Source organism: Plantibacter sp. CFBP 8775 (assembly GCF_014839505.1).
Lineage (GTDB): Bacteria > Actinomycetota > Actinomycetes > Actinomycetales > Microbacteriaceae > Plantibacter > Plantibacter auratus.
Window position 1 is genome coordinate 56534 of record NZ_JACYNV010000002.1, and the last position, 56600, is coordinate 113133.

53 protein-coding genes and 1 pseudogene (2 of these 54 running past the window's edge) are annotated in these 56600 nt (G+C 69.8%); 15 read left to right on the plus strand and 39 right to left on the minus strand.

Annotated features, from left to right (window positions below; all coding sequences use genetic code 11):
• The 3 genes from IFR14_RS12890 to dapA all read right to left on the minus strand — a co-directional run.
• Positions 1-352 carry the 5' portion of an efflux RND transporter periplasmic adaptor subunit gene (locus tag IFR14_RS12890; RefSeq protein ID WP_124769515.1) on the minus strand. The gene continues 641 nt to the left of window position 1, outside the view, so 352 of the gene's 993 nt are visible here — the first part of the coding sequence; it begins with the start codon at positions 350-352; its stop codon lies off the left edge, out of view.
• Positions 353-499: 147 nt separating this feature from the next.
• Positions 500-2176 carry a ribonuclease J gene (locus tag IFR14_RS12895; RefSeq protein ID WP_064294449.1) on the minus strand — a complete coding sequence of 559 codons (1677 nt, stop codon included), beginning with the start codon at positions 2174-2176 and terminating at the stop codon, positions 500-502.
• A 20-nt stretch (positions 2177-2196) separates the two neighbouring features.
• Positions 2197-3174: a 4-hydroxy-tetrahydrodipicolinate synthase gene (gene dapA / locus IFR14_RS12900; RefSeq protein ID WP_137243236.1), complete on the minus strand. Its 978-nt coding sequence runs from the start codon at positions 3172-3174 to the stop codon at positions 2197-2199.
• 108 nt (positions 3175-3282) lie between these two features.
• On the opposite strand from dapA, the gene IFR14_RS12905 reads away from it, so the two are divergent.
• The 4 genes from IFR14_RS12905 (at position 3283) to IFR14_RS12920 (ending at position 5698) form a co-directional block, all read left to right on the plus strand.
• On the plus strand, positions 3283-3717 hold the full coding sequence (locus IFR14_RS12905) for a thioredoxin family protein (RefSeq protein WP_191941352.1): 435 nt from the start codon (positions 3283-3285) through the stop codon (positions 3715-3717).
• Positions 3714-4214, plus strand: coding sequence for a DUF4395 domain-containing protein (locus IFR14_RS12910; protein WP_137243238.1), 501 nt, complete (start codon positions 3714-3716; stop codon positions 4212-4214). Before IFR14_RS12905 ends, IFR14_RS12910 begins: the two co-directional genes overlap by 4 nt.
• Before the next feature lie 128 nt (positions 4215-4342).
• Positions 4343-4768: an OsmC family peroxiredoxin gene (locus IFR14_RS12915; RefSeq protein ID WP_064294452.1), complete on the plus strand. Its 426-nt coding sequence runs from the start codon at positions 4343-4345 to the stop codon at positions 4766-4768.
• Between the two features lie 39 nt (positions 4769-4807).
• Positions 4808-5698, plus strand: a complete 891-nt coding sequence (locus IFR14_RS12920; RefSeq protein ID WP_137243239.1) for a TIGR01777 family oxidoreductase — start codon at positions 4808-4810, stop codon at positions 5696-5698.
• Positions 5699-5721: 23 nt separating this feature from the next.
• Here IFR14_RS12920 and IFR14_RS12925 read toward each other — a convergent pair whose 3' ends face one another.
• The 10 genes from IFR14_RS12925 to IFR14_RS12970 form a co-directional block, all read right to left on the minus strand.
• Positions 5722-6144, minus strand: a complete 423-nt coding sequence (locus IFR14_RS12925; RefSeq protein WP_194718991.1) for a hypothetical protein — start codon at positions 6142-6144, stop codon at positions 5722-5724.
• A gap of 11 nt (positions 6145-6155) precedes the next feature.
• Entirely contained in the window at positions 6156-6974 is an 819-nt protein-coding gene (gene dapB, locus IFR14_RS12930; RefSeq protein ID WP_159879073.1) for a 4-hydroxy-tetrahydrodipicolinate reductase, read from the minus strand.
• Positions 6975-7047: 73 nt separating this feature from the next.
• Entirely contained in the window at positions 7048-7650 is a 603-nt protein-coding gene (locus IFR14_RS12935; RefSeq protein WP_071262315.1) for a histidine phosphatase family protein, read from the minus strand.
• Positions 7651-9018: a M16 family metallopeptidase gene (locus tag IFR14_RS12940; protein WP_124769523.1), complete on the minus strand. Its 1368-nt coding sequence runs from the start codon at positions 9016-9018 to the stop codon at positions 7651-7653.
• Positions 9019-9088: 70 nt separating this feature from the next.
• Entirely contained in the window at positions 9089-10168 is a 1080-nt protein-coding gene (locus IFR14_RS12945; RefSeq protein ID WP_191941353.1) for an aldo/keto reductase, read from the minus strand.
• A 171-nt stretch (positions 10169-10339) separates the two neighbouring features.
• Positions 10340-11185, minus strand: a complete 846-nt coding sequence (locus tag IFR14_RS12950) for an aldolase/citrate lyase family protein (protein WP_191941354.1) — start codon at positions 11183-11185, stop codon at positions 10340-10342.
• On the minus strand, positions 11182-11679 hold the full coding sequence (locus tag IFR14_RS12955) for a MaoC family dehydratase (protein WP_137243786.1): 498 nt from the start codon (positions 11677-11679) through the stop codon (positions 11182-11184). Before IFR14_RS12955 ends, IFR14_RS12950 begins: the two co-directional genes overlap by 4 nt.
• 7 nt (positions 11680-11686) lie before the next feature.
• Positions 11687-12853: an acyl-CoA dehydrogenase family protein gene (locus tag IFR14_RS12960; protein ID WP_191941355.1), complete on the minus strand. Its 1167-nt coding sequence runs from the start codon at positions 12851-12853 to the stop codon at positions 11687-11689.
• Positions 12850-14961, minus strand: coding sequence for an ATP-binding protein (locus IFR14_RS12965; RefSeq protein ID WP_191941356.1), 2112 nt, complete (start codon positions 14959-14961; stop codon positions 12850-12852). The genes IFR14_RS12960 and IFR14_RS12965 overlap by 4 nt, the downstream gene beginning before the upstream one ends.
• A gap of 4 nt (positions 14962-14965) precedes the next feature.
• Complete coding sequence (locus IFR14_RS12970) at positions 14966-16573, minus strand: carboxyl transferase domain-containing protein (RefSeq protein ID WP_342365700.1); 1608 nt, start codon at positions 16571-16573, stop codon at positions 14966-14968.
• Positions 16574-16678: 105 nt separating this feature from the next.
• Here IFR14_RS12970 and IFR14_RS12975 point away from each other — a divergent pair, with 105 nt between their 5' ends.
• Positions 16679-17311, plus strand: coding sequence for a TetR/AcrR family transcriptional regulator (locus tag IFR14_RS12975; RefSeq protein ID WP_137243245.1), 633 nt, complete (start codon positions 16679-16681; stop codon positions 17309-17311).
• A gap of 15 nt (positions 17312-17326) precedes the next feature.
• On the opposite strand, the gene IFR14_RS12980 is transcribed toward IFR14_RS12975, so the two are convergent.
• The 6 genes from IFR14_RS12980 to IFR14_RS13005 form a co-directional block, all read right to left on the minus strand.
• The gene (locus IFR14_RS12980) at positions 17327-17704 is read right to left on the minus strand and encodes a VOC family protein (protein WP_137243246.1); all 378 of its coding nucleotides are present in this window, start codon (positions 17702-17704) and stop codon (positions 17327-17329) included.
• A gap of 118 nt (positions 17705-17822) precedes the next feature.
• On the minus strand, positions 17823-19166 hold the full coding sequence (locus IFR14_RS12985; RefSeq protein ID WP_191941358.1) for a dihydrolipoamide acetyltransferase family protein: 1344 nt from the start codon (positions 19164-19166) through the stop codon (positions 17823-17825).
• Positions 19163-20209: an alpha-ketoacid dehydrogenase subunit beta gene (locus IFR14_RS12990; RefSeq protein WP_191941359.1), complete on the minus strand. Its 1047-nt coding sequence runs from the start codon at positions 20207-20209 to the stop codon at positions 19163-19165. The genes IFR14_RS12985 and IFR14_RS12990 overlap by 4 nt, the downstream gene beginning before the upstream one ends.
• Positions 20206-21354 (minus strand): pyruvate dehydrogenase (acetyl-transferring) E1 component subunit alpha, encoded by a 1149-nt coding sequence (pdhA, locus tag IFR14_RS12995; RefSeq protein ID WP_191941360.1) that lies wholly within the window; start codon positions 21352-21354, stop codon positions 20206-20208. The genes IFR14_RS12990 and pdhA overlap by 4 nt, the downstream gene beginning before the upstream one ends.
• Positions 21355-21548: 194 nt before the next feature.
• Positions 21549-23840, minus strand: a complete 2292-nt coding sequence (locus tag IFR14_RS13000) for a polyribonucleotide nucleotidyltransferase (protein WP_079707114.1) — start codon at positions 23838-23840, stop codon at positions 21549-21551.
• 301 nt (positions 23841-24141) lie between these two features.
• A complete protein-coding gene (locus tag IFR14_RS13005; protein ID WP_191941361.1) occupies positions 24142-25224 on the minus strand; it encodes an FUSC family protein in 1083 nt (360 codons plus the stop codon).
• 117 nt (positions 25225-25341) lie between these two features.
• Here IFR14_RS13005 and IFR14_RS13010 point away from each other — a divergent pair, with 117 nt between their 5' ends.
• Positions 25342-26454, plus strand: a complete 1113-nt coding sequence (locus IFR14_RS13010; RefSeq protein ID WP_240044032.1) for an acyltransferase family protein — start codon at positions 25342-25344, stop codon at positions 26452-26454.
• Here the strand turns inward: IFR14_RS13010 and IFR14_RS13015 are convergent.
• Positions 26444-27364 (minus strand): NADP-dependent oxidoreductase, encoded by a 921-nt coding sequence (locus IFR14_RS13015; RefSeq protein WP_137243250.1) that lies wholly within the window; start codon positions 27362-27364, stop codon positions 26444-26446. The genes IFR14_RS13010 and IFR14_RS13015 overlap by 11 nt on opposite strands.
• A gap of 117 nt (positions 27365-27481) precedes the next feature.
• On the opposite strand from IFR14_RS13015, the pseudogene IFR14_RS13020 reads away from it, so the two are divergent.
• Positions 27482-27967 (plus strand): annotated as a pseudogene (locus tag IFR14_RS13020) (DedA family protein); the annotation flags it as partial.
• A gap of 144 nt (positions 27968-28111) precedes the next feature.
• On the opposite strand, the gene IFR14_RS13025 reads toward IFR14_RS13020, so the two are convergent.
• From IFR14_RS13025 to IFR14_RS13045, 5 genes are all read right to left on the minus strand, one after another.
• The gene (locus tag IFR14_RS13025; RefSeq protein WP_191941362.1) at positions 28112-29599 is read right to left on the minus strand and encodes an amino acid permease; all 1488 of its coding nucleotides are present in this window, start codon (positions 29597-29599) and stop codon (positions 28112-28114) included.
• Between the two features lie 248 nt (positions 29600-29847).
• Complete coding sequence (gene rpsO / locus IFR14_RS13030; RefSeq protein WP_056012204.1) at positions 29848-30117, minus strand: 30S ribosomal protein S15; 270 nt, start codon at positions 30115-30117, stop codon at positions 29848-29850.
• 102 nt (positions 30118-30219) lie between these two features.
• The gene (locus IFR14_RS13035; protein ID WP_137243251.1) at positions 30220-31008 is read right to left on the minus strand and encodes a hypothetical protein; all 789 of its coding nucleotides are present in this window, start codon (positions 31006-31008) and stop codon (positions 30220-30222) included.
• A 148-nt stretch (positions 31009-31156) separates the two neighbouring features.
• Positions 31157-31786 (minus strand): FMN reductase, encoded by a 630-nt coding sequence (locus IFR14_RS13040; protein ID WP_191941363.1) that lies wholly within the window; start codon positions 31784-31786, stop codon positions 31157-31159.
• On the minus strand, positions 31783-32946 hold the full coding sequence (locus tag IFR14_RS13045; protein WP_079707385.1) for an LLM class flavin-dependent oxidoreductase: 1164 nt from the start codon (positions 32944-32946) through the stop codon (positions 31783-31785). The genes IFR14_RS13040 and IFR14_RS13045 overlap by 4 nt, the downstream gene beginning before the upstream one ends.
• A gap of 151 nt (positions 32947-33097) precedes the next feature.
• Here IFR14_RS13045 and IFR14_RS13050 point away from each other — a divergent pair, with 151 nt between their 5' ends.
• Positions 33098-34207: a M4 family metallopeptidase gene (locus IFR14_RS13050; protein ID WP_249407021.1), complete on the plus strand. Its 1110-nt coding sequence runs from the start codon at positions 33098-33100 to the stop codon at positions 34205-34207.
• 41 nt (positions 34208-34248) lie between these two features.
• The gene (locus IFR14_RS13055; RefSeq protein ID WP_064294474.1) at positions 34249-34521 is read left to right on the plus strand and encodes a protealysin inhibitor emfourin; all 273 of its coding nucleotides are present in this window, start codon (positions 34249-34251) and stop codon (positions 34519-34521) included.
• A 33-nt stretch (positions 34522-34554) separates the two neighbouring features.
• On the opposite strand, the gene IFR14_RS13060 is transcribed toward IFR14_RS13055, so the two are convergent.
• Positions 34555-35595, minus strand: coding sequence for an LLM class flavin-dependent oxidoreductase (locus tag IFR14_RS13060; protein WP_064294475.1), 1041 nt, complete (start codon positions 35593-35595; stop codon positions 34555-34557).
• Between the two features lie 168 nt (positions 35596-35763).
• Between IFR14_RS13060 and IFR14_RS13065 the strand changes: the two genes are divergently transcribed.
• Positions 35764-36411, plus strand: coding sequence for a hypothetical protein (locus tag IFR14_RS13065; RefSeq protein WP_191941364.1), 648 nt, complete (start codon positions 35764-35766; stop codon positions 36409-36411).
• 36 nt (positions 36412-36447) lie between these two features.
• On the opposite strand, the gene IFR14_RS13070 is transcribed toward IFR14_RS13065, so the two are convergent.
• Positions 36448-36729 (minus strand): YdeI/OmpD-associated family protein, encoded by a 282-nt coding sequence (locus IFR14_RS13070; RefSeq protein ID WP_191941365.1) that lies wholly within the window; start codon positions 36727-36729, stop codon positions 36448-36450.
• Between the two features lie 84 nt (positions 36730-36813).
• Positions 36814-37245, minus strand: coding sequence for a pyrimidine dimer DNA glycosylase/endonuclease V (locus tag IFR14_RS13075; RefSeq protein ID WP_191941366.1), 432 nt, complete (start codon positions 37243-37245; stop codon positions 36814-36816).
• A 132-nt stretch (positions 37246-37377) separates the two neighbouring features.
• Between IFR14_RS13075 and IFR14_RS13080 the strand changes: the two genes are divergently transcribed.
• Complete coding sequence (locus IFR14_RS13080) at positions 37378-38694, plus strand: MFS transporter (RefSeq protein WP_191941367.1); 1317 nt, start codon at positions 37378-37380, stop codon at positions 38692-38694.
• Positions 38695-38697: 3 nt separating this feature from the next.
• Here the strand turns inward: IFR14_RS13080 and IFR14_RS13085 are convergent, their stop codons facing one another.
• Together IFR14_RS13085 and IFR14_RS13090 are read right to left on the minus strand one after the other, a co-directional pair.
• Positions 38698-39228, minus strand: coding sequence for an adenine phosphoribosyltransferase (locus tag IFR14_RS13085; RefSeq protein WP_124769542.1), 531 nt, complete (start codon positions 39226-39228; stop codon positions 38698-38700).
• 88 nt (positions 39229-39316) lie between these two features.
• Entirely contained in the window at positions 39317-39691 is a 375-nt protein-coding gene (locus IFR14_RS13090) for an FKBP-type peptidyl-prolyl cis-trans isomerase (RefSeq protein ID WP_137243256.1), read from the minus strand.
• Positions 39692-40020: 329 nt separating this feature from the next.
• Between IFR14_RS13090 and IFR14_RS13095 the strand changes: the two genes are divergently transcribed.
• A complete protein-coding gene (locus tag IFR14_RS13095; protein WP_370281973.1) occupies positions 40021-40923 on the plus strand; it encodes a fumarylacetoacetate hydrolase family protein in 903 nt (300 codons plus the stop codon).
• A gap of 74 nt (positions 40924-40997) precedes the next feature.
• Here the strand turns inward: IFR14_RS13095 and IFR14_RS13100 are convergent, their stop codons facing one another.
• The 3 genes from IFR14_RS13100 to IFR14_RS13110 all read right to left on the minus strand — a co-directional run bounded on the left by IFR14_RS13100 (position 40998) and on the right by IFR14_RS13110 (position 45081).
• Positions 40998-42476 carry an aspartate ammonia-lyase gene (locus tag IFR14_RS13100; RefSeq protein WP_086474295.1) on the minus strand — a complete coding sequence of 493 codons (1479 nt, stop codon included), beginning with the start codon at positions 42474-42476 and terminating at the stop codon, positions 40998-41000.
• 177 nt (positions 42477-42653) lie between these two features.
• Positions 42654-43556: a phosphodiesterase gene (locus IFR14_RS13105; protein ID WP_191941368.1), complete on the minus strand. Its 903-nt coding sequence runs from the start codon at positions 43554-43556 to the stop codon at positions 42654-42656.
• A gap of 73 nt (positions 43557-43629) precedes the next feature.
• Positions 43630-45081, minus strand: a complete 1452-nt coding sequence (locus IFR14_RS13110) for an NCS2 family permease (RefSeq protein ID WP_137243259.1) — start codon at positions 45079-45081, stop codon at positions 43630-43632.
• Between the two features lie 135 nt (positions 45082-45216).
• Here IFR14_RS13110 and IFR14_RS13115 point away from each other — a divergent pair, with 135 nt between their 5' ends.
• Positions 45217-46494: a uracil-xanthine permease family protein gene (locus tag IFR14_RS13115; RefSeq protein ID WP_079707128.1), complete on the plus strand. Its 1278-nt coding sequence runs from the start codon at positions 45217-45219 to the stop codon at positions 46492-46494.
• A gap of 219 nt (positions 46495-46713) precedes the next feature.
• Here the strand turns inward: IFR14_RS13115 and IFR14_RS13120 are convergent, their stop codons facing one another.
• The 4 genes from IFR14_RS13120 to IFR14_RS13135 all read right to left on the minus strand — a co-directional run bounded on the left by IFR14_RS13120 (position 46714) and on the right by IFR14_RS13135 (position 51106).
• Positions 46714-47049 (minus strand): peptidase, encoded by a 336-nt coding sequence (locus IFR14_RS13120; RefSeq protein ID WP_086473906.1) that lies wholly within the window; start codon positions 47047-47049, stop codon positions 46714-46716.
• Complete coding sequence (locus IFR14_RS13125; RefSeq protein ID WP_079707130.1) at positions 47046-48224, minus strand: inorganic phosphate transporter; 1179 nt, start codon at positions 48222-48224, stop codon at positions 47046-47048. The genes IFR14_RS13120 and IFR14_RS13125 overlap by 4 nt, the downstream gene beginning before the upstream one ends.
• Before the next feature lie 144 nt (positions 48225-48368).
• Positions 48369-50213, minus strand: a complete 1845-nt coding sequence (locus IFR14_RS13130) for a DUF2207 family protein (protein ID WP_191941369.1) — start codon at positions 50211-50213, stop codon at positions 48369-48371.
• A gap of 53 nt (positions 50214-50266) precedes the next feature.
• The gene (locus tag IFR14_RS13135; RefSeq protein WP_191941370.1) at positions 50267-51106 is read right to left on the minus strand and encodes an aldo/keto reductase; all 840 of its coding nucleotides are present in this window, start codon (positions 51104-51106) and stop codon (positions 50267-50269) included.
• Positions 51107-51182: 76 nt separating this feature from the next.
• On the opposite strand from IFR14_RS13135, the gene IFR14_RS13140 reads away from it, so the two are divergent.
• Complete coding sequence (locus IFR14_RS13140; RefSeq protein WP_191941371.1) at positions 51183-53285, plus strand: S9 family peptidase; 2103 nt, start codon at positions 51183-51185, stop codon at positions 53283-53285.
• Between the two features lie 60 nt (positions 53286-53345).
• On the opposite strand, the gene IFR14_RS13145 is transcribed toward IFR14_RS13140, so the two are convergent.
• Complete coding sequence (locus IFR14_RS13145) at positions 53346-54374, minus strand: 6-phosphofructokinase (protein WP_064294489.1); 1029 nt, start codon at positions 54372-54374, stop codon at positions 53346-53348.
• 146 nt (positions 54375-54520) lie between these two features.
• Between IFR14_RS13145 and IFR14_RS13150 the strand changes: the two genes are divergently transcribed.
• On the plus strand, positions 54521-54787 hold the full coding sequence (locus IFR14_RS13150; RefSeq protein ID WP_064294490.1) for a mycoredoxin: 267 nt from the start codon (positions 54521-54523) through the stop codon (positions 54785-54787).
• Positions 54788-54844: 57 nt separating this feature from the next.
• On the opposite strand, the gene IFR14_RS13155 is transcribed toward IFR14_RS13150, so the two are convergent.
• Positions 54845-56600 carry the 3' portion of a DEAD/DEAH box helicase gene (locus IFR14_RS13155; protein WP_159879123.1) on the minus strand. The gene runs 428 nt beyond the window's last position, so 1756 of the gene's 2184 nt are visible here — the last part of the coding sequence; its start codon lies off the right edge, out of view — the gene reads right to left on this strand; it ends in the stop codon at positions 54845-54847.

Genomic DNA, 56600 nt, shown 5'->3' on the forward strand with positions numbered 1-56600 from the left:
CCTGCACGTACCGCTCCTTGCCCTCCTCGTCGATCGTCTTGACGTCGAGGATGGGATCACCCTCCGCGAGGACGGCCCCCTTGGCGGCGAACACCTCGTCGACGGTGCCGGCGACGGTCGACTTCGCCGTGCTGGCCGGGTCGGCGACGACCTGGCCCTCCACCGAGACGGTGTTGACCACGGTGCCGAGCGCGGCCTGGACCTGTGGTTCCACGAGGCTCCCCGTCGGCTGCGTCGGCCCCTCCTCCTGTGGTGCGTCCGGGAAGAACGCGACCTTCACGAGCGCCACCGCGATCGCGGCGAAGACGAGCAGTTTCAGAATGGGGAACACCCAGGTGCGGACAATGCCCACGCCGACCTCCGGAATCCACCGCAGTCGGAGTGACGAGCGGCCATAGGGGATTCCAAGGTAGCAACGCGGAAGGCGGCCGGACATCACCCTCGCGAATGATGTTCGACCGCCTCCTGGCGGGTGGGACCGAGCGGACCCGACCGGTGATCAGGCCTCGATGACGAGCGGGACGATCATCGGGCGGCGGCGGAAGGACGTGTTGACCCAGCGGCCGACGGTCCGACGGATCACCTGCGACAGCGCGTGCGTGTCTCGGACGCCGTTCTCCGCCGCCTCGGCGAGTGCCTTGGCGACCTTCGGCTTGATGTCGGCGAAGACCTTGTCGTCCTCGGCGAAGCCCTTCGCGTGCACCTCGGGGCCGGAGATGATGTGTCCGGTCTTCGAGTCGACGACGACGATGACCGAGATGAAGCCCTCCTCCGCCAGGATGCGACGGTCCTTGAGGTCGGCGTCGGTGATCTCGCCGACGGTCGAGCCGTCGACGTAGACGAGCCCGACGTCGAGCTGGCCGACGACCTTCGCGACGCCGTCCTTCAGGTCGATGACGATGCCGTCCTCGCCGATGAAGGTGTTCTGCGCCGGGACACCGCTGTCGATCGCGAGCTTCTGGTTCGCAACGAGGTGACGGTACTCGCCGTGGACCGGGAGCACGTTCTTCGGCTGGAGGATGTTGTAGCAGTAGAGCAGCTCACCGGCGGCCGCGTGACCGGAGACGTGGACCTTCGCGTTGCCCTTGTGGACGACGGTGGCGCCGAGCTTCGTCAAGCCGTCGATGACGCGGTAGACCGCGTTCTCGTTGCCCGGGATGAGGCTCGAGGCGAGGATGACGGTGTCGCCCGGGCCCGGCTCGATCGCGTGGTCGAGGTTCGCCATCCGACTGAGGACGGCCATCGGCTCGCCCTGTGACCCGGTCGACATGTAGACGATCTTGTCCTCGGGGAGGTCCTTCGCCTTCTTGTAGTCGATGAGCAGGCCCTCGGGGACGTTCAGGTACCCGAGGTCGGCTGCGATACCCATGTTGCGCACCATGGAACGACCGAGGAACGCAACGCGGCGGCCGTGGGCGTGAGCCGCGTCGAGGACCTGCTGGACGCGGTGCACGTGACTCGAGAAGCTCGCGACGATGACGCGGCGCTCGGACTTCGCGATGACCTGGTCGAGGACCGGCCCGATGGACCGCTCGAGCGGCGTGAATCCCGGCACGTCGGCGTTCGTCGAGTCGACGAGGAAGAGGTCGACGCCTTCTTCACCGAGGCGGGCGAAGGCGCGGAGGTCCGTCAGGCGGCCGTCGAGCGGCAGCTGGTCCATCTTGAAGTCACCGGTCACGAGGACGGTGCCGGCGTCGGTGTCGATGAACACCGCAAGCGCGTCCGGGATCGAGTGGTTGACCGCGACGAACTCGAGGTCGAACGGCCCCAGCGCCTCGATCTGGCCCTCCTTCACCGGCAGGGTGTAGGGGACGATGCGGTGCTCCTTGAGCTTCGCCTCGATGAGCGCGAGCGTCAGGCCGGAACCGATCAGCGGGATGTCTTTGCGGAGCTTCAGGAGGTACGGCACGGCGCCGATGTGGTCCTCGTGACCGTGCGTGAGCACGACCCCGACGATGTCGTCGAGCCGGTCCTTGATGGAGGTGAAGTCGGGCAGGATCAGGTCGACGCCCGGCTGGTGCTCTTCGGGGAAGAGCACGCCGCAGTCGACGATCAGGATCTTGCCGTCGATCTCGAAGCAGGTCATGTTCCTGCCGATCTCGCCGAGTCCTCCGATGGGGATGACGCGGAGCGTCCCCGGCTCGAGGACTGGCGGATCGATGATGGTATTGGGCATGTAGCCCCCCTCTGGTTTGTCTAGCGAGTCGTACCGGCGACCTTGGGCAGCGCGCCACCGGCGGCGGCGTTGCGGTCTGGCCGGAAGTTGCGGAAGTCGACGCCTGGGATGTCCTTCACCAGGTCGATCTCATCCTCGATCTGCGCGGCCTCCCACTCCTCCGGACCGACCAGCGGAAGACGTACCCGCGGGCTCTGGATCCGGCCGAGGCCGTGCAAGATGTATTTGGCGGCGACGGTGCCGGGGACGTGGGTCATGACCGCGCGCACGAGCGGCTCGAGCTGCCGGTGCGCTGCGGTGGCTGCGGGGAGGTCGCCGGAGTTCACCGCGTCGACCATGTGTCGGTAGGGCGTCGGCGCGATGTTGGCCGTGACGCCGATGAGGCCGGTGCCGCCGATGGCGAGCGTCGGCAGTGCGTTGGCGTCGTCGCCCGCGAAGTACATGAGGTCCGTCTGGTTCATGACCCGGCTCACCTCGCTGAGGTCGCCCTTGGCGTCCTTCACCGCGAGGATGTTCGGGTGCTTGGCCGCACGCAGGATCGTCTCGTAGGTGATGGGGATGCCGGTTCGCCCCGGGATGTCGTAGAGGATGACCGGCAGATCCGTGGAGTCGGCGATCATGCGGAAGTGGGTGAGCACGCCGGCCTGGGTGGGCTTGTTGTAGTACGGGGTGACGATCATGTTGCCGTCGGCGCCCGCCTGCTCGCTCTTCTTCGCGAGCTCGATCGCGTGGGCCGTCTCGTTGGAGCCACCACCGGTGATGATCTTCGCGCGCCCGCCCGCGACGGCCTTGCCGACCTCGACGAGCTTGACCTTCTCCGGGTCCGTCAGCGTCGAGGTCTCACCCGTGGTGCCGGTGACGACGATGCCGTCGGCCCCCGCGGTCACGACGTCGTCGATGTGTCGCTCGACGGCCTTCCAGTCGACCTCGCCGTCGGCGGTGAACGGCGTCACCAGGGCGACGAGGACTTGACCGAAGGGGTTCTCTGCACGCGACACCCTCTCAGGCTATCGGGTTTCCCTCTTGCGGGTCACCATCCGCACGGCCGTCACCTCGCGTCACACTGGCCGAGGGACCGGCACCCGGAACCTATGCTGACGGACACCATGTCCCCGCTGCCCGCCCTCTCGCTGATGCTCGTCCTCGTCCTGTCCACGACGGCGGTGGGTCTGGTCGTGCGTGCACGGAGCGGGCGTGCGTCGCACCGCATCGACGGGGACCGCCTCTCGTCGGCGGCACTCGGGACGACCACTCCGCTCGGCCGATCGGCCACCCTGGTGCAGTTCAGCACCGAGTTCTGTGCCCAGTGCCCCGGGACCAGACGACTGCTGCACGAGCTGGCCGACGGGGAGGCGGGCGTGGGCGTCCTCGACGTCGACCTGACCCACCGTCCCGACCTCGCGGACCGCTTCTCCGTCCTGCAGACGCCCACCGTCCTCCTCCTCGACCGCGCCGGGATCGTGCGCGGTCGGTTCTCCGGGGCCGCACGCCGTGCGGTACTCGCCGGCGAGCTCCGATCCGTCCTCGGGAGACCAGCATGACCTCGAACCCTCCAGCAGCACAGCCGACCGGCATCGACCCGCGCAGCCCGCGGTTCGGCGCGACCGTGACCGCCGTGCTCCTCCTCGTCGCCGTCTTCCTCGCGCTGACGGCGCCGCTCGCCGACACGCTGCCCGCGCGGGCCGGCCAACCGGCCTTCGTCCTCCTCGTCGTCATCGCAGCCCTGTTCGCGTGGGGCGCGTTCGCCGGGATCCGACGCCACCCGTACGGCGTCGTGTTCCGACGCCTCATCCGCCCGAGGCTCGGCCCGCCCGTCGAACTCGAGGCACCTGAACCACCGACCTTCGCGCAGGGCGTCGGGCTCGTGGTGGTCGCGATCGGACTCGTGCTGCACCTCGTCGGGTTGCCGGGATCCCTCGCCGTCTCCGCCGGTGCCGCGTTCGTCGCTGCCTTCCTCAACGCGGCGTTCGGGTTCTGCCTCGGCTGCCGCCTGTATGTGCTCCTCCTCCGCGCCCGCGTCATCGGACGACAAGCGTGACGGTGGCCTGAAGCACCTGTCGACACCGTTTGTCGACGGGGTGACCGTCCAGGTCGATCCGGTTAGGCTGACCCCACGAACACCAGCGCCGATGCGCTCCTGCACGGCCCGACGATGGAGGTTGCACCATGGCGGTAACAAGCGAAGCCACGACGGTCTGGAACGGCACGCTCTTCGAGGGATCCGGGCACACGAGCCTCGACACCTCCGAGGCGGCCGAGTTCGCCGTCGACTGGAAGGCACGCTCGGAGGGCTCCAACACGACGACGACCCCGGAGGAACTGCTCGGGGCTGCTCACGCCTCCTGCTACTCGATGGCGTTCGCCAACGAGCTCACCAGCGCCGGATTCCCGCCGGAGCGCATCCAGGCGACCGCAGCGGTCTCCTTCACCCCCGGCACCGGCATCACCGGCAGCCACCTGCTCGTCAGCGCGGTCGTGCCCGGCATCTCCGAGGCCGACTTCGAGCGCATCGCCACGGCGGCGAAGGACGGCTGCCCGGTCTCGCAGGCGCTCGCCGGCATCCCGATCACCCTCGAAGCCAGCCTCGCGTAACCACCACCGTCCAGCAGCACGAGCAGGAAGGCGACGCGCATGCGCATCGTGATCGGCGGAGCCTCCGGGCTCATCGGAACGGCGCTCGGGCGCTCCCTCGAGACCGACGGCCATGACGTCGTCCGGCTCGTACGACGTCCGGCGCGTGGTGCCGGAGAAGCGGAGTGGGATCCGCTGGCAGGCGTACTGGATCCGGCGGTCCTGAGCGGCGCCGATGCGGTCGTCAACCTCTCCGGCGCCTCCCTCGGCAAGCTGCCTTGGACGGCGGCCTACCGATCCACGATCCTCTGGTCACGACTCAGCGCCACCCGGACACTCGTCGACGCCATGAACCGGGCGGAGCAGCCACCGGCCGCCTTCCTCAGTGGTTCGGCGGTCGGGTACTACGGCGACCGTCCGGGAGAGACCCTGACGGAGGACTCCTCCAGAGGGACCGGATTCCTCGCCGATGTCGTCGTCGCCTGGGAGGACTCGGCGCTCGCGGCGCCCGACGCCGTCCGCACCGTGCTGCTCCGCAACGGCATCGTCGTCGACCTGGCAGGCGTGCTCAAGCCGCTGGCACCGCTCACCCGGTTCGGGGTCGCCGGTCCGCTCGGTTCGGGCCGCCAGTTCTGGCCGTGGATCGGGCTGCAGGACGAGGTCCGGGCGATCACCCACCTCCTGACCTCGACGCTCTCCGGACCGGTGAACCTGTGCGGTCCGCAGGCCGCCCGCGCCGACGACCTCATGTTCGAGCTCGCCAGACGGATGAACCGGCCCTATCTGCTCCGCGTCCCGAAGTTCGCCCTCAAGGCGCTCCTCGGCGACGCCGCCGACGGACTGCTGCTGAGCGATCAGCGCGTCGAACCTCGTCGGCTCCTGGACGACGGCTTCACGTTCAGCACGCCGACCGTCGAGCAGGCGTTGGCCGAAGCACTCGCTCGCGACTGAACGACGGGACGCCGCCGCTCCGGTCAGCTCCGCGAGAGCCGGATCGCCTGTCGGATGGCCTGCCGTGCGCGGCGGCGGTCTCCGGCACCGTCGTAGACGAGTCCGAGGCGGTACCAGGACCGCCAGTCGTCTGGAGCGGCCTCGGCCGCGTCGCGGTACTTCGGGAACAGCTCGTCTGCGGCATCACGCATCGGCCGGCCGCTCTCGCGGGTCTCGACCTGCTCGGGCGGAAGGCCGCCCTCGGCCTCGAGGCGGACTCCGAGTCGCTCGGCGCCCAGCCCGAAGGCGATCTCGCGCCAGAGCGCCCAGACGCCGAGGATCGGCAGGACGATGAGCGCCGCACCCATGGCGATGCCGACAGGCTCGCCCGTGCCGAGGAGGACGACGGCACGGTACCCGACGAGGACGATGTAGAGGACGAGCAGGGCCGCGATGATCGCGACCATGACGCGGGTCTTCACAGGGCGCTGGCCGCCGCGGCTTGGCCGGAGACGTGCTCGGGCGCCCCCTGGGCGGGCCGCCGACCCGCCGGCCCTGGGCGATCGAGTCCGAGGTCGAGCAGACTGTCGAGACCGACGGTGACCCCCTGGGCGTCGCGGGCGGCCACGAGGGCGAGCCGGATGCCCCGCTCGTAGGACGCGGGCGAGATCGTGTCGTGCGTGATCGTGACGAGTTCGTCGACGCCACCGAACACGACCTCCTGGCGGGCGACGACACCCTGGAGCCGCAGGCTGTGGATCGGGATGCTCGAGACCTGCTGTCCCCTCGCCCGCTGGTCGGTGTGCGGAGCGGCGACGGGCCCACGGTCGCCACGAGCGGCCATCATCAGCTCGGCGGTGCGCACGGCGGTCCCGGAGGGCGAGTCCACCTTCGTGTCGCGGTGGGACTCGATGATCTCGATCGAGTCGAAGAAGCGGGCCGCGACGGTCGCCAGACTCGTCGACAGGACGGACCCCAGCGAGAAGTTGGGGATGATGACGACGCCCTGCTCGGGCAGCTCGGCGAGCCGGCGGTCGAGTCGCTGGATACGCTCGGCCGACCAACCGCTCGTCCCGACGAGCACGTTGATACCCTGAGCGACGGCGTGGTCGACGATCCGCTGGCTGACACCCGGGACCGTGACGTCGACGACGAGGTCCGCCCCGTCCATCTCGCTCAGCTCGCTCGACGAACCGAGCGACGCGACCAGCTCGAAGTCGTCGAGTGAACCGATGATGCTGGTGAACAGTCGGCCCATCTTGCCGCTCGCGCCGGCCAGCGCCACTCGTGTCGTCATGCCCTCAGCTTACGTGTTGCCCGCGCGCGCCGTCCTCGGGCGGAGGCCTGCCGATCTGCTCCCCCGCCGCCGACTAGACGATGTGCGGCTCGGGAAGACCCGTGCGGAGCTCCATGGGGAGGTGCGCGAGGTCGTTGTGGGTGATGAGGCTCCACGGACGCCCGGCGCGCTGGTGCAGCACCGTCAGTCCGCCGTTGGCCTGGTTGATGCTCACCCAGCGCCATGCGGGCGCCTGGAGCGCCTCGCGGACGAGCCACCCGATGACGAAGTTGTGCGTGATGAGCAGCTCGTGATGGTCACCGCGCTTGGGCGAGAGGAACTCGGCGGCGGCGTCGGCCATCTGCGCCTCGCCCGCCTCGATCTCCGCTTCGGTGATCGAGCCGAAGAAGGGGTCGAACGCCGACGGCGTCTCCGGTGTACGACCGCTCGGGACGCAGTCGAAGAGCAGTGACGACGGCTCCGGTGTGACCGCCGGCATCCGCTCGGCGATGATCTGGGCGGTCTCCGCGGCACGCTGCAACGGCGAGTGCCACGCCGCGGTCATCGGGACACCACCGAGGCGCTCCGCGAGCAGCTGTGCCTGACGACGACCGCGTGCCGACAGTGGTCCGTCGGGCAAGCCGTGCTCAGCGTGTTGCTGCTCGCCGTGTCTGACGAGATACAGGTAATGGGACATTCAACGCACCCCCGCGATGATCGGAGCGAAGGTGTCCTCGTCGACGGCTCCGACCGCCGACACCGTGATGGGCTGCGCGGCGAGGTGCTGCGCGAGCTGCTGGACGTCGTCCTGACCGACGGACTGCAGGCGACGGATGCTCTCGTCGAGGTCGATGAACTCGCCGAGGGTCAGCTCCGCTCGACCGAGGCGGCTCATACGCGAGTCCGAATCCTCCAGCGCCAGCGCCGAGGCGCCGCTCAGCTGACCGAGCGCGCGCGACAACTCCTCGTCCGTCACACCGTGCTCGGCGAGCCGGTGGAGCTCGGCGAGCATGAGCTCGGCCACGGTCGCCGCCTTCGCCGTGGAGCAGGCGGCAGCGAGGCCGAAGACGCCGGCGTCCGAGTAGCTGCCGGCGAACGAGTACACGGAGTAGGCGAGCCCGCGCCGTTCTCGGATCTCCTGGAACAGGCGGCTGGACATGCCGCCGCCGAGGATGGAGTTGAGCATGCTCATGGCGAATCGTCGCTCGTCGCCCGCGATGAGGCCCGCTCCGCCGATCTGCAGGTGGACCTGCTCGGTGGGTCGGTGCACGACCGAGAGCGGCGATCCGCCGACGACGGCAGCAGGAGCGAGGGTCCGACGCGCGACCGGTGCGGCCACCGCGTCCGCCGGCCAGCCCGCTTGCACGAGCGCCCCCGACACCTGGGCGACGAGCGCGTCGTGGTCGACGGCGCCGGCCGCCGTCACGATGACGTCGTTCGCGCGGTAATTGGCTCGGTAGTGCGCCACGACGGCGTCCCGGCCGACCTCGATGATCGACTGCGGGTGACCGCCGATGGGACGCCCGAGCGGGTGCTCGCCGAGCACGCGCTCGAAGAACCGTTCGTTGGCGACGTCCCCTGGATCGTCGTCCATCATCGCGAGCTCTTCGAGGATGACGCCGCGTTCGTTCTCGAACTCCTCCGGGTCGAGTAGCGAGGAGGTGAGCATGTCGGTGATGACGTCCACCGCCATCGGCAGGTCGCGATCGCGCACCTTGGCGTAGTAGCAGGTGTGCTCCTTGGCCGTGAGCGCGTTGTGCTCGCCGCCGACGGCGTCGAAGGCGACCGCGATGTCGAGGGCGGAACGCGACGGCGTGCCCTTGAACAGGAGGTGCTCCAGGAAGTGCGTCGAGCCGAAGGTCGCCGGTCGATCGGCGGTCGCCGGTTGTTCGTCGCGGGAGCCGACGGCCACCCAGTAGCCGATCGTCGCGCTGCGGCTGCCCGGCATGTGTTCGCTCAGGATGCGCAGCCCGTTGGGCAGGACAGTCCGGCGGACGAGCGCGTCCCCGGATGCGGTGAACGCGAGCTCGGGACGAGTGAGCGGAAAGTCGACGGCGGCGTTCATCACCCCAACCATACGTCAGGTTCCCGGGCGTCGCGCGCGAGCGACCGTGCGCAGGCGACCGCCGGTCGACTCAGCGCAAGCGACCGGAGACGCGGTCGAGCTCGAGGATCTGCCCACGGCTCAGCCGCACGTCGGCCGCCGCGATGAGCGAGTCGACGTGAGCCAGCTGGGACGCGCTCGCGATGGGCGCGACGACGCCGGGACGTGACATGGCCCAGGCGAGCGCCGCCGAGGCGACCGTGCAGCGGTTCTCCTCCGCGATCTCGTCGAGGACGTGCAGGACCCGCAGTCCACGGCGGTGGAGATGGGTAGCGGCGCGACTGCCGCGGGTGCTCGGGTCGAGGTCGGAACGAGTGCGGTAGCGGCCCGTCAGGAACCCGTTCGCGAGGGCGAAGTAGGGCAGGACACCGAGGTGCTGGGCCGTCGCGACGAGCGCGAGGGTGCTCTCGTACGGCTCCCGGTGCATGAGGCTGTAGTGCGTCTCGAGCGCGACGAACTGGGTGAAGCCGCTCGCCGAGAGGATCCGCGCCTCCATCAGCCGTTCAGGGGTCGTGTTCGAGGTGCCGAGGTAGCGGACCTTGCCGGTCTCGATCAGCCAGTCGACCGTCCCGAGGCTGTCGGCCAACGGGATGCTCGGGTCGTCGTCGTGGAAGGACAGCAGGTCGATGTGGTCGGTCTGCAACCGTTCGAGCGCCGCCTCGACCGCGCGGATGATGCTCACCGAGCCGAGACCCGGGTAGTCGGGGTGCCGGCCGATCTTCGTCGCGACGACCATGTCGTCCCGGTTGCGGCGCTTCCGCATCCAGTTGCCGATGAGGATCTCGCTGCGTCCGCCCGCGTAGCTGTCGGCGGTGTCCACCATGTTGCCGCCGGAGTCGTGGAACCGGTCGAGGATGTCCGACGTCGTGTCGGGGTCGACCGTCCACCCGAACACGCTGCCGCCGAGCACGACCGGGAAGACCGACAACTCGGAGTCGCCGATCGTGCGCCTCGGTGCCTCGGAGGGCTCGGGGTCCTGGACGGGCGTCGGGAAGGACGGGTGCGGGACGAGCTGCTCGGGACGCCGACTCGCGTCGTCGTCGACGCCGTCCGCTGCTCCGCCGACGAGAGAACTGCCACGGGTGCTCGACGAGCGCCAGAGGTGTGGCATCCCCTGCCCCTCTCTCGGTCCGCCGACCGGTGACGCGCTGCACCGTCGGGATCCGTGCGTGGAGCGACGGGCCGGTGCTTGCTCACCAGGCTAGAGGAGACCGGCGACTTCGGCCGGACGACATCACGACCGGGTGGCAACTGATTCGTAACGATTGCGGGAGTCGGTCGATCACCTCGGATCGACGGACACCTCGGCACGGGCGAGCACGAGTCGCGCGTGCCGCAGGAGCGGCTCGTCGACCATGCGTCCCTCGTGCCGGAACACGCCGGCGGCTCCCGCTGCGGCGTCGAGCAGCGCACGCGCCGCTGTCACCGATCGGGCGTCCGGGCGGTAGGCGGCGCGAACGGTCGGGACCTGACCAGGGTGGATGCACGCGGAGGCGATACAGCCGACGGCGGCCGCGTCCGCCGCCTCGTCCGCGAGCCCGTCGAGATCGTCGATGTCGAGGTGGACCGCGTCGATCGCGGCCACCCCGGCGGCTCCCGCGGCGAGCAGCACCCACGACCGCGCGTGTCTGACGACGTCCCGGTATCGCCCGTCGGCCCGCCGACTGCTCGTGCCGCCCAGGGACGCGATGAGGTCTTCAGAGCCCCACATGAGCGCGACGACCGCAGGATGGGCGGCCAACGCGGGTGCCTGCACGACACCGGCAGCGGTCTCGCACAGCGCGATGATCCGGACGTCCGGGATCGCGTCCACGAGCCGGTCGAGCGCCGCGGTCGTCTCCGACTTCGCCAGCATGACCGTGCGATAGGCGGTGTCCGCGAGCGCCGCGACATCGTCGTCGAAGTCGACGGTCCCAGCCGGGTCGACCCGGACGACCGTGTGCGAGGGATCGAGCGGATGGTCGACGATCGCCCGGCGGGCGGCCGGCTTGTCGGCCGGGGCCACGGCGTCCTCGAGATCGAGGATGACGGCATCCGCGCGCTCGGCCGCTTTCGCGAAGCGGTCCGGACGGTCCGCTGGGACGAAGAGGATCGCCGGCCCCAGGTCGAACGCCGCGGCGCCGGTCACGATGCACCCGAGCACTGGACGAGCGTGCTCCTGGTCGCGGTCGCGACGACGACGCCATCCTGGTTCCTACCCGTGTGGAGCAGGGTGACGACACCCTCGCCCGGCCTTGACGACGACAACCGTTTTGCCGTCACGAGCGTCTCGGCGTACAGCGTGTCGCCGTGGCGCATCGGGTTCGGGAAGGCGATGTCGGTGAAGCCCAGGTTCGCGACGATCGTCTGCTCGGTGAGCTGCGCGACCGACAGCCCCACGAGCGTCGAGAGGGTCAGCATCGAGTTCACGAGCCGTTCCCCGAAGGGCCCGGTCGCAGACCACGCGGCATCCACGTGCAGTGATTGCCCGTTCATCGTGAGGGTCGAGAACAGGACGTTGTCGGCTTCCGTGAGGGTGCGCCCGGGGCGATGGCGGTAGGTCGCACCAACCACGAACTCCTCGAAGTACAGACCTCGCTGCTCGATCACGGGGCCGGACGACGTCTCGGACGAGTCGGTCATCATGACCTCACGATGCGAAGCCGAGTTCGCGGGCGATGATCATGAGCTGCACCTCGGTGGTGCCCTCACCGATCTCGAGGATCTTCGAGTCCCGGTAGTGCCGCGCCACCGGGTTCTCGTTGAGGAACCCGTAGCCGCCGAAGATCTGGGTCGCGTCGCGGGCGTTGTCCATCGCGGCCTCCCCGGCGACCATCTTCGCGATGGAGGCCTCCATCTTGTAGGGCGCTCCCCGGAGCATGCGCGACGCGGCGTCGTAGTAGGCCTGCCTGGCGGTGTGGACCCGCGCCTGCATCTTCGCGATCCGGAAGGCGATCCACTGGTTGTCACCGATCGCCCGACCGAACACGACCCGCTCCTTGGCGTAGCGGATCGCCTCCTCGAGGCAGCCCTGGGCAGCTCCGACGGCGAGCGCGGCCACGGCGATCCGTCCACCGTCGAGCGCCGTGAGGAAGTTGGCGTATCCGCGCCCGCGTTCGCCGAGCAGGTTGCCCTCAGGCACGCGGACGTCCTCGAACCGCAGCGGGTGGGTGTCGGAGGTGTGCCACCCGACCTTGTCGTAGGGCGGTAGCGCGGTGAAGCCCGGCGTCGGGACCGGCACGAGGATCGACGACAGCTCCTTCGTCACCCGGCCGTCGGATCGGACCCGCTCCCCCGTGACGGCCGTGACCGTCACGAGACGGGTGATCTCGCTCCCGGAGTTGGTGATGAACTGCTTCGTGCCGTTGATCACCCACTCACCGTCGACGAGTTCGGCGGTGGTCTCCGTCGCGCCTGCATCACTGCCGGCACGCGCCTCGGTGAGGCCGAACGCGGCGAGCGCCTGCCCGCTCGCGAGCTGCGGGATCCATTCCTCGCGCTGGGCGTCGGTGCCGTACAGGTAGATCGGCATGGCTCCGAGGCCGACGCCGGCCTCGAGGGTGACGCCGATGCTCTGGTCGACGCGTCCGAGCTGCTCGACGGCGAGGCAGAGCGCGAAGTAGTCCATTCCCCCGCCGCCGAGTCCCTTCGGGAACGGCAGCCCGAAGAGTCCCAGCTCCCCCATCTGCGCGATGATGTCGTACGGCAGACGCCGTTCCGTGTCGTACTGATAGGCGGCGGGCGCGACGACCTCGTCGGCGAACGCCTTGACCGTGTCGACGATCCGCTGGTGCTCGGGGCTGAGCTCGGTGTTCATGCTGATGCTCCGTTCGTGGGTGCTGCATCGGTTGGGGCTGCGTTCAGATGTGCTGCGACGGGGTCTGCGGCGATCGTCGCGACCGACTGACGGGTGGCGACCGTGCCACCCGTGGCGACGTGGAGGGTGACCGTGCCGTCGGTCGTGGCGGTGAGGAGGTGCTCCATCTTCATCGCTTCGACGGTGACCAGCGGCTGACCGGCGGTGACGGCGTCGCCGCTCGTGACGTGCACGGCCGTGACGGTGCCGGGCATCGGCGTCCGCACCTCCGGATCGACCGCACCGGCCGCAGTCGGATCCCCGCCGGCTGGGAGCGCCTCACGCGGGACCACCTCGACCACACTGATGGCACCGTCGAGCGCGATCCAACGTTGGTCCCCCACGCGGACGGTCTCCAACGGGGTGCTGACACCGTCGTGCTCGAACCGCAGGGTGCCGTCCGACCGGCTGCGGACCGCGGCCCGGGTCGGTGCCGCGTCATCGACGGAGACGCTCGCGTCGTCGCTCGACCCACGCACCTCGATGCGGACGATGCGTCCGTCCTCAAGACGCAGGTGCTGTCGCGTCGGTGCTGCCGCGCCGAGGCGCCACCCACCGGGATCCGACCACGGCGTCCCGAGTCCGGCGGTCCGCGCTGCGGCCTCGAATCGTCGGTCGTCCGTTTCGGCGAGTGCCACTGCGGTCAGGACCCGCTCGGACGTCGCGGCGGACGGGCTGTCGTCGAGCAGGTCGGCGATGAGACCGGTGTGCAGTCGTCCCGCGACGACGTCCTCGTCGGCGAGGAGCCGCCGGAGGAAGCCGAGGTTCGTGCGGACACCGAAGACCACCGTCGCCGCGAGCGCGGCGTCGAGTCGCCGGAGCGCGGTCCCGCGATCCTCGGCCCAGCACACGATCTTCGCGAGCATGGGGTCGTACCAGGGGCCGACGAACTGCCCGGTGACGATGCCGCCGTCGACGCGGACGCCCGGCCCGTGCGGCAGACGCACCCGCTGGAGCACCCCGGTCTGGGGCAGGAAGCCGCTCGACGGGTCCTCCGCGTACAGCCGCGCCTCCACCGCGTGACCACGCAGGACGACGTCGTCCTGCGTCATCGTCAGCGGTTCACCGGCGGCGACTCGCACCTGCCACTCCACGAGGTCGAGACCCGTGACGAGCTCGGTGACCGGATGCTCCACCTGCAACCGCGTGTTCATCTCGAGGAAGGCGAACTCGTCGGGTCGGTCGTCGGCGACGAGGAACTCGACGGTCCCCACCCCTCGGTAGCCGACGCTCCGGGCGACCGTGCAGGCCGCCTCGCCGAGTCGCGCGCGCTGGCGGTCGTCGATGAGCGGCGACGGGGACTCCTCCACCACTTTCTGGTGCCGACGCTGGAGCGAGCACTCGCGCTCGCCGAGGTGCACGACCGCACCGTGGGCGTCCGCGAGCACCTGCACCTCGATGTGCCGGGGTCTCGAGACGAACCGCTCGAGGAGGAGCGTGGCGTCGCCGAAGGCCGCCTCGGCCACCCGGTGCGCGGAGGCGATGGCCGATGGGAGCTCCTCGGCGCGCTCCACCACCTGCATCCCCTTGCCGCCGCCACCGCCCGCCGGCTTGACGATGAGCGGGAAGCCGATGGCGACGCCGGCACGGACGAGCGCGTCGTCGTCGAGCGAGGCGTCGGCGACGCCCTCGATGATCGGGACGCCTCGAGCCGCGACGTGGTCCTTCGCCCGGATCTTGTCGCCCATGAGGACCAGGGCGCGCTCGTCCGGTCCGATGAACACGATCCCGGCAGCGGCGAGCGCCCTCGCGAGCGCGGGTTGTTCGGACAGGAAGCCGTAGCCCGGGTGCACCGCCTCGGCCCCGGTCGTGACGGCGGCTCGGACGACGGCGTCGACGTCGAGATAGCTGTCCGCGGCGGGCGCGGGTCCCAGGCGGACGGCGCGGTCCGCGAGCCGGACGTGTGGGGCGTCGCGGTCGGCGTCACTGAAGACCGCGATGCTCTCGATGTCCATCGCGGTGAGCGTGCGGATCACGCGACAGGCGATCTCGCCGCGGTTCGCGACGAGGACGGAGCGGAAGGGACGCGTAGATGCCTGGCCCGGCCGGTTCGGTGTCTGGATCGTCATGCCGTCACATCCTGAAGAGGCCGAAGCCGGGTTCTGGCAGGGGCGCGCGGGAGCACACCTCGAGCGCGAGTCCGAGGACCGTTCGGGTCTGGGCGGGATCGATGATGCCGTCGTCCCAGAGCCGTGCGGTCGAGTAGTACGGGTTGCCCTGCTCCTCGAAGTCGGCGAGGATCGGCGCCCGGAAGTCCTCCTCCGCCTGGGCGGTCCACGCCTCACCGCGAGCCTCGAGCTGGTCGCGCTTGACGGTCGCGAGGACACTCGCCGCCTGTTGTCCCCCCATGACGGAGATGCGCGCGCCCGGCCACATCCAGAGGAACCGGGGATCGTAGGCCCGGCCGCACATGGAGTAGTTGCCGGCGCCGAACGAACCGCCGATCACGACCGTCAGCTTCGGCACCCGGGTGGTCGCGACCGCGGTGACCATCTTCGCGCCGTGCTTGGCGATGCCTCCGGCCTCGGCGTCACTGCCGACCATGAAGCCCGAGATGTTCTGGAGGAACAGCAACGGGATGCCGCGCTGGTCGGCGAGCTCGATGAAATGGGCGCCCTTCAGGGCCGACTCACTGAAGAGCACGCCGTTGTTCGAGATGATGCCGACGGGGTGCCCGTGCAGCCTCGCGAACCCGGTCACGAGGGTGTCGCCGTACTCGCGCTTGAACTCCGAGAAGTCGCTGCCGTCGACGAGCCGCGCGATCACCTCACGGACGTCGTAGGCCGTCTGCAGCTCCGCCGGGACGACCCCGTACAGTTCCGCCTCGGGGACGACCGGCGGCACGCTCGGACGCACCTCCCACGCGCACTGGTGGGGCGCCGGCAGCGTCGCGACCGCGTCCCGGAGGATGTCGAGCGCGTGCGCGTCGTCGTCGGCGAGGTGGTCGGTGACCCCCGACACCCGGGCGTGGAGGTCGCCGCCGCCGAGCTGCTCCGGCGTCACGACCTCGCCGATCGCGGCCTTCACGAGGGGTGGACCGCCCAGGAAGATCGTGCCCTGGCCACGCACGATCACGTTCTCGTCGCTCATGGCGGGGACGTACGCACCTCCGGCGGTGCAGGACCCGAGTACGGCGGCGAGTTGCGGGATGCCGGCCGCCGACATCCGGGCCTGGTTGAAGAAGATCCGGCCGAAGTGGTCGCGATCGGGGAAGACCTCGTCCTGCGTCGGGAGGTTCGCTCCCCCGGAGTCGACGAGGTACAGGCAGGGCAGCCGGTTCGCGGCAGCGATCTCCTGGGCCCGGAGGTGCTTCTTCACCGTCATCGGGAAGTACGAGCCGCCCTTCGCGGTCGCATCGTTCGACACGACGAGCACGTGTCGTCCGTGGACGAGGCCGATCCCGGCGATGACCCCGGCGCCGGGAGTCGCGTCGTCGTACATGCCGTGCGCGGCCAAGGGCGCGATCTCCAGGAAGGGGCTCCCCTCGTCGAGCAGGCGGTCGACCCGATCGCGCGGCAGCAGCTTCCCCCGGGCGACGTGCCGGGCCCGCGACGCCTCCGGTCCGCCCAGGGCCGCGGTCGCCATCGTCTGTTCGAGCACTGTCACGAGCTCCCGTTGCGCCGCCTCCTGCTCGCGGAATCGGGCTGAGGTGGGATCGGCACCGCTCGTGAGGATGGGCACTCGGGCTCCTGTCGTCGTCGACCGTGAGTGCATTCAGTTACTCATCACTCACTGAAAGAGAGGTTACAGTTCATTAACTGAAAAAGTCCACCCCGAGGAGATCCGATGACCGGTCGTGACACGCCGTCCCCGAACCCGCCGCACCTCGGGCGCTCGGAGGCGAAAGCGGCACGTCGCTCCGCCCTCCTGCGGTCAGCGGCCGGACTGTTCGCCGAGCGCGGCTTCGCCGGGGTGTCGATGGAGGACCTCGGAACAGCCGTCGGCATGAGCGGACCCGCCGTCTACCGCCACTTCCCGAGCAAGCAGGCCGTCCTCGCAGCACTCCTCGTCGGCGTCAGTCAGGATCTGCTGGACGGCGGGACCCGCGAGGTCGAGCAGGCTCCGGACAGCGGTCGGGCACTGCGTTCGTTGGTCACCTTCCACGTGGCCTTCGCCCTCGACGACCCCGACGTGATCCGCATCCAGGACCACGACCTCGACAGCCTGGCACCGGACGACCGCCGCGCGGTCCGCACCCTCCAGCGGCGGTACGTCGAGCGGTGGGTGGACGTCCTCACGACGCTCCATCCCACGATCCCAGCGGCGGAACTGCGGGTCCGCGCGCTCGCGGGCTTCGGACTGATCAACTCCACGTCCCACAGCACCTCCCTCGGTCGGAACGAGGCCGGGACACCCGACCGCGAGGCGGTGCGCTCGACGCTCGAGCGGATGGCACTGGCCGCCCTGCTCGCCGAGTGAGGACGCGGGACCGGTTCAGTCGACGAGCACGGACAGGACGTTCCCCGCTGGATCGGTGAACCAGGCGATGTCCGGGCCGTTCCCGCGCATGATCCCCTTCGCGTCCGTCGGCAGGACGTCGTCCGGGTAGAGCTTCGTCACCACGCCCTGCGCCTGCAGCTCGTCGACCGCCGTGTCGATGTCCTCGACAACGAGGTTCAGCACCGTGAACGAAGCTGGTGTGTGGTCCGGCTTGCCGTAGACGAGCACCGACCCGCCGGCGGGGAGCGCCACGTCCAGGAATCCCATGGCGTTGTCGGTGACCGTGAGACCGAGGACGTCCCGGTAGAACGCCCTCGCCGCGTCGATGTCGTCGACCGAGAACCCGCTGAAGACATCCGTGTACGAGACCATGAGTCGCTCCTTCGCTGATTCCCGATGCGTACACGATGCACGATGCCACGTCGCGGTCGTCGCGTCCAGGCCCAAACGTCCGCCTGGGAGGGCGGGCGCGAGGGCCTGGACACGACGCTCACACCATCGTCAGGACCATCGCCGGATCGGACAGCATCGTCCCGAGGTCGACGAGGAACCGGGACCCCTGTTCCCCGTCGATGAGCCGATGGTCGAACGACAGCGACAGCGTCACGACGTGTCGCAGCGCGACCTGCCCCTCGAACTCCCACGGCCGGCGACGGACGGCACCGAGCGCGACGATCGCCGCCTCACCGGGATTGAGGATGGGCGTCCCCGCATCGACGCCGAAGACGCCGACGTTGGAGATCGTGATCGTCCCCCCTCGCAGTTCCGCCGGAGCGGTGCGTCCCTCGCGGGCCGTGCGGACGAGGTCCGACACGGCGTCCGCGAGTTCGAACAGGCTGAGCTCTTCCGCCCGTGCGATGTTCGGCACGAGGAGTCCTCGCGGCGTCGCTGCGGCGATCCCGAGTCCGACGTGGCCGTACTCGACGATCTCCCCGGCAGCCTCGTCCCAACTCGCGTTGACCGCAGGGGTACGTCTCACGGCGATGCACACCGCCTTGGCGAGGACGGTCAGGATGTTGACCCGGTGGTCCCCGGTGCGAGGCGAGTGGGCGAGCGCGTCCAGCAGCGACATCGTCGGCGTCACGTCGACCGTCAGGAACTCCGTCACATGGGGAGCCGTGAACGCACTGTTCACCATCGCCTCGGCGGTCCGGCGTCTGACCCCCGTGATCGGCCGACGCACCGAGCCGTCGGCCGCCGTGGCCGTCACCTCTGGGGTCCCGGCCGGTGCTGCTCCCGCTCCGCGAGCACGCTCCGGCAGCTGCCCGCTCAGGTCGGTCGCAGCGCGCTCGACCTCCTCACGCGCGATCCGACCACCGACGCCGGTGCCGACGAGCGTTCCGAGGTCGACGCCCAGGTCGCGGGCGAGTCGCCGGACCGGCGGTGTCGCGCGGGGCCGGGAACGCTCCGGCACCGGGGCGGTGTGCGCCGGGGCAGGTGTGTCATCGCCGGCGGCCCGGGCACGGCGCCGTGGCCGTTCACCGCTCGCCGTGCGAGGGCCGTAGCCGACGAGGACCGGCTCGCGGTCCGCCGCCCCACTCGGGCGGTCGACGTCCGGTCTGTCGGCCTCGGGGACCGACGGGAGCGGAGCGGTCTCACCATCAGGCGCGAAGTCGACGAGCGCCTCGCCGACGAGGACCGTCGTCCCCGGTTCGACGTGGAGCCTCGTGACGACGCCGGCGGTCGGCGCGGGCAGTTCGACGAGCGCCTTCGCGGTCTCGACCTCGGCGATCACCTGGTTGAGCTCGACGTGGTCGCCGACGGCGACGCGCCAGGACACGAGTTCGCTCTCGGTCAGCCCTTCACCGAGATCGGGTAGGGAGAACCGCTTCATCGCCGTCCCTCCCCACCGGTCACAGACCGGGCCTCGGCCCTGCCGACGTCCGAGGCGGAGGACCGACGCCCCAGTGCGCGATCCACCCCGTCCAGGATCCGGTCGAGGTCCGGGAGGAAATGGTCCTCGAGCGCCGAAGCGGGATAGGGCGTGTCGAACCCCGTCACCCGCACCGGGGCCTCTTCGAGGAGGTCGAAGCAGCGTTCGGTGATCGAGGCCGCCAGCTCGGCTCCGACCCCTCCGGAGCGTTGCGCCTCGTGCGTGATGACGAGTCGCCCCGTCTTCTCGACCGAGGCCGCGACGGCGTCGACGTCGAGGGGCGCGAGGGATCGGAGGTCGATCACCTCCAGGTCGACACCCTCGTCGGCAGCAGCCTCCGCAGCCTCGAGCGCCGTCTGGACGAGCGGCCCGTAGGCGACCAACGTCGCGTCCGTGCCGGCGCGAACCGTCCGCGCACGGGTGAAGGCGAGCGGATCGGCGGGGAGGTCGTCGAGGACCTCGCCCTTCGTCCAGTACCGCCGCTTCGGCTCGAAGAACAGCACCGGGTCATCGCACGCGATCGCCTGACGGATCATGGTGTGCGCGTCCTGGGGGTCCGAGCACGTCACCACGCGCAGTCCCGCCGTGTGCGCGAAGTACGCCTCCGGGGACTCGGAATGGTGCTCGACGGCGCCGATTCCTCCGCCGTACGGCACCCGAATGGTGACCGGCATGCGCACGGCCCCCTTCGTCCGGTAGTGCAGCTTCGCCAACTGCGCGACGATCTGGTCGAAGCCCGGATAGATGAACCCGTCGAACTGGATCTCACACACCGGCCGGAAGCCTCGGAACGCCAGACCGATCGCCGCTCCGATGATCGCAGACTCCGCCAGCGGCATGTCGACGACGCGATCGGCACCGAACTCCGCCTGCAGGCCGTCGGTCACCCGGAACACCCCGCCGAGTCGGCCGATGTCCTCGCCGAGCAACAGGACCCGGTCGTCATCGGCGAGGGCGTGGTGCAGTCCCGTGTTGATCGCCTTGCTGAGGGTGAGCGTGGTCATCGGGCACCACCGTCGAACATCGCGAGGTACGAGCGGTACTCCTCGCGTTGCCGTTCGAGCCCGGGGTGGGCGGTGGCGTAGACCTCGTCGAAGAGCGAGAGCGGGTCAGGGGCAGTCAAGGCGAGGCACCCCGCACGGACCCGGGCGGCCGCGGCGTCGGCGACGGACGCGACGTGGGCTCGGGCCGTCTCGTCGAGGACCCCGTCGGACTCCAGCAGACGCTCGAGACGGGCGATCGGATCCTTCGCACGCCACGACGCGACCTCGCTCTCGTCCCGGTACCGCGTCGGATCGTCCGAGGTGGTGTGCGGCCCCATGCGGTAGGTGACGGCCTCGATGAAGGTCGGCCCACCACCGGAACGTGCGCGGTCGACGGCGATCCGCATCGCCGCCGTCACGGCGAGCACGTCGTTGCCGTCGACCCGCATGCTCGGCACCCCGAAGCCCGGTGCCCGGTCCGCGATGGGGCGTTGGGCCTGCAGCCCGACGGGCTCGGAGATCGCGTACTGGTTGTTCTGGCAGAAGAAGACCACGGGTGCCTGGAAGCTCGCGGCCAGCACCAGCGCCTCGTTCACGTCGCCCTGACTCGTCGCCCCGTCGCCGAAGTAGGCCACGGCCACCGCGTCGGACCCGTCGCGCTGACAGCCCATCGCGTAGCCCGTCGCATGGAGCGTCTGGGCCCCGATGATGACCGCCGGCGTCGCCATGCCGACCGCGAACGGGTCCCAGCCCGACAGCGCGGTCCCCCGCCACATCGCCATCAGTTGGTCGAGTTCGACGCCACGGCAATAGGCGACGGCCTGTTCGCGGTAGCTCGTGAAGACGAAGTCCCCGCGCCGCAGGACCCGCGCCGACCCCACCTGGGCGGCCTCCTGCCCGAGCGACGGTGGCCACAGACCGATCTCGCCCTGCCGTTGCAGAGCCGTCGCCTCCGTGTCGATGCGACGCGTGACGACCATGTCCTCGTAGAGCGCGAGCAGCTCGGTGTGACCGAGGTCGGCGACGAAAAGGTCGTAGAGGGCGTCCTCCTGACGGACGCCGTCCGGATCGAGGAGCTGGACGCACCCGTGGTCGACCGGGACCGGTTCGCGTGCATCACCTCCCCGCTCGTCGGAATCCTGCGGGAATTGGGTGTGAGTCTCCATCGACACGATGCACGCCGCCTTGAGTTCGGTGACCTCACGGCGGTGCCTCGTGAGCGATGCCGTGCCCTCGCGTCATCGCGAGGTGGTCCGAGGCTACGCCGGATCACCCTGGCGCTCAACCGTCGACACTCCGCGCAACGGCGAACGCCCGCCCCGCAGAGGCGGGACGGGCGTTCGGGTGCAGCTGGTGTGACCTAGCCTTCGGCCGGGGCCTCAGGACCCTCGCTGGCAGCGTCGCTGCCGTGCGTGTCGGCCTCATCGGCCACGACCGGAGCGAGCGAGAGCTTGCCGCGGTCGTCGATCTTCGTGATCTCGACGAGGATCTTCTGGCCGACGCCGAGCACGTCTTCGACGTTCTCCACACGCTTGCCACCGGCGAGCTTGCGGACCTCGGAGATGTGCAGCAGGCCGTCCTTGCCCGGGAGCAGCGAGACGAACGCGCCGAACGCGGCGATCTTGACGACGGTTCCGAGGAACTGCTCGCCGACCTCCGGGTTGGTGGGGTTCGCGATCGCGTTGACCTGGGCACGAGCGGCCTCGGCCGACGGACCGTCGACGGCGCCGATGTAGACGGTGCCGTCCTCCTCGATGGAGATGTCGGCGCCGGTCTCGTCCTGGATCGAGTTGATCGTCTTGCCCTTCGGGCCGATCAGCTCGCCGATCTTGTCGACGGGGATCTGGACGCTGATGACGCGAGGCGCGGTCGGCGCCATCTCGTCGGGAGCGTCGATCGCCGCGTTCAGGACGGAGAGGATCGTCGTGCGGGCGTCCTTGGCCTGCTGGAGCGCACCGGTCAGGACCGAGGTCGGGATGCCGTCGAGCTTCGTGTCGAGCTGGATGGCCGTGACGAACTCGGAGGTACCGGCGACCTTGAAGTCCATGTCGCCCAGGGCGTCTTCGGCGCCGAGGATGTCGGTGAGCGCCGCGTAGCGGGTCTCACCGTCGACGACGTCGGAGATGAGGCCCATGGCGATACCGGCGACGGGTGCGCGGAGCGGCACACCGGCGTTCAACAGCGACAGGGTCGAGGCGCAGACGGAACCCATCGAGGTCGAACCGTTGGACCCGAGGGCCTCGGAGACCTGGCGGATCGCGTAGGGGAACTCCTCGCGGCTCGGCAGCACCGGCACGAGTGCGCGCTCGGCGAGGAAGCCGTGCCCGATCTCGCGACGCTTCGGCGAACCGACCCGGCCGGTCTCACCGGTCGAGTAGGGCGGGAAGTTGTAGTGGTGCAGGTAGCGCTTCTTCGTGACGGGCGACAGCGAGTCGATCTGCTGCTCCATCTTGAGCATGTTCAGCGTGGTGACACCCAGGATCTGGGTCTCGCCGCGCTGGAAAATCGCGGAACCGTGGACGCGCGGGATGACCTGCACCTCGGCGTCGAGCGGACGGATGTCGGTCAGGCCGCGGCCGTCGATGCGGATGCCCTCGCGGAGGACACGGCCGCGCATGACCACCTTCGAGACGGACTTGTACGCCGCCGAGAACTGCGTGAGCACCTCGGCGTCGAGCGAACCGGCCTCGACGCGCTCGGTGATCTCCGCCTTGACGCGGTCCTTGAGGGCGTCGTCGGCGTTCTGGCGCTCGATCTTGTCGGCGATCTGGTAGACGTTCACCAGTTCGTCGTGTGCGAGACCGGCGACGGCGTCGTAGCTCTCCTGCGTGTACGGGAGGAACACGGGGTAGGCCGCGATCTCCTTGGCCGCCTGAGCGGCGAGTTCGCTCTGCGCCTTGACGAGCTGCTTGAGGAACGGCTTGGAGGCCTCGAGACCGGCCGCGACGACCGCCTCGTCGGGCTTCGTGGCGCCGCCCTTGATGAGGTTCCAGCTGTTCTCGGTGGCTTCCGCCTCGACCATCATGATCGCGACGTCTTCGTTGCCGTTGGCGTCGGTCACGATGCGACCGGCGACGATGATGTCGAAGACGGCCTCCTCGAGCTGGTCGACCTTCGGGAAGGCGACCCACTGGTCGGCCTCGCCGGCCTGGCCGGGGATCAGCGCGAGACGGACGGCGCCGATCGGACCGGAGAACGGCAGACCCGAGATCTGGGTGGACATCGACGCCGCGTTGATCGCGAGGGCGTCGTAGAACTCTCCCGGAGCGATCGAGAGGACGGTGATGACGATCTGGACCTCGTTGCGGAGGCCGGTGACGAACGACGGGCGCAGCGGCCGGTCGATGAGGCGGCAGACGAGGATCGCCTCGGTCGAGGGGCGGCCCTCACGACGGAAGAACGAACCGGGGATCTTGCCGGCGGCGTAGGAACGCTCCTCGACGTCCACCGTGAGGGGGAAGAAGTCGAAGTTGTCCTTGGGGTGCTTTCCGGCCGAGGTGGCCGAGAGGAGCATGGTCTCCTCGTCGAGGTACGCGGCGATCGCGCCCTGTGCCTGCTGCGCGAGGCGGCCGGCTTCGAACCGGACCGTGCGCTTGCCGAACTTGCCGTTGTCGAGAACGGCCTCGGCGAACTTGATTTCTGGACCTTCCACAGGTCTCTCCTTCGTACGTGTGCGCTCCCGTCGAGTGACGGGCCGCGCGTCCCGAATGGACGCGCCGTCGAGCGCGGTCGTGCATGATGCAGCGCGCAACACAGCCGCAGTACTTGCTCAAGCCGCCCGGTCTTCCGGGACTTGGCTGGCCACCAGTAGAACACCACCCGCGGATCGCGAGGGATACACCACCGAGGACCAGCTTCCTGTCGGCTGGCTGTGCGCGGAGCGGACCATCACGGTCCGCCGTCGGCCAGCCTAGCAGAGGGGGGTTCGGCGATCCCCGGAACGACACGGATCCTCAGGTGATGGGCGGGGTGCCAGGGGCATTCGGAGACGCCGCGTGTCGGCGGTCGCGTCCCCAGGACACGAGCAGGAGGAGCATCGCGATAGCCGCTCCGAGGAAGGTGTCGAGCACGCGCTCCCCCACGATCGCGAGCACCGGCTGCGTCGACGAGGACGTGCTGATGATGAGCACGAGCGGCGTGATGAAGACGAGCGCCAACGCGTAGTGCCGGATGACGACGAGCTCGATCGTGAACTGCAGGGCGGCCAGCACGAGCGCGAGGACGTAGCCGTGCGGCTGGAGCGAGGCCACCGCGAGGAAGATCCCGGCGCCGACGACCGTCCCGAGCACGCGGTGCACGCCGCGTGTCGCGCTCAGGGTGCGCGAGTGCCCGACGCTGAGGATCGCGACGGCGGACCCGGCGATCCAGTACCCGTGACCGAGGCCGAGGACCGCTCCGAGGACCGCACTGATCGCGAGCGCGACCGTCAGGCGTGTCGCGATCCGGCGGTCGGTCGCGCTCAGCCGGTACTCGGGGAACAGCACGCGCATCGGCGTCGGCTTCCCCGCGCCGCGGCGGACCGCCGGCACGAGCAACGGCGCGACGACCACCAGCGAGGCGAAGGCGGAACCGGCCGCCACGAGGAGGATGACCAGCCCGCCGTCGAGCCCGGCGCCGCCGATCGGGACGGGCGCGGTCAGGTGCCCGGCGATGCCGAACACGAGGATGAAGAACAGCGCGCCCGGAGGGCCGAGGACGATGCCCTGCACCAGCCAGATCACCACCGACCCGACGACGATGAGACCGATCGCGGTCAGCGGCCGAGAACCCGACATCGCGACACCCAACGCCGCGGCCGTGATGAGTCCTGCTCCGATGAGCGGCAGCACCCGGAGACGGTCCCGGCGGCTGAGCGGCGCGCAGTAGAGCGCGGTGAACGCCCCGAGGCCGGTGAGCAGGCCGAGCGGGGTGAGTCCGAAGAACGTCGCGACCGCGACCGGCACGGCCATCGCGATCGCAGCCGTGAGGGCTGCCGGCCAGCGCTTGGGCGATGGCGCGAAGCTGATCAGCGAGGTCTTCAGACCGCGTTCAGCCATCCGGTCCTCCGCTCTCGTGCAACCATCCAACGCTACGCCATCCTGAGCCCGGCGCCCGGGCCCCGTCGTCGCGCGTGCCGCCCCGGGCTACGCTGGTGCGGACCCCAGGAGGTGACGTTGACGCATCCCGCGCCGGCAGCCGCTCGCCCGAAGCAGCGCGTCCCGTTCTGGGACAACGCCCGTTTCGCGTGCATCACGCTCGTGGTCATGGGCCATGCGATCCAGCGCCTGACCTCCGAGTCCGACCCCGCGCTCGTCGTGTACCTGTTCCTCTACGCCTTCCACATGCCGGCGTTCGCGATCATCAGCGGGTACTTCTCGAAGTCGGCCCCTCCCGGACGACGACAGATGCGTCGGGTGATCACGGACATCCTCCTGCCCTACCTGATCATGGAGGGGATCTGGTCCCTCGTGCAGTTCCTCGTCGAGGGCAAACGCGCGTTCAACCCGACCCAACCGTCGTGGACGCTCTGGTTCCTCCTCGCGCTCGGCATCTTCCGCCTCGTCCTGCCCTACCTCGCGCTCCTGCGCTGGCCATTGCTCTGGAGCGTGGTGATCTCGGTCGGCGTCGGCTACCTCGACAACGTCGACAGCACGTTCTCGCTCTCGCGCGCACTCGGGATCCTCCCGTTCTTCGTGCTCGGGTGGCAGATCAACCGGTGGCGTCTTGTGGACCGCTGGCGTCTCGTCCGCACCAGGGCCTGGTGGATCCGGATCGCCGCCGCCGTCGTCCTCATCGCGTGGGCGGTCGTCCTCGTCGGCGGGATCGACCTGTGGCGGCGCATCGACCTGCGCTACTGGTTCTTCTACGACCGGGGCTACACCGCGCTCGGCAACGAGGACGGGACGGGCGGCCTGGTGCGACTCGCGGCGATCCTGCTGGCCGTCGTCCTCACCGCGGCGTTCTTCGTGCTCGTCCCCCGCGGCCAGTCGTGGATCACCCGGTACGGACAGTCGACGATGTACGTCTACCTGCTGCACTCCTTCGTGCTCTACCCCCTGCGTGAGTCGGGCGTCCTCACCGACACGGGCAGCCCCGAGCTCGTCCTCATCGGCCTGCTTGCGCTGTCGGTCCTGATCGTCATCGTGCTCTCCAGCGGACCCGTGCGCCGCATCACGAGACCGCTCATCGAACCCCGCGCGGCGTTCATCTTCAGTCGCAAGCGGGCCTTCGACCCGGAGCCCCCTCGGAGCGACCCGACCGGGTCCCGCCGCGACGTCACGAGGTGACGAGGACGACCTTCCCGCGGACGTGACCGTCGATGAGGTGACGGTAGGCGTCGACGACCCGCTCGATGGGCCACACGCTGTCGATGGGGAGGACGATCTCACCCCGCGCGATCGACTCGCCGAGCGCTGCCAGCTCGTCGAGCGTCGCGTCCTGACCGCCGACGCCGCGGAACCCGTGCTGGGCGGCGAACGGTCGGTCCGCGATCGTGTTGACCCGCTCCGGCGCGACGCCGAGGTCGCGCGCCAGCTCGAGGGTGGGCCGGCCGTGGGTGTCGATGACGGCGGTGATCCCGCCAGGGGCCGCCTCGAGGACACGCTCGCGCAGGCCGTCGCCGTACTGGACGGGGATGATGCCGAGACCGCGGAGGAACTCCTGGTTTGCCGCACCGGCGGTGCCGAGCACGACCGCGCCGGTCCGTCTGGCGAGCTGCGCCGCGAGCACGCCGACCCCGCCGGCCGCAGCACTCACGAGCACCGTGTCCGGCTGCTGGACGCCGACGGCGGCCACCGATGCGATCGCCGCGCGTCCCGCGATGTCCAGCGCGCCGGCCTGCTCGATGGTGAGCCCGTCCGGCACGTGATGGAGGATGCCGGCCGGGGCGATGAGGAAATCCGCCTGCGCGTGGAACCGGTGTCCGCCGTAGACGTGGTCGCCCGTCGCGAATCCCTGGACGCCGCTCCCCACGCCGTCCACCACCCCGGCGAAGTCGTTGCCATTCCCGCTCGGGACGTCCCGGCCGAAGGAGGCGAGCGCTTCGGGTGATGCCGCGAGCTTGTGGTCGACGGGGTTGAGGCCTGCGACGAGGACACGGACGCGGACCTCGTCGTGGCCGGGCACCGGGATGTCGCCCTCGACGAGGTGGAACACCTCGGGGCCACCGAACCGGTCGAACCGCACGAACCTCGCCATGATGCCTCCTCTGCCGGCTTCCGCCGACCTCCATGCTCACACGCTTCCCGGGCGAGGACCACCCTGGCCGCAGGGGACGTCACGCGCCGTTCACCCGGCCGAGCGAGAATCGCGGACATGGCATGGGTCGATGAGCTGCAGACGGCGATCACGGCGTGGTTGCTCGAGATCGCCGCGTCGGGCTGGGTGTTCCCGGCGTTGTACCTGCTGACGGTCGCCGACGCGTTCCTGGTCGTCCTGCCGAGCGAGACCGCAGTGACGGCGCTCGGCGCGATCGCGGCGTCGAGCGGCTCGCCGGACCTCGCCCTCCTCATCGGCGTGGCCTGGGCGGGCGCCGTGACCGGCGACGTGTCCTGCTACCTCCTCGGGCGACGGATCGGGACCACACGGTTCGCCTGGATGCGGCGCCCGCGGGTCGCCGGCGCGATCGGACGCGCGGGCGTCGCACTCGAGCGCCGCGCCGCTGCAGCCATCCTCACCGCGCGCTACATCCCGTTCGCGCGCATCGCGGTCAACCTCGTCGCCGGGGCGAGTGGTCTCCGCCCCCGTCGGTACCTTCCGATCACCGTCCTCGCAGGGTTCGCCTGGGCACTGTGGAACGTGGGCGTCGGAGCCGTCGTCGGCCGGTTCCTCCCGGATCAGCCGGTACTCGCGACCGCCGTCTCGATCGTCGTCGCCGTCGGCCTGGGCGTGGCCGTCGACCGGATCAGCGCAGCCCTGGCCGCACGACGGCGACGGACACAGGCCTCACTCGACGAGCTCGCCCCGCGCCTTCTTGCCGACGATGGAGTGCCGCCGGCTGTAGGCGAAGTAGATGATGAAGCCGAGCGCCAGCCAGACGAGGAACCGCACCCAGGTGAGCGTCGTCAGGTTGAGCATGAGCCAGACGCAGAGCACCGCTGAGAGGATCGGGAGGAACGGCGACCACGGGACGCGGAACGCGCGCGGCAGCTTCGGGTACTTCTTCCGCAGCACGATCACCGCGATGCTGACGAGCACGAACGCGGAGAGCGTCCCGATGTTGATCATCTCCTCGAGGATGCCCACGTCGGTCAGGCCGGCGATCAGCGCGACGAGCGCGCCGACGATGAGCTGCACCCGCACGGGTGTCTTGCGCTTCTCGGAGGTGACGCTGAGCGAGCGCGGGAGCAGGCCGTCGCGGCTCATGGCGAAGACCACGCGGGCGAGGCCGAGCAGGAGCACCATGATGACGGTCGTCAGGCCGGCGAGGATGCCGATCGAGATCACCTGCGCCGCCCAGTCCGCGCCCACCGCGATGAACGCCGTCGCGAGTGAGGGGTCCTCAGCCTCGGCGAGCGTCGTGTACGGCACCATGCCGGTGAGGACGAGGCTCACGCCGACGTAGAGGACGGTCACGATGGCGAGGCCACCGAAGATGCCGCGTGGCAGGTTGCGCTGCGGGTTCTTGACCTCTTCCGCGCTCGTGGCGACGACGTCGAACCCGATGAAGGCGAAGAAGACGAGTGAGGCACCGGCGAGCAGACCGAAGACGCCGTACTGCGCGGGCGCGGCCCCCGTCATGAAGGAGAACAGCGACTGCGACCAGGCGTAGGACGCCCCGCCCTTCGTCGGGACCTCGTCGGGGATGAACGGCGTGTAGTTCGCGGCCTTGACGAAGAAGGCGCCGACGACGATGACGAAGATGACGATCGCGACCTTGATGATCGTGAAGACGCTCGCGACACGCGAGGACAGCTTCGTCCCGAGGACGAGCAGGGTGGTGAAGATCGCGACGATGACGAACGCGCCCCAGCTGACCTTGAGCCCGAAGACGTCGAGCTCGCTCGGCACGTCCCAGCCCCAGAGCAGGAAGACGTTGCTGAGGTAGATGCCCCAGTACTTGGCGATGACGGCGGCCGCCGTGAGCATCTCCAGGATGAGGTCCCACCCGATGATCCACGCGAGGAGCTCACCGAGGGTGGCGTAGGTGAAGGTGTAGGCGGAGCCGGCGACGGGCACCGTGGAGGCGAACTCCGCGTAACACATGATGGCCAGGGCACAGGTGACGGCCGCGAGGATGAACGCGAGCGACACGGACGGACCCGCGTAGTTGCCCGCGGCCTTGGCTCCGACGGAGAAGATGCCGGCGCCGACCGCGACCGCGACACCCATGATCATGAGGTCCCAGGTGCCGAGGGTGCGCTTCAGGCTGCGCCCTTCGACGCTGGAATCCGCGAGGGAGTCCTCGATGCTCTTCGTCCGCCAGATGCTCATGGTGCTCCTTGCCGTGGTGCGGTACCTCGTGGCCTCGCTCGAAGCCGACTCTCGACCTTGCCAGATGAGCAGGCTGAGGTCGAGTCGCAGACGTGATGTTCTCCGGCTGCAGGGTTCCTGATCGAACACGAACGGGCCGCCATCCCGGAGGATGACGGCCCGTCACGAAGAAGCTCGCGGTGTCAGCGCCCTTCGACAGGCTCAGGGACCGTGGGTCTCGTGAGCTGGCGGAGGGTTCAGAGTGCTGCCTAGCGGCGGAGTCCGAGGCGCTCGATCAGCGAGCGGTAGCGCTCGATGTCGACGGCCTGGAGGTAGCCGAGGAGGCGGCGACGCTGTCCGACCAGGAGCAGCAGGCCACGACGCGAGTGGTGGTCGTGCTTGTGCTCCTTGAGGTGCTCGGTGAGGTCCTTGATGCGGCGGGTCATGACCGCCACCTGGACCTCGGGGGATCCGGTGTCACCTGGGTGGGTTGCGTACTCTTCGATGATCGCCTTCTTACGGTCTCCTTCAAGCGCCATAGTGGTGATCCCCTCTCTGTTCGTTGCGCGGTGCCCGTCGCCTGATGCGTGGGCTCTCTTGATCCGCGGCCGTTCGACGGCAACCTTGTGATTCTAGCAGGTTCAGAGCGTGGGAGGTTCGCGGTGCGTCGAGCGCCGCTTCGCGTTCGCCCGCTCCTCCGCCTCGGTGGCGGCGACCCGGCGTCGGCGACGCAGCACGAGGATGAGGACGAGCGCGATGAGGTCCAGGACCAGGAAGGCGAGGAGCAACCAGACCCAGAGCGGCGGTCCGGCACCGGCGTTCGGCGCGGGCTCGGCCGCCGCCTCCGCCGCCTCCGCGGTCGTCGTGGAGTCGTAGACGAGCCGGACCGGGTCGCCGAGCGTGGCCCCGCCGTCGGCGTTCGTCGACACGAGAGCGAGGGTGATGTCGTACTCCCCCGCGTCCGCGCCGCGAAGCCACTGGGTCATGTTGATCCTGGTGGACCATCCGCCGTCGCTCCCGATCTCGATCGGCTGGCCGTCGAAGCGGAACTCGGTCGCCCCCGTCCCGCCGGTGGATTGCAGGTCACACGACGCGTCATCGGCCGTGGAGCTGCTGAAGCAGGCCTTCGCCGAGTCGTAGAGGTCGATCGAGCGCCAGTAGGACAGCACGACGTCGGCACCTGCATCGGCGGTGCCGGTGACGTCGAATCCGCTCACCTGCTCACCGTCCAGGGTGTAGTCGACGCGGTAGACGGTGTCGCCGTCGGTCGGGCTCTCGATCGTGCCAGTGCCGGCGGCCGACGCGGGAGCGGATGCGGCGAGGGGCAGGACGAGGGATCCGGCGCCGATCGACACCGCCACCACGGCGAGCGCCGCGGTACGAGCGGCACGCTGCAGCAGCGAACCGAGTCGACGCGCTCCGGGGATCACCTGGCCACCATTCCCTCCGGCGACGCCGGACGGCGACGCACGCCACCAGTATCCCAAAGACCGGGGCGCTGAGCCTGGGAACGACGGAGGCGGGGACCGCACCCGGCGATCCCCGCCCGCATCGGGGAGATCGGACGGAGACGTCCGATCAGGCCCCGAGACCGCCGAGCAGCTCGGAGAACGGGCGATCGAGCGCGAACGGGTCGTCCAGGCGCCCGGAACGGTCCGAGGCCGCCACGAGTGCGCTCAACTCACCGGCCGCGCGGTTGATCCGCGCCGGCAGGGCGCTGACCTGCGCGTCGCCCGACCCCCAGTCCTCGGAGGCCGCGAACACGGCGGTCGGCACGGTCACCGCCCGCAGGTAGGCGAACAAAGGACGCACGGCGTATTCGAGGGCGAGCGAGTGCCTGGCCGACCCACCCGTCGCACCGAGGACGACGGGCACCCCGGTCAGGGCGGTCGGCTCCACCACGTCGAAGAACGACTTGAACAAGCCGGAGTAGCTGGAGGAGAAGATCGGCGTCACCGCGATCACGCCGTCGGCGGCGGTCATGGCTTCGATCGCCTCGGACAACCGTGGACTGGGGAACCCGGTCAGCAGGTTGTTCGTGATGTCCTGCGCGAGGTCGCGCAGCTCGATCGACGTCGTCCGGGCCTCGTACCCGTCCTGCTCGAGGCGCGCCACGGTGGCGTCGCGGAGGCGGTCGGCGAGGAGGCGCGTCGACGACGGCTGACTGAGACCGGCCGATACGACGGCAAGCGTGCGCTTCGCGGTCATCGGGTCGCCCCGACCGCCGCCGCGCCGAACGCCGAACCGGATGCGACCCGGCTCGTCTCGACCGCACCGGAGCGCGAAGCGAGTTCCGCCTCAGCGGCCGCGACCATCGACGCGTGCGTCGGCGCCTCCGGCACGTCGGCCGGACGGTCCTTCGCGAACTCCTTGCGCAGCACCGGCACGACCTCGCCACCGAGGATCTCGAGCTGGTCGAGCACCGTCGCGAGCGGGAGCCCGGCGTGGTCCATGAGGAACAGCTGACGCTGGTAGTCGCCGAAGGTCTCGCGCATCCCGGCGTACCGGTCGATGACCTGCTGCGGGCTGCCGACGGTGAGCGGCGTCTGCTCGGTGAAGTCCTCGAGCGTCGGCCCGTGACCGTACACGGGGGCGTTGTCGAAGTACGGCCGGAACTGGGCGACGGCGTCCTGCGAGTTCTTCGCCATGAACGCCTGACCGCCGAGTCCGACGATCGCCTGCGCGGCCGTGCCGTGCCCGTAGTGCTCGAACCGCTGACGGTACAGCTGGATGAGGCGCATGTAGTGCTCCTTCGGCCAGAAGATGTTGTTCGCGAAGAAGCCGTCGCCGTAGTAGGCCGCCTGCTCGGCGATCTCGGGGCTCCGGATGGAGCCGTGCCACACGAAGGGCGGCACGCCGTCGAGCGGTCGCGGCGTGGACTGGAAGCCCTGCAGCGGGGTGCGGAACTGGCCCTGCCAGTCGACGTAGTCCTCTCGCCAGAGGCGGTGGAGCAACGCATAGTTCTCGATGGCGAGGTTGATGCCCTCGCGGATGTCCTTGCCGAACCAGGGGTAGACGGGCCCCGTGTTGCCACGGCCCATGATGAGGTCGACCCGGCCGCCGGCCAGGTGCTGCAGCATGGCGTAGTCCTCGGCGATCTTCACCGGGTCGTTCGTGGTGATGAGCGTCGTGCTCGTCGAGAGGATGAGGTCCGTGGTCTTCGCCGCGATGTAGCCGAGCATGGTCGTGGGGCTCGACGGGACGAAGGGCGGGTTGTGGTGCTCGCCGGTCGCGAAGACGTCGAGACCGACCTCCTCCGCCTTCACGGCGATCGCGACCATCGCCTCGATGCGCTCGTGCTCGGTGGGCGTGATCCCGGTGGTCGGGTCGGTGGTGACATCCCCCACCGTGAAGATTCCGAATTGCATCATGCGCTCCCACTCGTTCTTTCATGCGTTTGCATGGATATCCAGGACAACGGCGTTCACACCCGCGCTATTCCCGGCCCGTTCGGCATCCTGTCCACAGCGCGCCGCGCGAGCCGTACGCCGTGTCGGCCAGCTATGGCAGGATCACCGCATGAACGGCTCACCGAACCCTTCGTCCAGCATGCCGACACCGGCCCCGCGGCACGTGTGCGGCATCGTCCCGCCCTGGTTGCTCGAGCGCATCGCCGAACTCGACGCTCCGCAGCTGGCACGCGCCGCCAGTGCCGCACGGTACTCGCTGCTCGCCACGCGACCATACCGCTTCCCCGCGCCAGGGTCGGAGCGGGCCGCTGATCCCGTGCGCAGCGCCACGGCCGGCAAGCGTCCGGTCGGCACCCCGGAACGCAGCATCCACGACGCCCGGCGGACCGAGACCCTCCCGGGCACGCTCGTCCGCTCGGAGGGTGAGCCCGCCACCACCGACGCCGCGGTCTCCGCCGCTTACGACGGCCTCGGCGACACCCACGCCCTCTTCGCCGAGGCGTTCGCACGCGACTCCATCGACGGCCGCGGGCTGCCGTTGCTCGCCACGGTGCACTACGGCGACGACTACGACAACGCGTTCTGGAACGGCGAACAGATGGTCTTCGGCGACGGCGACGGCGAGGTCTTCCGCAGCTTCACGAGCTCCCTGAGCGTCATCGGCCACGAGCTGGCCCACGGCGTGACGCAGTACACGGCGAACCTCGTCTACGAGGGGCAGCCTGGAGCGCTCAACGAACACGTGTCCGACGTCTTCGGCGCCCTCGTCGAACAGCATGCGCGCGGCGAGGACGCGGCATCGGCGTCCTGGCTCATCGGCGAAGGGCTCTTCACGGACGAGGTCGAGGGCAACGCACTGCGTTCCATGCTCGCCCCGGGCACGGCCTACGACGACGACGTCCTCGGCAAGGACCCGCAGCCGGCGCATTTCGACGACTACATCGAGACGACCGACGACAACGGAGGCGTCCACCTCAACTCCGGCATCCCCAACCGGGCGTTCGCGACGCTCGCCGTCGCCCTCGGCGGCAACGCCTGGGAGCGTGCGGGGCTCATCTGGTACGACACCCTCATCGGCGGCCTGTCGGAGCGCGCCGACTTCGCGACCTTCGCCGCGGCGACGATCGCTGCGGCCGCCGCCAGGTTCGGTGTGGACTCGGAGGAGCACACCGCGGTCGGGCAGGCGTGGGCGCTCGTCGGCATCGAGCCGTCCGCGTGAGCGTCGTGGCAGCGCCCGCGCTCGCGGAGTAGCATCGCGGCATGAAGGTCACGGTGACGAGGAGCGGCGGTGTAGCCGGTCTCACCCGACGCTGGGAGGTCGTCGTCGACGAGCAGCCCGACGTCGACCGGTGGATCGTCCTGCTCGACCGCCTCCCGTGGGACGACACCCCACAAGGACCACCGGTCCCGGATCGGTACGTCTACCGCATCAGATGTGCGCCTAAGGAGGCCACCCTCGGCGAGCAGCAGCTCACCGGTCCCTGGCAGGAACTCGTCGAACGGGTGCGCGCCGTCCAGCCGCCACGCGACTGACGATTCCTCGCCAGTCGGGTGACGCCGACGGCGTCAGTGCTGCGGGAAGCGCTCCGCCAGCAGTTCGATCGTCCGCTCACGTGCGGGCGCCGAGTTCGACGGCGTGCCCTCCCGTGCAGACCCGACGGGCGACACCATGACCTCGTCGACACCGAAGCGGTCGGCGAGACCCTGCAGCTCCGCCGCAGCCTGGTCGGCGTCGCCGATGATCCAGGCAGCGCGCATCTGCTCGACGAAACCGAGCTCGAGATCGCTCTGCTCGGTCGCGGCGGCCTCTTCGACGGTCGCGATGGGTCCGAGCGGCTTGCCGGAACGCAGTCTCGCCATCTGCTGCAGGTTGGGGAGCGCCAACGCTTCCGCCTCGGCGGCCGTGTCGGCGACCACTGCGTTCGCGGTCAGGAAGGTGCGAGGCGCGTCGAGATGTGCGGACGGCTGGAAACTCGACCGGTAGAGCTCGAGGGCCCGAGCCGTCCCCTGGCCGGAGAAGTGGTGCGCGAAGACGTAGGGCAGTCCGAGTGCTGCGGCGAGCGCCGCCGAGTAGTCGCTCGAACCGAGCAACCACACGTCCGGCACACTGCCGGCCTTCGGCGTTCCCCGCAGGGCGTACTCCTCGCCGGAGGTCATCCGCACGCTCGCACCGTCGACGCCGAGGAGGGCGACGATGTCCTGCACGTTGTTCGGGAACCGGTCGACGTCGCTCGTGTTGCCCGACTGGCGGAGCACGGCGGAGATGACCGGGTCGCTGCCCGGTGCCCGGCCGAGGCCGAGGTCGATGCGGCCGGGCGCGGACGCTTCGAGGAGCGCGAACTGCTCGGCGACGACGAGCGGCGCGTGGTTCGGGAGCATCACGCCGCCGGAGCCGACCCGGATCCGCTGCGTGGCGGCGGCCAGGATGCCGATGACGACCGCGGGGTTCGTCGATGCGACGGACGGCATGTTGTGGTGCTCGGCCACCCAATACCGGTGATACCCCAGCTCGTCGGCGCGCTTCGCCAGGGCGATCGTCGCTGCGAGGGCAGCCGCGGTGTCCTGGTCGGTGCGGACGGGGATGAGATCCAGTATCGAGAGTCGCATGGTCACCTTTCGTCGCGCTGCCGAACGGCGACAGACGCATCAGGGTGCAGCGCTCGGACGGCCTGACATATTCCGCCTCGGCGACCGCAGTGGATTCCCAGGGCGATCCAAGCCGGATGCCACACCTGACGCGTACGCTGGACGCCCGCGACCATGAAGGAGCACAGCATGGGATTCCTCGATCGACTGCTCGGACGCCCCGACTCCGATGGACCTGTCCAGGGGACGGGCGGCGCGAGCCCGGCCTCGGCCCCCGCACGGACGGAGGACGAGATCGCCGTCGAACGCTACCGCTACCTCCTGCGGACCGCGCCGCCGGAGACCATCGAACAGGTCCACCAAGAGGCCTTCACGAAGCTCACCCCCGAGCAGCGGGGCATCCTGTACCGACAGCTGTCGGAGGACGCCCCGACCGGTGAGGCACCGGCAGACGACTCCCCCAAGGCCCTCGCGCGTTCGGCCACCCGGGCCGAAGTGCGGCAGCCCGGGACCCTCGAGCGCACCCTCGGTCCGCAGGGCGGCGGGATGAGCTTCGGCAGCATGCTGGCGAGCTCCATGCTCGGCACCATCGCCGGTGTCGTGGTCGGTTCGGCCATCGCGCAGGCGTTCATTCCGGACACCGTCGGAACCGATGCCGCAGCCGATGCCGGCGGCACCGATCAGAGCGGTGCCGAGGCAGGGGCGGGAGACGGCGCGGCGACAGACGCCTCCGCCGACGGCGGTGGCTGGGGTGACGGTGGATTCGGCGACGTCGGTGGCGGCGGCGACTTCGGTGGTGGCGGTGACTTCGGTGGTGGCGGTGACTTCGGGTTCTGAGCCCTGCCGACGCCCGGGCGCGGCGCCATGCGTCCGTCAGCGCCGCTGACCACCCGCGGTACGCGCAGGAGCGGCCGTCTGGAGTTCCACGGCCCGCTGGGCGAGCAACTCGATGACCGCTTCGATCCGTGCATCCCGGTGCGCGTCGTCGGATCGCTCCACCCACGTCGCGAGTTCCCGCTGTGCGCTGTTCGGCAGGCCGCGGAAGAACGACAATCGACCGGCGTCGTCGATCGCCTCCTCGAGGTCCGGCCGCAGCCGCACCACCGTGCCGGTCGCCGAGAGCGGCGCGGCTCCCACATCAGCGTGTCTGCCCATGCCGCAACGGTAGTGGGTCAGGCGGCAACCGTCGAGCAGCTCGGTCCTGACCGACCTCGGCCGGGTCTTCGGGCCGTCAGGCCCTCAGGCGAGTTCCCACGACGCGACGCCACCGCCGACGACGACGAACACCGGGTGCGGCTGCGGTCGCCAGACCTTCGCCCACCGGGACGCGACGTCGGGGCTGCGTCCGAGCAGGTGCCGTCGCAGGTTGCCCCATTCGTAGTCGAGCTGGCCGTCGGTCACGACGAGGGGTTCCGGGAGGACGCCGGCCGCGACGACACGCGCACGGTCGAAGACGATGTCGCGCTCCTGCGCCTCGTCGGCGACACCGTTGAGGTAGGCCGCGATCGCCTCCAACGGTTCGTCGGCCTCGAGGAAGCGCTGGAGCTGCGGGTGTGCACGGAGGCTCGATTCTGGCTCCTGCAGGACCCGCTGGGCGATCAGCCCTTCACGCCAGGACGACGTCAACGCTTGGGCGTCGAAGTACCGGGGATGGATCGACCAGAGACGCATGTCTCCATCCTGCCCGAGGGCGCTGACAACCGACTCCGGGCAGCCCCTGCCCCTCGCCGCCGAGCCCTGCCGCGACGCGCGTAGGCTGAGGTGCATGCCTGAGCGCGCCACATCCCGTCACCCGATGCCCCGGTGAGCGCTGCACCCGGATCCGGTCGGCGCGGGCTCCTCGTCGATCTGAGTCCACTCCGGGAGAGTCCCGCCTTCGCCCGCCTGTGGATCGGCGGGGCGATCACCGGGATCGGCGGCCAGATGACCATCGTCGCCGTCGGCCTCCAGGTCTACGACCTCACCGCGTCGACGTTCGCGGTCTCGCTCGTGGGCGTCATCGCCCTCATCCCGATGATCTGCTTCGGGCTCTACGGGGGCATGCTCGCGGACGCGTTCGACCGACGCACGGTCGCCCTGACGGCCGCCGTGGTCACGTGGGTGTCGACGGCGATCATCGCGGTGCTCGCCTGGAGTGGCTCAGAGGTGGTCTGGCCCCTGTACCTCCTCACGACGATCAACGCCGTGTCGACGACCATCGTCGGGACGACGCGGCAGGCGATCCTCCCCCGGCTGCTGCCGGCCCGCCTCCTGCCGTCCGCCGCGGCGTTGTCCGGCATCGCAGCGGGTGTCATGGTGACCGTCGGACCAGCGCTGGCCGGGGTGCTCGTGGCCGGCGTCGGCTTCCGGTGGACCTACACGATCGACGTCGTGCTGTTCGTCGCCGCCTTCCTCGGGATCGCGTCGCTGCCGAAGATCCTGCCCGAAGGCGGCATCAGTCGACTTCCGGGCCTCGCGAGCCTGGTCGACGGCTGGACCTTCCTCCGGACGGCCCCGAACGTCCGGATGACGTTCATCGTCGACATCGTCGCGATGACGTTCGGCAACCCACGGGTGCTCTACCCCGCCGTCGGCACCCTGTTGCTCGGCGGCGGCGCGATCACCGTCGGGGTCCTGACCGCGGCCGGCGCGGTCGGCACCCTCCTGTCGAGCCTCGTCTCCGGACGACTCGGCCGGATCGACCGCCAGGGCCGCGCCATCGAGCGGGCCATCATCGTCTACGGGCTCGCCATCGCCTGCTTCGGCGCGGTCCTCGCGTGGGTCACGTTCTCCGGAACGGCGACGCACGATGCCGCCGACGCGAACCTCCCCGCCATCGTGATCGCGGCGATCGCCCTCGCCGTCGCCGGAGCGGCCGACAACATCAGTTCGATCTTCCGGATGACGATCCTCCAGGCGGCCGTGCCCGATGCCGTGCGGGGCCGGCTGCAGGGCGTCTTCACCGTCGTCGTGACCGGCGGACCCCGCGTCGGCGACCTCTACATCGGCCTCGCCGCGTCGGCCTTCGCGCTCTGGGTGCCGGCGCTCGCCGGCGGGCTCCTGGTCGTCGTGCTCGTCTGGACACTCGTCCGCGTCCAGGGGGCCTTCCGTCGCTATGACGCCCGGACGCCGACGCCGTAGCGCCTAGGCGGGAGCCGTGGCGATCGAGAAGACGTCGCGACCGCTGAGCGAGGCTCGGCCGGGCAGACCCTCGAGCTCGAGCACCAGCCCGAGCCCGGCCACCTCGTATCCGGCGCGCTCGATGAGGTTGACCGCCGCACCGCAGCTGCCGCCCGTCGCGAGCACGTCGTCGAGGATGAGCACGCGCGTCCCGGCCGGCAGCTGCTCGGTGCGCAGCTCCAGGGCGGCGGCGCCGTACTCGAGGCCGTAGTCCTCGCGGAGCACCTCACCCGGGAGCTTGCCCGCCTTGCGGATGGGGACCAGTCGCGTGTGGGTCGCGTACGCGACGGCCGCGGCGAGCAGGAACCCACGGGCCTCGACACCGGCGACGGCGTCGAAGCGACCCTCGAAGCGCGCCGCCAGCTCGTCGATGATCGCGCGGAAGGCGTCGGCGTCGGCGAAGACCGGGGTCAGGTCGCGGAACAGGATGCCGGGCGTCGGGAAGTCCGGAATGGTCGCCGTCAGGCGGTCGACGTACTGGGTTGCGGTGGTCATGTGGTCCTCGTTCGGTCTGGGAGACATGCGACACCCCTCGCCTCCGCGACACGTCGGTCGAGAGAGACGAGGGGTGACCTGCGGATGGTTACTTGACGCCCAGGAGGTCGATCACGAAGACGAGCGTCTGGCCGGAGAGCTGGTGGCCACCGCCGGCCGGGCCGTAGGCGAGCTCCGGCGGGACCGTGAGCTTGCGGCGACCGCCGACCTTCATGCCGGGGATGCCGTGCTGCCAGCCCTGGATGAGGTTGCGCAGCGGGAAGTTGATGGACTGCCCGCGGCTCCAGGAGGAGTCGAACTCCTCGCCGGAGTCGTAGCCGACGCCGAGGTAGTGGACGTCGACGGTCGAGGAGGCCTGGGCCTCGTCGCCCTCGCCGAGGAAGATGTCCTCGATGACGAGTTCGGTGGGGGCCGGGCCCGTGGGGGCGTCGACCTCGGGCTTGGTGCGTGCTGAATCGGTCATGACTCCATCCAAGCAGTTCCGCCCGATCGGTTCATGCGGATTTCGCTGAGCGCGTGACGTCCCGGGCCGGCCCCTGGTGGCGTGGTCGTGGCGCCGCACCCGGTACTTGGGGGTTGCGGGCCGTGGCCCCCGGGTGCATGCTGGAGGGACAGACCAACTCATCGCCCGGGCGACTCGCAGGCATTGCCGCAGCACCGGGCGATGAGTCTGTCCGGGGCCGTCGCCCGGGGATCCGTCTCGCCTCCCGTTCCATCGTGTCCGGGCACCCGCAGCTCGGACCGCTATGTCCACAACGCCCGCGCCCGACGCGCCTGCGATACCGTAGACGGGTGAAGTTCGCCCATTTCGTCGCCACAGACCACCAGCCGAGTACCCCCGCAGAGCCGCGGGTCCGACTCGCCGTCATCAGCGACACCGGGGCGGTGTTCCTCGACGAGATCCTCGAGGACGCCCCGCGCGACCTCCAGGAGCTCATCGAACGCGGCCCTGCCGAGCTGGACCGTGTACGGAGCTTCGTCGAGACGTCGCTCGCCCACGGTGTCAGCGGAGAACCCCTCGACGGGCTCGTCCACGCGTCCGCGGTCCTCCGTCCGCCGACGATCCTCGCGGTCGGGCTCAACTACTCGGCGCACTCGCAGGAGCTCAACCTCAAGACCGACAACGCCCCCACCATCTTCGGCCTGTGGGCGAACTCGCTCACCGGGCACGAGGGCACCACGAGCTGGCCCGCGGCGATCAGCGAGCAGGTGGACTACGAGGCGGAGCTCGGTGTCGTCATCGGCCGGGCCGCTCGCGATGTCGATGCGGCCGATGCGCTCGGGTACGTGTTCGGGTACACCGTCGTCAACGACATCACCGCCCGCAACATCCAGTACTCCGAGGCGCAGTGGTCGCGCTGCAAGTCCTTCGACGGGTTCACCCCGACCGGCCCGGTCGTCGTGACCGCGGACGAGATCCCCGACCCGCAGGACCTCCACATCTCGACCGTTCTCGACGGCGTGACGCTCCAGGACTCCTCGACCAGCCACATGGTCCGCAGCGTCGCGACGCTCATCGAACACTTGTCGGGCTCAGCGACGCTCCTGCCCGGAACGCTCATCTCGACGGGTAGCCCGGGCGGCGCGGGATACTCGCGCGACCCGCAGGTCTTCCTGACCGACGGCGCGACGGTGACCGTGTCCGTCGAAGGCGTTGGATCGCTCACGACGCACTGCACGGTCACCGCCGGGTAGCGACTCCCCCACAGCACACGACGAAGCCCTCCGGACCCTGGTCCGGACGGCTTCGTCGTGTGCAGCCGCGTCGGTCAGCGACTCGGGTCGGAGTCCGCGCCCGGGATCGGCAGGTCGATGATCGGGATGGCCGAGGTGATGGCCTCGATCCCCGAGAGCCGCGCGGGCGAGAGCTGCTTCGTCACCTCATCGCGCGTCATGAGGTTCGCCTCGACCACGAGGTCCGCCACATTGCGGCCCGTGAGCAGCGCGGTCTTCGCGAGCGCCGCAGCCGACTGGTACCCGATGAACGGGGTCAGGGCGGTGATGACGCCGACGGACGCGCCGACCATCACCTCGAGCCGTTCCTCGTTCGCCGTGATGCCGTCGATGCAGTTCACCCGGAGCGTCTTGCACGCCTGCGCCATCCAGACGATGCTCTGCAGCAGCGAGTGGGCGATGACCGGCTCGAAGGCGTTGAGCTGCAGCTGCCCGGCCTCGGCCGCCATGGTGACCGTCATGTCGGCTCCGACGACGCTGAACGCCACCTGGTTCACGACCTCCGGGATGACCGGGTTGACCTTGCCCGGCATGATGCTCGATCCGGCCTGTCGGGGCGGCAGGTTGATCTCGCCGAGGCCTGCCTGCGGACCACTCGACAGCAGACGCAGGTCGTTGCAGATCTTGGAGAGCTTGATGGCGCTCCGCTTCAGGGTGCCGCTGAACGACATGAACCCGCCGGCGTCGCTCGTCGACTCGATGAGGTCGGGTGCCGTGGTGAGCGCCAGGCCCGTGATCTGGTTGAGGTGACGGACGACGGCCTCCGCGTAGCGCGGGTCGGCAGTGATCCCCGTCCCGATCGCGGTGGCGCCGAGGTTGACCTCGGCGAGCAGCCAGAGGGTCTCGTGGAGGCGGTCGTAGTCCTCGTTCAGCGTCGTGGCGAAGCCGTGGAACTCCTGCCCGAGGGTCATCGGGACGGCGTCCTGGAGCTGCGTGCGCCCGACCTTGAGGACGTGGGAGAACTCGACGGACTTCGCGCTGCACGAGTCGCGCAGCAGGCCGAGCTCCGTCAGGAGGAACTGCAGCGAGAACGCGAGCGCGATCTTGATCGAGGTCGGGTAGACGTCGTTGGTGGACTGCGACCGGTTGGTGTCGTCGAGCGGGTGCAGGAACTGGTATTCGCCCTTGGCGTGGCCAGCGAGCTCGAGCGCGATGTTCGTGATCACCTCGTTCGCGTTCATGTTCGTCGACGTACCTGCGCCGCCCTGGATCACACCCACGATGAACTCCTCGTGGAAGTCACCGTCGATGATGATCTGGCACGCGCGGTCGATGAGGTTCGCCTTCGCCGGGTCGAGGACCCCGATCTCGGCGTTCGCGCGGGCGGCGGCCTGCTTGACGCTCGCGATGGCGACGACGAGGTCGGGGTAGACGGAGATCGGACGCTTCGTGATGGGGAAGTTCTCGAGCGCGCGTGCCGTGTGGATGCCCCAGTACGCGTCGGCCGGGATCTCCATTGAACCGAGTGAATCCGACTCCGTCCGAGTCTCGTCGCTGTTCGTCCTGTCCGCCATGTCGTCGTCTGCTCCAAGGGTGGTGGGGGTGCTGCTGCTGGTGGTGCTGATCGTCACTCGTGGCTCCGTTGCCTGGTGGGTGGATGTCCCTTCCAGCGTAGCCGGGTGCGATCCGCGATGCCTCTGCGGTGTCTTGGACCCGAGACGGTTCCGTGCCTGCGGTTCAGCGACCGTGGGTCACCGCTTGCGCGAGAACGCCTCCAGCCGCTCGGCCGGGCTCAGGGCGGCCATGCGGTCGATGAACGCCGCACTGAAGGTGTCGGCGGTGGTGTAGTCACCGAGTGGGACCGTGGAGTGGGTGATGCGGTCGTCGTAGACGTGCACGAGGTTGAAGGACTGACCGCCGAACATCCCGTTCACCTCCACGGACGGGAGCGAGAGGTTCATCGAGTAACAGCTCGCGCTGGCGACCTGGACGGGGATGCCGGCGAAGGTGCTCGAGGTGGAGTAGTGCAGATGGCCGCCCAGGATGGCCCGGACGTCGCTCCCGCGCAGCACGGCCTCGAGCCGGTGCTGGTCGCGGAGCTCGAGGATGTCGAAGAACGGGATACTCGACGGCACCGGCGGGTGGTGCATGGCGAGGATGCTGCCGAGCGGCGCCGGCGTGGCCAGCACCGACTCCAGCCACTGCAGCTGGCTGTCCTCGAGCTCGCCGTGGTGCCACCCCGGGACGGTCGAGTCGAGGCCGATGACGCGCAAGCCGCCGAAGTCCCAGACGGCGTCGAGCGGCTGCTCCCCTGCCGGCAGGTCGAGGAGCTCCGTCCGCATGACCGACCGTTCGTCGTGGTTGCCCATGAGCCAGACGATGGTGGTGCCGAGTCGCTCGGCGACGGGCTCGACCCGCTCCCGGAGTCGACGGTAGGCGTCGGCCTCTCCGAGGTCCGCGAGGTCGCCCGTGAACACCATCGCGTCGGGCCGGAGCTGCATGCGCTCGATCTGACGGAGGGCCTGCTCAAGGTTGGCCTGCACGTCGACCGCGTCGTAGAGGCGTCGGCCGTCGGCCAAGAGGTGCGGGTCGCTCAGATGGACGATGACCCTGTCGGGAGCCGGGTACTGACCGAAACGGACGTCGGAAGTCATGGTCCGAGTCTAGGAGTCACCGCCGACGTGCTCCGCCGCGGTCGACCACCCGAGGGCGGCCGACCGCGGACGGTCAGGACGCGACGCCGAGGAGCTGCTCGATGGGTCCGCGGGCGAAGAAGACGAGGAACCCGGCTGCGACGACCCACAGCAGCGGGCTGATCTCGCGCGCCTTCCCGGACAGGGAGCGGAGCACGACCCAGGCGATGAAGCCGGCGCCGATGCCGTTGGCGATCGAGTAGGTCAGCGGCATGACGACGACCGTCAGGAACACCGGGAGCGCGACCGAGAACTCGGTCCAGACGATGTCCTTGATCTGCGACATCATGAGCGTCCCGACGATGACGAGCGCGGCGGCGGCGACCTCGGAGGGCACGATCTGCGTGAGCGGCGTGAAGAACATGGCGAGCAGGAACAGCGCGCCGGTCACGAGGTTCGCGAGGCCGGTCCGTGCCCCTTCGCCGATGCCCGCACCGGATTCGATGAAGACGGTCGAGGAGGAGGACGAGGTCGCGCCACCGGCGACCGCACCGACACCCTCGACGATGAGCGCCGAGCGGAGTCGCGGGAAGTCGCCCTTGGCGTCCGCCACACCGGCCTCCTTCGAGAGCCCGGTCATCGTGCCCATGGCGTCGAAGAAGTTCGTGAACACGAGGGTGAAGACGAGCATGAGCGCGGCGAGGACGCCGATGCGCTCGAAGCCGCCGAAGCTCACCTGGCCGAGCAGGCTGAGGTCGGGCACCCCGACGACCTGGGTGGGCAGGGTCGGGACGCTGAGGTTCCAGCCACCGGGGTTCTCGCCGCCGTTGGAGGCGCCGACCTTGAAGACGGCCTCGGCGATGATGGCGATGATCGTGGAGGCGACGATGCCGATGAGCAGGGCGCCCTTGATCTTGCGTGCGACGAGCACCCCCGTGAGCAGCAGGGAGATGACGAACACGGCGGTCGGCACGGTGGCGACCGAGCCCTCGATCCCGAGGCCGACGGGCGGCGAACCGGCGCCCGTCGAGCGGACGAAGCCGGCGTCGACGAAGCCGATGAACGCGATGAAGAGGCCGATGCCGACCGTGATCGCGATCTTCAACTGGATGGGCACCGCGTTGAAGATCATGGCGCGGAGTCCGGTCGCCGCGAGGAGGACGATGATCAGCCCGTTGATGACGACGAGCCCCATCGCCTCGGCCCAGGTGACCTGACCGACGACGCTGACCGCGAGGAACGAGTTGATGCCGAGGCCGGCCGCGAAGGCGAACGGCAGCCGCGCCACGAGACCGAAGAGGATCGTCATGACGCCGGCGGTCAGGGCGGTCACGGCGGCGACCTGGGCGAAGCCGAGCTCGCCACCGGTGACGTCGGCCGAGCCGCTCAGGATGATCGGGTTGAGGATGACGATGTAGGCCATCGCGACGAAGGTCACGAGGCCGCCGCGCACCTCGCCTCCGACGGTCGAGCCGCGCTTGCTGATCTCGAAGAAACCGTCGAGACGCTCTCGGAACGAGCGCGGAGCGGTGGGCGTCGTGGTCACTGGACCTCCTGGGTCTGCATCGAAGCAACCAGCGTACCGGCACGGCGGACCGCCCCGCGACGACCGGGATGCGAGGGTGCCGCTACGATCGGCTGGACCCCTTACCCAGCACCCTCCTCACGGAATCGAGCTCACATGGCGCTGCCCTGGACTCTGCACGGCGACGGCAAGCACGTCCCGACCCACGCGATCGTCGGCCCCGGAGAACGGCTCACCTGGCCGCGGACCATCGGCCTCGGCATGCAGCACGTCGTCGCGATGTTCGGCGCCACGTTCCTCGTCCCCGTGCTGACCGGGTTCCCGCCCACCACGACGCTGTTCTTCTCGGGCGTCGGCACCATCCTGTTCCTCGTCATCACCAAGAACCGCGTGCCGAGCTACCTCGGCTCCTCGTTCGCCTTCATCGCCCCCATCTCCGCCGCGGTCGCGAGCCAGGGCATGGGCAGCGCCCTCTTCGGCATCCTCGCGGTGGGGCTCCTCCTGGCGCTCGTCGGCGTCATCGTGCAGGTCACGGGCACCGGGTGGATCGATGCGCTCATGCCGCCGGTCGTCGCCGGTGCCATCGTCGCGCTCATCGGGTTCAACCTCGCCCCCGCCGCGAAGAACAACTTCGTGGCGGCTCCGATCACCGCCCTCGTGACGCTCGCGGCCGTCATCCTGTCGACCGTCGTCTTCCGCGGGATCCTCGGCCGACTGTCGATCGTCATCGGTGTCGTGGTCGGGTACATCGTCGCGGCGATCCGTCAGGAGATCGACTTCTCGAAGATCGCGGACGCCGCGTGGGTCGGCCTCCCCGAGTTCCACCTCGCGGACAACCCGATCTCGAACCCGGCGGTCTGGGCGGTCCTCCCGGCGTTCCTCCCCGTCGTGCTCGTCCTCATCGCCGAGAACGTCGGCCACATCCGTGGCGTCGCGCAGATGACCGACGCCTCGGTCAACAAGCAGACCGGTCGCGCGCTCCTGTCCGACGGCCTGGCGACGATGCTGGCCGGCTTCGGCGGCGGTTCGGGCACGACGACCTACGGCGAGAACATCGGCGTCATGGCGGCGACGCGGGTCTACTCCACGGCGGCCTACTGGGTCGCCGGTCTGTTCGCGGTCCTCCTCGGCCTCTCCCCCAAGGTCGGTGCGGTCATCAACACCATCCCGGCGGGCGTCCTCGGCGGCGTCACGACGGCCCTGTACGGACTCATCGGGATCATCGGCGTGAAGATCTGGCTCGACAACAAGGTCGACTTCTCGAAGCCCGTCAACCAGTTCACCGCGGCGACGGCGCTCATCATCGGCATCGCGGACTTCACCTGGGTGGCGGGTGGCGACGTCAGCTTCAACGGGATCGCGCTCGGCACGATCGCCGCGATCGTCATCTACCACGTGATGACGACCATCGGCCGCTGGCGGAAGACCGCCTGACCCGTCCGGTGCGGGTGCGCCAGCGCGGTGCGCTGGCGTCAGCGCGGGTCGTACGCGTGAGCGCGGGTCTCTCGAGCCCCGCGCTCACGTGTGTGACGCGCGGTCACGCCGGGTAGGTGCGGTTCGCGTCAGCGCACCGCGCTGGCGCCCCCACACGGATCGGTCCCGGACCGGTGGCCCGCGCTCGCGTCAGCGCGGTGCGCCGGCGGATCCGAGGGGTCAGCCCTGGTGGAAGAACGGCACGATCAGGTAGATGCCGAAGAGGACCGCCGCCGCACACAGGGCGAAGCAGGCGTAGGCGCCGGCGCGGGCCAGGTTCTGCTGCGCCGGAGTCAACGGGTTCTTCCGAGCGGCCTTCGCGGCCCGCTTCGCCGCCTTCGCGGCCTCCTCCGGCGTGATGACCGTGATCGCGTCGGTGAACTCGGCCGGCGCCACCACGGGCACGCGCCCGGCGGTGGTCAGGAGCCGGAGCCCGAGGGAGTAGAGACTGACGATCGCGGTCGCACCGACGAGCGACGTCGCGAAGACGATTAGGAATGCTGCCCAGTCGATCACTTCTTCACCTTCTTGGGCTTGGGGTTGCGCTTGATCTTGACCGCACGACCGGAGTCGGCGACCTCGCTGACGACGTTGCTGTGGTCGACCTGGTTCCGGCGCGAGATCAGGAAGATGGTGAGGATGACACCGACCCCCACCACGGCGTCGATGATGATGCCGACAAGACCGAGGTGGGCGACGGCGGCGGCGAGTGCCCCGACGATGCCGGCCGCGGGCAGGGTCATCAACCAGCCGAGGGCGATGCGCCCGGCGGTCCCCCAGCGGACCTTCGATCCGCGCCGCCCGAGACCGGAGCCGATGACGGATCCGGAGGCGACCTGCGTGGTGGAGAGGGCGAAGCCGAGGTGGCTCGACGCGAGGATCGTCGCGGCGGTGCTCGTCTCGGCCGCGAAGCCCTGCGCCGGCTTGACGTCGGTGAGTCCCGTGCCGATGGTCTTGATGATCCGCCAGCCGCCCATGTAGGTGCCGAGCGCGATGGCGAGGGCACAGACGACGATGACCCAGAGCTCGGGGCCGGTCCCGACCGCCTGCACGCCGACCGCGATGAAGGTGAGCGTGATGACACCCATGGTCTTCTGTGCGTCGTTCGTACCGTGCGCGAGGGCGACGAGGGACGAGGAGAAGATCTGCGCGTACCGGAACCCGTCGCGACCGTCGGGCTTGCCGTCGTAGCGGCGCGTGATCCGATAGGCGAGCTTCGTCGCCGAGTAGGCGACCAGCCCCGCCGTGACGGGGGCGATCAACGCCGGGAGGATGACCTTGGAGAGGACGACACCGAAGTCGATCGAGCCGAAGCCGGCGCCGACGATCGCCGCGCCGATGAGCCCGCCGAACAGTGCGTGGCTGGACGACGACGGCAGACCGAGGAGCCAGGTCAGCATGTTCCAGACGATCGCGCCGATGAGCCCGGCGAAGATCAGCTCCGGTCCGATCCGGATGCCGCCCTCGCCCTCTCGGATGAGCCCGCCCGAGATGGTCTTCGCGACCTCCGTGGACAGGAACGCACCGACGAGGTTGAGGATCGCGGCGAGCAGGACGGCGGTCTTCGGCTTGAGGGCGCCCGTGGCGATCGGGGTCGCCATGGCGTTCGCCGTGTCGTGGAACCCGTTCGTGAAGTCGAAGAACAGTGCCAGTGCGATGACCAGCACGACAGTCAGGGTAACGAGTTCCACTGGTGTCTTTCTCGAGGCGGAGCGAATACGGACACAGTGCTCCCCGACGAGATGTTTGGGGGGAATTCACGTGCTGGATACGGGCGGTTCACCCGCCGTACATGATCCTTACACCCTGCCCGGTCGAGGTCAACTCGACGCCGATCAGCGCCCGCCGCCGCCTCCGCCGCCTCCGCCGCCGCCCGCGAAGCCGCCGCCGGTCGAGCCGCCGGATGAGCTCGCTCCCCCACTGGTCGACCAGGACGCCGACGTACTCGACGCCGATCCGGAGAAGCCGGAGAACGCGTTCGCGAACATCGCCGCCTGGAACGGGGTGTTCGAGGCGTACCACGACGGCGCACTCCCGGCCTGCTCGTAGCGGATGCCGAGTTCCTTCGCCCACTCGCGCTCCACGCCCCAGAGCACGGCGAAGGGCAGGAGCCGTTCGGTGACCCGGACGAGCTGGCCGGGGTCGCCGAGGTCCACCCGTTCGGCACCGTCGGGGCTCTGCAACATGCGGAAGCGGTCCTGCTCCGCCAGCGCGAGGTAGTCGCGGAGGCCGAGCAACTCGTCCCGCGCATCGGCACCGGTGGCGGTGAGCGGTTTCGGTGCGATGGCCAACACGATCCCGGCGAGCAGCGCGATCCCGGTCACGAAGAGCGCGGCGACCGACCAGCCGTTGTCCGCTCGCTGGGAGTAGGCGACCCCGAAGAGGACGATCCCGGCGACGCCCAGGACGGCGAGCGCCCCCACGATGATCCACGCCCGCCCGGAGGAGACCGAGCGTCGGAGGCCGAGGTCGAGGGCGTTCCGCTTGGCGGCCGCGAGTTCCGCGGTGACCGCCTTGCCGAGCGCCGGGTCGACCTCCTTCATCTCCCGCGGTCGGTTCCGGTCGGGGAAGAGCGCGGCGAGCACGCGCCGTTCCTGCTCATCCGTCGCGCTGTCGTCGAGGTACTGCAGGGAATAGTCCTTCTTGCCCGGTCCGTCCACGATCCGGAGCTTGCCGCGGACGGCGAGGCTGACGATCTCGGCGGCCATCGACGAGGCGGCGCGACCGGCGAGGTCGCCCGCCAGCAGGAGGTTCATCTGCTTCGGGGCGGAGTACTGCGGCACGATAACGCCACGACCAGGGTGGTCCCGCCAGAAGCGCAGTCGGATCCACAGGAGTGCTCCGAGCCCCGCGGCCGACAGCGCGCCGAGGACGATCGGGACGATGGAGAAGACCGGTGCCTCGCCGGGGCGGGCCGGTTGGACGAACGTGCCCGGTTCGAACCCGATCGCGACCGTCAGCGTCTGGCGGGCCTGCAACGGGACGGAGGAGGTCGTGAAGACGTCTCCGTCGGCGTCCTCCGCTTGGGAGAGGTCGCACGGCGAGCTGTCGTCCGGATCCCCGCGGTAGCAGGCGCCGTCACCGGTGAGCGTGTCGGCGATGTCGGGCGCGACCCGCACCGTCATGCTGGCGTCGGCGAACGGCTGGTCCCAGCCGGTCCCGGGCGCGTCCCAGTAGAACTCGTCGGAGCGTGTGTCGCGATAGGCGCCGACGACGCCGCGCTGCGTGTAGGTGATGATGTAGCTCTGCGTGCCGCGCACGTAGTCGTCCGTCCCGAGCGACAGCTCGAGGAAGTCACCGTCGCGGTCGGTCTCCCACTCCACGGGCGCACCGTCGGCGTCGGTCACCGAGACGATCTCCGTGTGCAGTGGTGCCCGGTCGAACTCGTCCGGGATCGCTCGGATGATGCCCTTGTTCTGGTCGGAGTCGGGGAACTCCGCGACGAAGGTCTCGACCGCGCGCAGCTCGGCTTGACCGTCGCCGCCACGACTCAGGGTGTAGTCGCCGTCGAAGGACGCGAAGGTGAAGTCGGACACGTCGGTCCGAGCGTCGGCCGCGGCGGGCTGCGTGCTCGCCAGGGTCGCGACGAGCGGTGCACCCACCCCCAGGGCCAGGGCGACGAGAAGCACCCGCGAGGAGCGGGCACGGACCGGGGACAGGCGACGACGTCTGGGCTTCACCCGGCCAAGTCTAGGAGGGGTGCCGGCGGGCGCGCGGACGCGCCCGCCGGGACTCACATCTCCTCGTGGGTGTTGGGGTCTCCGTCGAAGAGCCTGCCGTCGGTCCGCCCGAGTGCGGTGATCGCCTGCACCTCGGTGTCGCTGAGCTCGAAGCCGAAGACGTCGATGTTCGTGCGCTGGCGTTCCGGGGAGGCGGACTTCGGGATCGGGAGCACGCTGCGCTGGTGGTGCCAGCGCAGGACGACCTGTGCCGGTGAGACGTCGTGCGCCGCGGCGGCCGCTGCGACGGGTTCCTCGGCGAACGGCGCCTGTGCCTTGCCGAGCGGGCTCCACGCCTCGGTGACGACACCGTGCTCGCGGTGGAAGGCGAGGAGTTCCTCCTGCGGGAAGTACGGGTGCAGCTCGACCTGGTTGACGGCCGGCAGCACACCCGTCTCGTCGGCGAGGCGGGTCAGGAACTCCTCGGTGAAGTTCGAGACGCCGATGCTGCGGACGAGGCCCTCGCGCTGCAGCTGGATCATGGCCTTCCACGACTCGACGAAGCGGCCGACGGAGGGGTTCGGCCAGTGGATGAGGTACAGGTCGATGTGGTCGAGGCCGAGCGAGGCCAGGGATCCGCGGCACGAGGTGATGGTCTCCTCGTAGCCGTGGTCGCGGCCGGGCAGCTTCGTCGCGACGACGAGTTCGTCACGCGGGACGTCGGTCTCGCGGACCGCGGCGCCGACGGCGTCCTCGTTGCGGTAGTTCACGGCGGTGTCGATCAGTCGGTAGCCCGCGTCGATGGCGGACAGCATGGCGTCGGTGCCCTCGCGGCCTCGCAGGGGGTACGTGCCGAAACCGATCGCGGGGACGCTCGAACCGTCGTTGAGCGCGAATGTTGGGATGGTCGTCATCACCCCACGCTAGACCCGGCGGCCCTCGGATGGCTCCGAGCGGGCTGGGAGGGCGCGCCTCGACTAGCGTTGGACCATGGCGAAGCTCTCTGCCCCCCGTGCCCAGACCCGACCGACCGAACGCACCCATCACGGCGACACCGTGGTGGACCCGTACGAGTGGCTCCGTGAGAAGGAGTCACCGGAGGTGATCGCGCACCTGGAGGCGGAGAACGCCTACACCGAGCAGGAGACGGCCCATCTGGCCGGACTGCGCGAGCGCATCTTCCAGGAGATCAAGGGACGCACGCTCGAGACCGACCTCTCGGTCCCGACCCGTTCCGGTGCGTGGTGGTACTACGGGCGCAGTGTCGAAGGCCGCCAGTACGGCATCCAGTGCCGCATCCCGGTCGCCGACCCGGACGACTGGACGCCGCCGACCCTGCCCGAGGGCGGCGCGGCGCCCGGCGAGCAGATCATCCTCGACGCCAACGTCGAGGCGGAGGGCCACGAGTTCTTCTCCCTCGGCAGCTTCGACGTGTCGGACGACGGCACGCGACTGCTCTACGGCGTCGACGTCGAAGGCGACGAGCGGTACACCGTCCGTGTCCGGGACCTCGCGAGTGGCGTCGACCTCGACGACGAGCTCCTCGGGACCGCGGGCGGGGCGGAGTTCTCCCCCGACGGCACCGCCATCGTCTACACGACGGTCGACGAGAGCTGGCGCCCCGACACCGTGCACCTGCACCGGGTGGGGACGTCCCAGGACGACGACACGGTCCTCTTCCACGAGCCCGACGAGCGGTTCTGGGTCGGCGCCGGATTCACCCGCAGCCGCGCGCTGCTCCTGATCGAGGCCGGCTCGTCGGTCACGAGCGAGACCCGACTCGTCCCCGCCGACGCACTGTCCGATGAGGCGCGGATCGTCTGGCCGCGGACCGACGGCGTCGAGTACAGCGTCGAACACCGGGTGGCCGACGGCGCAGACCGGTTGCTCATCCTGCACAACCGGGACGCGCCGGACTTCGAGCTCGTCGAGGTGCCACTCTCGGATCCGCTCGGCACGGCGCGGGTCGTCGTCGCGCACAGCAGCGAGCGCCGGCTCGAGGACGTCGAGGCGTTCGAGGCCGTGACCACCGTCTCCTATCGGCGCGACAGCCTCACGCGTATCGGCCTGCTCGACCCGACGAGTGGCGACATCGACGAGATCGCCTTCGACGAACCGCTGTCCACCGTGGGCTGGCACGGCAACAACGAGTGGGCTCAACCGATGCTCCGGTTCGGATACGGGTCCCTCGTGACGCCGTCGACGGTGCTCGAACTCGACGTCCGGTCCGGCGAACGCTTCGTGCGCAAGCAGCAGCCGGTCCTCGGCGACTACGACCCGGCGGATTACGAGCAGTTCCGGGAGTGGGCGACGGCCGTGGACGGGACCCGCGTGCCGATCTCCATCGTGCGCCGGGTCGGTGTCCAGGGGCCCGGGCCGCTCCACCTCTACGGGTACGGCTCGTACGAGGCCAGCATGGACCCGTCCTTCTCGATCGCGCGGCTGTCGATGCTCGACCGCGGCGTGACCTTCGCGATCGCCCATGTGCGCGGCGGCGGCGAACTCGGGCGCCACTGGTACGAGGACGGCAAGAAGCTCCACAAGCAGAACAGCTTCAGCGACTTCGTCGACGTGGCCGACCACCTCATCCGCGAGGGCTGGACGACGCCTGCCCGGCTCGTCGCCGAGGGCGGCAGCGCCGGTGGCCTCCTCATGGGCGCCGTGGCGAACCGTGCGCCGGACCGCTTCGCGGGCATCCTCGCCGGCGTCCCGTTCGTCGACGCGCTGACGAGCATCCTCGACCCGTCGCTCCCCCTGACGGTCATCGAATGGGACGAGTGGGGCGATCCGCTCCACGACCCCGAGGTCTACGCGTACATGAAGGCGTACAGCCCCTACGAGAACGTCGACCCGGCGAAGCGCTACCCGCGCATCCTCGCGACGACGAGCCTCAACGACACCCGCGTCCTGTACGTGGAACCCGCGAAGTGGGTGGCCCGTCTGCGGGACGCCGGAGCACCGGCACTGATGAAGATCGAGATGAGCGCCGGGCACGGCGGGGTGAGCGGCCGCTACAACGCGTGGCGTGAGCGCGCCGAGGAGCTCGCCTGGCTGCTCGATGTGCTCGAACTCACGGACACCGATCCGGCCTGATCGGAAGCGACGACGCCCCTGCTCCGTCCGGAGCAGGGGCGTCGTCGGTGCGGCGGGCGTCTAGCCGAAGAGGATCGCCGCTTCGTCGTAGCGCTCCTGCGGCACGGTCTTCAGCTTGCCGAGCGCCTCTTCGAAGCGGCAGTTGACGAGTTCGGTGCCGCGGAGTGCGATCATCGTGCCCCAGTCGCCGGCCATGACGGAGTCGATGGCGGCCATACCGAGGCGGGTGGCGAGCACGCGGTCGTAGGCGCTCGGGACGCCACCGCGCTGCAGGTGGCCGAGCACGGTCGCGCGGGACTCGATGCCCGTGCGGCGCTCGATCTCGGGTGCGAGCACGTCGGCGATGCCGCCGAGACGGGGACGGTTGAACGCGTCGAGTCCCTTCTCGGAGTGCGCGGTCTCCATGGTGTCGAGCGTGAAGCCCTCGGACACGACGATGATCGGGGCGCGACCGCGCTGGTAGACGCTGTCCGCCCACTCGCAGATCTGCTCGATCGACTGCGGCTGTTCCGGGATGAGGATGGCGTGGGCACCCGCCGCCATACCGGCGTGCAGGGCGATCCAGCCGACGTGCCGGCCCATGACCTCGATGACCATGCACCGCTTGTGGGACTCGCCCGTCGTCCGGAGGCGGTCGATGGCCTCGGTCGCGATCTCGACGGCGGTGTCGAAGCCGAAGGAGTAGTCGGTGGCGTCGAGGTCGTTGTCGATCGTCTTCGGGACGCCGACGATCTTGAGGCCGGCGTCGGTGAGCCGCTTCGCAGCGGCGAGCGTGCCCTCTCCGCCGATGGCGATGAGCGCGTCGATGCCGAGCCGGTCCATGGTGTGCTGGACGTTCTCCGGGCCGCCGTGCGGTCCTTCGAACGGGTTGGTGCGGCTCGTGCCGAGGATGGTGCCACCCTGCTTGGCGAGACCACGCACGCTGTGGCGGTCGAGCGGCATCGTCAGGCCCTCGACGACTCCTCGCCAGCCGTCGCGGATGCCGATGAACTCCTGGTTGTGGATCTTCGTCCCCTTGAGGACCGCTCCTCGGATGACCGCGTTCAGGCCGGGGCAGTCGCCGCCGCTCGTGAGCACACCAATTCTCATATCAACAGTCCTCATGGGGATCGGGGCACCTCAGGTGCCGGGAGTCATCCCCGACAATACCGTCTCGCCGACGGTGCTTCATCCGGCGTGGGCGGTCCTCCGGCCCAGAGGGTCGGTGCCTCGTCCACCGGGGTTAGGCTGCTGGGATGAGTGCCGACGACTACCTGCCCGCCGATGGCGGCATCACGATGTTCTCCACGACCTGGTGCGGGTACTGCGCCCGACTGAAGCACCAGCTGTCCGCAGCCGGCATCCCGTTCACCGAGGTCGACATCGAGCAGGTCCCGGGGACCGCCGACCTCGTCGCCTCGCTGAACGGCGGCAACCAGACGGTCCCGACGGTGATCTTCCCCGACCGCTCGACCGCGACGAACCCGTCGCTCGCGCAGGTGAAGGCGGCACTCGGCGTCTGACGCGCCGCCGACGTCCGGCCGGGCGACCCGTGGTCACCCGGCCGGACGAACCGGACGTCAGGCGCCCAGCGCCTCGCGGAGGAGGTGGACGAGGGCGTTCAGCTGCACCGAGTCGACCGACGCGACGTCCTGGTCGCTGCCGTCGAGCGCGCGAGCGGCCAGGCCCTGCTTGCTGTCGATGAGTTCCGCGACCTTCGCGTCGATCGTGTGCGCGGCGATGATCCGCCAGGCGGTGACCGGCTCCTCCTGACCGATGCGGTGCACGCGGTCGATCGCCTGGGTCTGCTCGGCGGCCGTCCAGGACAACTCGGCTAGCACGACGTTGGACGCGGCCTGCAGGTTGACCCCGACGCCGGCGGCGGTGAGCGAACAGACCGCGACCGCGACCTCCGGATCGGTGTTGAACGCGTCGATCGCGGCCTGACGCGCCTGCGCGGTCTGGTCGCCGCGGAGCGACACCGTCTTCAAGCCGCGACCCGCGAACAACTGCTCGGCCGCGTTCATGACGTCGATGTGCTTCGCGAAGAACACGACCTTGCCCACGGACCTCGCGAGCTGCGCCGTGTAGTCGGCGGCGAGGACGGCCTTGGCCTGACCGATCTTGCGGATCATGGTGAACACGTTCTCCGTGCCACCGGCGGCCTTGGACTCGTCGAGCTCGGCCTGGGCGACCATGCGCATGAGGTCGGTGTTCGGCTCGTGCAGCGCGTCGACGCGCTCACCACGCGACTCCAGGACCCGCACGTAGCGGGACTTGAGCCGTTGCCCGAGCTCGGCCTCCGCGTCGCGGATGGACCGGATCGCCTCGTCGTCGAGCTCGACCGGGAGGTCGGCGACGCGCTTGGCGGGCAGGTCCTTGGCGACGTCGAGCTTCTTGCGGCGCACGATGCCCATGTCGATGACGGCGGACCGCGCGGCGGCGTAGAAGGCGTGCTCGGCCGGGGTCAGGCCGGTGTCCTCGAGCCGCTCCATGAGTTCGGCGGTCGGCTTGCCGTCCTTGATCCAGCCGAGGAACTGCCAGATGGCGTTGAAGTCCTCGACGTCGTTGATCAGCGGCGTACCCGTCAGCGCGAGCAGCAGCGGGTCCTGGCCGGGCGTCGCTTTCCGGATCCGGTTCGCGAGTGACAGCACGTGCTGCGAGCGCTGGGAGTGGAGGTTCTTGATGAAGTGCGCCTCGTCGACCACCATGCCGCGGAAGCCGAGCGTCCCGAGCCAGGCGAGGTGGCGGTCGAGGACCTCGTAGTTCACGATGATGACGTCGGCGAAGGCGTCGAGCGCCTGGCCGTCGCCGTGGATGACCGTGGCGCGTCGGTGCGGCGTCCAGCGCTCGACCTCGCGCGCCCAGTTCATCTTGACGACGTTCGGGACGATGACGAGGAGTGGGTACGCCTCGGCGACCGAGGCGGCGAGGACCGACTGCGCGGTCTTGCCGAGGCCCGGCTCGTCGGCGAGCAGGAAGGAACGGTGTCCTTCACGGACGCTCTCGACGAAGCGCGCCTGGTGCTTCATGACCTCGAGGCCGCGCGGCGAGAGCCGGTCGAGCTTCGGGGCCTCGGGCAGGTCCATCGAGGCCGCTCCCCCGCCGGAACCGAGCTCGAACGCCTTGTACAGGGGGCCCATGAGCTCCCAGCTGTCGAGTCGTCGACGCACGGTCGGCTGCGGTGCCGCCTGGCTGAAGTCCGGGGCGAGGAACGGATTGGCCAACTGACGTGCCTTGACCGACTGCGGGATGACCTGCTTCTCGGCGAGCTCGGCCGGGACGACGGATTCCACGACGGGCTTCTCGACGGTGATGATGAGTTCGTCGGCGCTG

Coding starts and splice junctions, on each gene's coding strand:
- IFR14_RS12895 (WP_064294449.1), bottom strand. CDS start 2,176: ATGCCCAATACCATCATCGATCCGCCAGTCCTCGAGCCGGGGACGCTC.
- IFR14_RS12905 (WP_191941352.1), top strand. CDS start 3,283: ATGTCCCCGCTGCCCGCCCTCTCGCTGATGCTCGTCCTCGTCCTGTCC.
- IFR14_RS12910 (WP_137243238.1), top strand. CDS start 3,714: ATGACCTCGAACCCTCCAGCAGCACAGCCGACCGGCATCGACCCGCGC.
- IFR14_RS12915 (WP_064294452.1), top strand. CDS start 4,343: ATGGCGGTAACAAGCGAAGCCACGACGGTCTGGAACGGCACGCTCTTC.
- IFR14_RS12920 (WP_137243239.1), top strand. CDS start 4,808: ATGCGCATCGTGATCGGCGGAGCCTCCGGGCTCATCGGAACGGCGCTC.
- IFR14_RS12925 (WP_194718991.1), bottom strand. CDS start 6,144: ATGGTCGCGATCATCGCGGCCCTGCTCGTCCTCTACATCGTCCTCGTC.
- dapB (WP_159879073.1), bottom strand. CDS start 6,974: ATGACGACACGAGTGGCGCTGGCCGGCGCGAGCGGCAAGATGGGCCGA.
- IFR14_RS12935 (WP_071262315.1), bottom strand. CDS start 7,650: ATGTCCCATTACCTGTATCTCGTCAGACACGGCGAGCAGCAACACGCT.
- IFR14_RS12940 (WP_124769523.1), bottom strand. CDS start 9,018: ATGAACGCCGCCGTCGACTTTCCGCTCACTCGTCCCGAGCTCGCGTTC.
- IFR14_RS12945 (WP_191941353.1), bottom strand. CDS start 10,168: ATGCCACACCTCTGGCGCTCGTCGAGCACCCGTGGCAGTTCTCTCGTC.
- IFR14_RS12955 (WP_137243786.1), bottom strand. CDS start 11,679: ATGACCGACTCGTCCGAGACGTCGTCCGGCCCCGTGATCGAGCAGCGA.
- IFR14_RS12960 (WP_191941355.1), bottom strand. CDS start 12,853: ATGAACACCGAGCTCAGCCCCGAGCACCAGCGGATCGTCGACACGGTC.
- IFR14_RS12965 (WP_191941356.1), bottom strand. CDS start 14,961: ATGACGATCCAGACACCGAACCGGCCGGGCCAGGCATCTACGCGTCCC.
- IFR14_RS12975 (WP_137243245.1), top strand. CDS start 16,679: ATGACCGGTCGTGACACGCCGTCCCCGAACCCGCCGCACCTCGGGCGC.
- IFR14_RS12980 (WP_137243246.1), bottom strand. CDS start 17,704: ATGGTCTCGTACACGGATGTCTTCAGCGGGTTCTCGGTCGACGACATC.
- IFR14_RS12985 (WP_191941358.1), bottom strand. CDS start 19,166: ATGAAGCGGTTCTCCCTACCCGATCTCGGTGAAGGGCTGACCGAGAGC.
- IFR14_RS12990 (WP_191941359.1), bottom strand. CDS start 20,209: ATGACCACGCTCACCCTCAGCAAGGCGATCAACACGGGACTGCACCAC.
- pdhA (WP_191941360.1), bottom strand. CDS start 21,354: ATGGAGACTCACACCCAATTCCCGCAGGATTCCGACGAGCGGGGAGGT.
- IFR14_RS13005 (WP_191941361.1), bottom strand. CDS start 25,224: ATGGCTGAACGCGGTCTGAAGACCTCGCTGATCAGCTTCGCGCCATCG.
- IFR14_RS13015 (WP_137243250.1), bottom strand. CDS start 27,364: ATGGCGAGGTTCGTGCGGTTCGACCGGTTCGGTGGCCCCGAGGTGTTC.
- IFR14_RS13025 (WP_191941362.1), bottom strand. CDS start 29,599: ATGAGCATCTGGCGGACGAAGAGCATCGAGGACTCCCTCGCGGATTCC.
- rpsO (WP_056012204.1), bottom strand. CDS start 30,117: ATGGCGCTTGAAGGAGACCGTAAGAAGGCGATCATCGAAGAGTACGCA.
- IFR14_RS13040 (WP_191941363.1), bottom strand. CDS start 31,786: ATGACCGCGAAGCGCACGCTTGCCGTCGTATCGGCCGGTCTCAGTCAG.
- IFR14_RS13045 (WP_079707385.1), bottom strand. CDS start 32,946: ATGCAATTCGGAATCTTCACGGTGGGGGATGTCACCACCGACCCGACC.
- IFR14_RS13050 (WP_249407021.1), top strand. CDS start 33,098: ATGAACGGCTCACCGAACCCTTCGTCCAGCATGCCGACACCGGCCCCG.
- IFR14_RS13055 (WP_064294474.1), top strand. CDS start 34,249: ATGAAGGTCACGGTGACGAGGAGCGGCGGTGTAGCCGGTCTCACCCGA.
- IFR14_RS13060 (WP_064294475.1), bottom strand. CDS start 35,595: ATGCGACTCTCGATACTGGATCTCATCCCCGTCCGCACCGACCAGGAC.
- IFR14_RS13065 (WP_191941364.1), top strand. CDS start 35,764: ATGGGATTCCTCGATCGACTGCTCGGACGCCCCGACTCCGATGGACCT.
- IFR14_RS13070 (WP_191941365.1), bottom strand. CDS start 36,729: ATGGGCAGACACGCTGATGTGGGAGCCGCGCCGCTCTCGGCGACCGGC.
- IFR14_RS13075 (WP_191941366.1), bottom strand. CDS start 37,245: ATGCGTCTCTGGTCGATCCATCCCCGGTACTTCGACGCCCAAGCGTTG.
- IFR14_RS13085 (WP_124769542.1), bottom strand. CDS start 39,228: ATGACCACCGCAACCCAGTACGTCGACCGCCTGACGGCGACCATTCCG.
- IFR14_RS13090 (WP_137243256.1), bottom strand. CDS start 39,691: ATGACCGATTCAGCACGCACCAAGCCCGAGGTCGACGCCCCCACGGGC.
- IFR14_RS13100 (WP_086474295.1), bottom strand. CDS start 42,476: ATGGCGGACAGGACGAACAGCGACGAGACTCGGACGGAGTCGGATTCA.
- IFR14_RS13105 (WP_191941368.1), bottom strand. CDS start 43,556: ATGACTTCCGACGTCCGTTTCGGTCAGTACCCGGCTCCCGACAGGGTC.
- IFR14_RS13115 (WP_079707128.1), top strand. CDS start 45,217: ATGGCGCTGCCCTGGACTCTGCACGGCGACGGCAAGCACGTCCCGACC.
- IFR14_RS13135 (WP_191941370.1), bottom strand. CDS start 51,106: ATGACGACCATCCCAACATTCGCGCTCAACGACGGTTCGAGCGTCCCC.
- IFR14_RS13140 (WP_191941371.1), top strand. CDS start 51,183: ATGGCGAAGCTCTCTGCCCCCCGTGCCCAGACCCGACCGACCGAACGC.
- IFR14_RS13145 (WP_064294489.1), bottom strand. CDS start 54,374: ATGAGAATTGGTGTGCTCACGAGCGGCGGCGACTGCCCCGGCCTGAAC.
- IFR14_RS13150 (WP_064294490.1), top strand. CDS start 54,521: ATGAGTGCCGACGACTACCTGCCCGCCGATGGCGGCATCACGATGTTC.